Origin of the sequence: Citrobacter sp. HN-141 (assembly GCF_033341895.1) — a bacterium.
GTDB lineage: Bacteria > Pseudomonadota > Gammaproteobacteria > Enterobacterales > Enterobacteriaceae > Citrobacter.
This window is the reverse complement of the sequence record NZ_JAWPBF010000008.1, coordinates 115,343-173,013: the sequence shown is the minus strand read 5'-3', so window position 1 is coordinate 173,013 and position 57,671 is coordinate 115,343. Positions and strand designations below refer to the sequence as shown.

50 protein-coding genes, 1 tRNA gene and 1 pseudogene (2 of these 52 running past the window's edge) are annotated in these 57,671 nt (G+C 52.1%); 27 read left to right on the top strand and 25 right to left on the bottom strand.

Annotation, left to right across the window (positions count from 1 at the left end; translation table 11 throughout):
* The 4 genes from mukB to RYZ59_RS11990 form a co-directional block, all read left to right on the top strand.
* Positions 1-3,938, top strand: the 3' portion of a protein-coding gene (gene mukB / locus RYZ59_RS12005) for a chromosome partition protein MukB (RefSeq protein ID WP_318047971.1). Its footprint begins 523 nt before the window's first position; 3,938 of the gene's 4,461 nt are visible here — the last part of the coding sequence; its start codon lies off the left edge, out of view; the stop codon is at positions 3,936-3,938.
* A 261-nt stretch (positions 3,939-4,199) separates the two neighbouring features.
* Positions 4,200-5,951, top strand: a complete 1,752-nt coding sequence (gene ldtD / locus RYZ59_RS12000) for a L,D-transpeptidase (RefSeq protein ID WP_202039016.1) — start codon at positions 4,200-4,202, stop codon at positions 5,949-5,951.
* 176 nt (positions 5,952-6,127) lie between these two features.
* Positions 6,128-6,676: a YcbK family protein gene (locus RYZ59_RS11995; protein ID WP_003831948.1), complete on the top strand. Its 549-nt coding sequence runs from the start codon at positions 6,128-6,130 to the stop codon at positions 6,674-6,676.
* A 28-nt stretch (positions 6,677-6,704) separates the two neighbouring features.
* Positions 6,705-7,352: an MBL fold metallo-hydrolase gene (locus RYZ59_RS11990; RefSeq protein ID WP_318047972.1), complete on the top strand. Its 648-nt coding sequence runs from the start codon at positions 6,705-6,707 to the stop codon at positions 7,350-7,352.
* Positions 7,353-7,406: 54 nt separating this feature from the next.
* Here the strand turns inward: RYZ59_RS11990 and aspC are convergent, their stop codons facing one another.
* The 4 genes from aspC to pncB form a co-directional block, all read right to left on the bottom strand.
* Positions 7,407-8,597: an aspartate transaminase gene (aspC, locus tag RYZ59_RS11985; protein ID WP_318047973.1), complete on the bottom strand. Its 1,191-nt coding sequence runs from the start codon at positions 8,595-8,597 to the stop codon at positions 7,407-7,409.
* Positions 8,598-8,780: 183 nt separating this feature from the next.
* Positions 8,781-9,857: a porin OmpF gene (gene ompF, locus RYZ59_RS11980; RefSeq protein WP_318047974.1), complete on the bottom strand. Its 1,077-nt coding sequence runs from the start codon at positions 9,855-9,857 to the stop codon at positions 8,781-8,783.
* Positions 9,858-10,470: 613 nt separating this feature from the next.
* A complete protein-coding gene (gene asnS, locus RYZ59_RS11975; RefSeq protein WP_202039013.1) occupies positions 10,471-11,871 on the bottom strand; it encodes an asparagine--tRNA ligase in 1,401 nt (466 codons plus the stop codon).
* A 165-nt stretch (positions 11,872-12,036) separates the two neighbouring features.
* The gene (gene pncB, locus RYZ59_RS11970; RefSeq protein ID WP_318047975.1) at positions 12,037-13,239 is read right to left on the bottom strand and encodes a nicotinate phosphoribosyltransferase; all 1,203 of its coding nucleotides are present in this window, start codon (positions 13,237-13,239) and stop codon (positions 12,037-12,039) included.
* A gap of 265 nt (positions 13,240-13,504) precedes the next feature.
* Here pncB and pepN point away from each other — a divergent pair, with 265 nt between their 5' ends.
* Positions 13,505-16,117, top strand: coding sequence for an aminopeptidase N (pepN, locus tag RYZ59_RS11965; protein ID WP_318047976.1), 2,613 nt, complete (start codon positions 13,505-13,507; stop codon positions 16,115-16,117).
* Positions 16,118-16,221: 104 nt separating this feature from the next.
* Here the strand turns inward: pepN and ssuB are convergent, their stop codons facing one another.
* From ssuB to ssuE, 5 genes are read right to left on the bottom strand one after another with little or no spacing between them, the layout of a single operon-like run.
* Positions 16,222-16,989: an aliphatic sulfonates ABC transporter ATP-binding protein gene (ssuB, locus tag RYZ59_RS11960; RefSeq protein ID WP_318047977.1), complete on the bottom strand. Its 768-nt coding sequence runs from the start codon at positions 16,987-16,989 to the stop codon at positions 16,222-16,224.
* Complete coding sequence (gene ssuC, locus RYZ59_RS11955) at positions 16,986-17,777, bottom strand: aliphatic sulfonate ABC transporter permease SsuC (RefSeq protein WP_318047978.1); 792 nt, start codon at positions 17,775-17,777, stop codon at positions 16,986-16,988. Before ssuC ends, ssuB begins: the two co-directional genes overlap by 4 nt.
* Before the next feature lie 11 nt (positions 17,778-17,788).
* On the bottom strand, positions 17,789-18,934 hold the full coding sequence (ssuD, locus tag RYZ59_RS11950) for an FMNH2-dependent alkanesulfonate monooxygenase (RefSeq protein ID WP_318047979.1): 1,146 nt from the start codon (positions 18,932-18,934) through the stop codon (positions 17,789-17,791).
* Positions 18,931-19,905, bottom strand: a complete 975-nt coding sequence (locus tag RYZ59_RS11945; RefSeq protein ID WP_202039008.1) for a sulfonate ABC transporter substrate-binding protein — start codon at positions 19,903-19,905, stop codon at positions 18,931-18,933. Before RYZ59_RS11945 ends, ssuD begins: the two co-directional genes overlap by 4 nt.
* The gene (gene ssuE / locus RYZ59_RS11940) at positions 19,898-20,473 is read right to left on the bottom strand and encodes an NADPH-dependent FMN reductase (protein ID WP_318047980.1); all 576 of its coding nucleotides are present in this window, start codon (positions 20,471-20,473) and stop codon (positions 19,898-19,900) included. Before ssuE ends, RYZ59_RS11945 begins: the two co-directional genes overlap by 8 nt.
* A 373-nt stretch (positions 20,474-20,846) precedes the next feature.
* Here ssuE and pyrD point away from each other — a divergent pair, with 373 nt between their 5' ends.
* Positions 20,847-21,857, top strand: coding sequence for a quinone-dependent dihydroorotate dehydrogenase (gene pyrD / locus RYZ59_RS11935; protein WP_137382842.1), 1,011 nt, complete (start codon positions 20,847-20,849; stop codon positions 21,855-21,857).
* Positions 21,858-22,023: 166 nt separating this feature from the next.
* Positions 22,024-22,566, top strand: coding sequence for a cell division protein ZapC (gene zapC, locus RYZ59_RS11930; RefSeq protein WP_137382843.1), 543 nt, complete (start codon positions 22,024-22,026; stop codon positions 22,564-22,566).
* On the opposite strand, the gene RYZ59_RS11925 is transcribed toward zapC, so the two are convergent.
* Positions 22,563-23,669 (bottom strand): YcbX family protein, encoded by a 1,107-nt coding sequence (locus tag RYZ59_RS11925; protein ID WP_318047981.1) that lies wholly within the window; start codon positions 23,667-23,669, stop codon positions 22,563-22,565. The two genes, zapC and RYZ59_RS11925, sit on opposite strands and share 4 nt — an antisense overlap.
* A 98-nt stretch (positions 23,670-23,767) precedes the next feature.
* On the opposite strand from RYZ59_RS11925, the gene rlmKL reads away from it, so the two are divergent.
* From rlmKL to rmf, 6 genes are all read left to right on the top strand, one after another.
* A complete protein-coding gene (gene rlmKL / locus RYZ59_RS11920; protein WP_318047982.1) occupies positions 23,768-25,876 on the top strand; it encodes a bifunctional 23S rRNA (guanine(2069)-N(7))-methyltransferase RlmK/23S rRNA (guanine(2445)-N(2))-methyltransferase RlmL in 2,109 nt (702 codons plus the stop codon).
* 12 nt (positions 25,877-25,888) lie between these two features.
* A complete protein-coding gene (locus RYZ59_RS11915; protein ID WP_318047983.1) occupies positions 25,889-27,796 on the top strand; it encodes an ABC transporter ATP-binding protein in 1,908 nt (635 codons plus the stop codon).
* 14 nt (positions 27,797-27,810) lie between these two features.
* A complete protein-coding gene (gene pqiA, locus RYZ59_RS11910; protein WP_318047984.1) occupies positions 27,811-29,064 on the top strand; it encodes a membrane integrity-associated transporter subunit PqiA in 1,254 nt (417 codons plus the stop codon).
* Between the two features lie 4 nt (positions 29,065-29,068).
* Entirely contained in the window at positions 29,069-30,709 is a 1,641-nt protein-coding gene (gene pqiB / locus RYZ59_RS11905; protein WP_318047985.1) for an intermembrane transport protein PqiB, read from the top strand.
* Positions 30,706-31,269, top strand: a complete 564-nt coding sequence (gene pqiC / locus RYZ59_RS11900; RefSeq protein WP_137382849.1) for a membrane integrity-associated transporter subunit PqiC — start codon at positions 30,706-30,708, stop codon at positions 31,267-31,269. Before pqiB ends, pqiC begins: the two co-directional genes overlap by 4 nt.
* 256 nt (positions 31,270-31,525) lie before the next feature.
* Positions 31,526-31,693: a ribosome modulation factor gene (gene rmf, locus RYZ59_RS11895; RefSeq protein ID WP_003035871.1), complete on the top strand. Its 168-nt coding sequence runs from the start codon at positions 31,526-31,528 to the stop codon at positions 31,691-31,693.
* A gap of 121 nt (positions 31,694-31,814) precedes the next feature.
* Here rmf and fabA read toward each other — a convergent pair whose 3' ends face one another.
* Complete coding sequence (gene fabA / locus RYZ59_RS11890; RefSeq protein ID WP_003035875.1) at positions 31,815-32,333, bottom strand: bifunctional 3-hydroxydecanoyl-ACP dehydratase/trans-2-decenoyl-ACP isomerase; 519 nt, start codon at positions 32,331-32,333, stop codon at positions 31,815-31,817.
* 68 nt (positions 32,334-32,401) lie between these two features.
* The gene (locus RYZ59_RS11885; protein WP_318047986.1) at positions 32,402-34,162 is read right to left on the bottom strand and encodes a Lon protease family protein; all 1,761 of its coding nucleotides are present in this window, start codon (positions 34,160-34,162) and stop codon (positions 32,402-32,404) included.
* 185 nt (positions 34,163-34,347) lie between these two features.
* Here RYZ59_RS11885 and matP point away from each other — a divergent pair, with 185 nt between their 5' ends.
* Positions 34,348-34,800, top strand: a complete 453-nt coding sequence (gene matP, locus RYZ59_RS11880; RefSeq protein WP_005123520.1) for a macrodomain Ter protein MatP — start codon at positions 34,348-34,350, stop codon at positions 34,798-34,800.
* A gap of 98 nt (positions 34,801-34,898) precedes the next feature.
* Here matP and ompA read toward each other — a convergent pair whose 3' ends face one another.
* Complete coding sequence (gene ompA / locus RYZ59_RS11875) at positions 34,899-35,948, bottom strand: porin OmpA (protein ID WP_048212110.1); 1,050 nt, start codon at positions 35,946-35,948, stop codon at positions 34,899-34,901.
* A 355-nt stretch (positions 35,949-36,303) separates the two neighbouring features.
* A complete protein-coding gene (sulA, locus tag RYZ59_RS11870) occupies positions 36,304-36,813 on the bottom strand; it encodes an SOS-induced cell division inhibitor SulA (protein WP_318047987.1) in 510 nt (169 codons plus the stop codon).
* A 216-nt stretch (positions 36,814-37,029) separates the two neighbouring features.
* Between sulA and RYZ59_RS11865 the strand changes: the two genes are divergently transcribed.
* Positions 37,030-37,644 (top strand): TfoX/Sxy family DNA transformation protein, encoded by a 615-nt coding sequence (locus tag RYZ59_RS11865; RefSeq protein WP_137382852.1) that lies wholly within the window; start codon positions 37,030-37,032, stop codon positions 37,642-37,644.
* Here RYZ59_RS11865 and yccS read toward each other — a convergent pair.
* Together yccS and RYZ59_RS11855 are read right to left on the bottom strand one after the other, a co-directional pair.
* The gene (gene yccS / locus RYZ59_RS11860) at positions 37,622-39,775 is read right to left on the bottom strand and encodes a YccS family putative transporter (RefSeq protein ID WP_137382853.1); all 2,154 of its coding nucleotides are present in this window, start codon (positions 39,773-39,775) and stop codon (positions 37,622-37,624) included. The genes RYZ59_RS11865 and yccS overlap by 23 nt on opposite strands.
* 18 nt (positions 39,776-39,793) lie before the next feature.
* Positions 39,794-40,240: a YccF domain-containing protein gene (locus RYZ59_RS11855; protein WP_202039000.1), complete on the bottom strand. Its 447-nt coding sequence runs from the start codon at positions 40,238-40,240 to the stop codon at positions 39,794-39,796.
* 125 nt (positions 40,241-40,365) lie between these two features.
* Between RYZ59_RS11855 and helD the strand changes: the two genes are divergently transcribed.
* Positions 40,366-42,420 carry a DNA helicase IV gene (gene helD / locus RYZ59_RS11850; RefSeq protein ID WP_318047988.1) on the top strand — a complete coding sequence of 685 codons (2,055 nt, stop codon included), beginning with the start codon at positions 40,366-40,368 and terminating at the stop codon, positions 42,418-42,420.
* Positions 42,421-42,452: 32 nt separating this feature from the next.
* On the opposite strand, the gene mgsA is transcribed toward helD, so the two are convergent.
* Together mgsA and csgI are read right to left on the bottom strand one after the other, a co-directional pair.
* The gene (mgsA, locus tag RYZ59_RS11845) at positions 42,453-42,911 is read right to left on the bottom strand and encodes a methylglyoxal synthase (RefSeq protein ID WP_318047989.1); all 459 of its coding nucleotides are present in this window, start codon (positions 42,909-42,911) and stop codon (positions 42,453-42,455) included.
* A 93-nt stretch (positions 42,912-43,004) separates the two neighbouring features.
* A complete protein-coding gene (gene csgI / locus RYZ59_RS11840) occupies positions 43,005-43,667 on the bottom strand; it encodes a curli synthesis inhibitor (protein WP_137382856.1) in 663 nt (220 codons plus the stop codon).
* A 173-nt stretch (positions 43,668-43,840) separates the two neighbouring features.
* On the opposite strand from csgI, the gene RYZ59_RS11835 reads away from it, so the two are divergent.
* Positions 43,841-44,254: a CoA-binding protein gene (locus RYZ59_RS11835; protein ID WP_006685217.1), complete on the top strand. Its 414-nt coding sequence runs from the start codon at positions 43,841-43,843 to the stop codon at positions 44,252-44,254.
* A gap of 74 nt (positions 44,255-44,328) precedes the next feature.
* Here the strand turns inward: RYZ59_RS11835 and hspQ are convergent, their stop codons facing one another.
* Both hspQ and rlmI read right to left on the bottom strand, forming a co-directional pair.
* The gene (gene hspQ / locus RYZ59_RS11830; protein ID WP_005123508.1) at positions 44,329-44,646 is read right to left on the bottom strand and encodes a heat shock protein HspQ; all 318 of its coding nucleotides are present in this window, start codon (positions 44,644-44,646) and stop codon (positions 44,329-44,331) included.
* Positions 44,647-44,703: 57 nt separating this feature from the next.
* Positions 44,704-45,895, bottom strand: a pseudogene (gene rlmI / locus RYZ59_RS11825) (23S rRNA (cytosine(1962)-C(5))-methyltransferase RlmI).
* Positions 45,896-45,989: 94 nt separating this feature from the next.
* Here rlmI and yccX point away from each other — a divergent pair.
* The gene (yccX, locus tag RYZ59_RS11820; protein WP_020996508.1) at positions 45,990-46,271 is read left to right on the top strand and encodes an acylphosphatase; all 282 of its coding nucleotides are present in this window, start codon (positions 45,990-45,992) and stop codon (positions 46,269-46,271) included.
* Here yccX and tusE read toward each other — a convergent pair.
* Positions 46,268-46,597, bottom strand: coding sequence for a sulfurtransferase TusE (tusE, locus tag RYZ59_RS11815; RefSeq protein ID WP_202038997.1), 330 nt, complete (start codon positions 46,595-46,597; stop codon positions 46,268-46,270). The two genes, yccX and tusE, sit on opposite strands and share 4 nt — an antisense overlap.
* Positions 46,598-46,685: 88 nt before the next feature.
* A complete protein-coding gene (gene yccA, locus RYZ59_RS11810) occupies positions 46,686-47,345 on the bottom strand; it encodes an FtsH protease modulator YccA (RefSeq protein WP_003035917.1) in 660 nt (219 codons plus the stop codon).
* Between the two features lie 271 nt (positions 47,346-47,616).
* Here yccA and RYZ59_RS11805 point away from each other — a divergent pair, with 271 nt between their 5' ends.
* Both RYZ59_RS11805 and RYZ59_RS11800 read left to right on the top strand, forming a co-directional pair.
* Positions 47,617-49,245, top strand: coding sequence for an ABC transporter substrate-binding protein (locus RYZ59_RS11805; RefSeq protein ID WP_318047990.1), 1,629 nt, complete (start codon positions 47,617-47,619; stop codon positions 49,243-49,245).
* Positions 49,246-49,388: 143 nt separating this feature from the next.
* Positions 49,389-49,476: transfer RNA gene (locus tag RYZ59_RS11800), tRNA-Ser, on the top strand.
* Between the two features lie 344 nt (positions 49,477-49,820).
* On the opposite strand, the gene cbpM is transcribed toward RYZ59_RS11800, so the two are convergent.
* Complete coding sequence (cbpM, locus tag RYZ59_RS11795) at positions 49,821-50,114, bottom strand: chaperone modulator CbpM (RefSeq protein ID WP_318047991.1); 294 nt, start codon at positions 50,112-50,114, stop codon at positions 49,821-49,823.
* Positions 50,114-51,034 (bottom strand): curved DNA-binding protein, encoded by a 921-nt coding sequence (gene cbpA, locus RYZ59_RS11790; RefSeq protein WP_202038995.1) that lies wholly within the window; start codon positions 51,032-51,034, stop codon positions 50,114-50,116. The genes cbpM and cbpA overlap by 1 nt, the downstream gene beginning before the upstream one ends.
* Positions 51,035-51,306: 272 nt before the next feature.
* On the opposite strand from cbpA, the gene RYZ59_RS11785 reads away from it, so the two are divergent.
* Entirely contained in the window at positions 51,307-51,636 is a 330-nt protein-coding gene (locus RYZ59_RS11785) for an antibiotic biosynthesis monooxygenase (RefSeq protein WP_318047992.1), read from the top strand.
* Positions 51,637-51,721: 85 nt separating this feature from the next.
* Here RYZ59_RS11785 and dsbA read toward each other — a convergent pair whose 3' ends face one another.
* On the bottom strand, positions 51,722-52,345 hold the full coding sequence (gene dsbA / locus RYZ59_RS11780; protein WP_318048087.1) for a thiol:disulfide interchange protein DsbA: 624 nt from the start codon (positions 52,343-52,345) through the stop codon (positions 51,722-51,724).
* Between the two features lie 413 nt (positions 52,346-52,758).
* Here dsbA and RYZ59_RS11775 point away from each other — a divergent pair, with 413 nt between their 5' ends.
* From RYZ59_RS11775 to RYZ59_RS11750, 6 genes are all read left to right on the top strand, one after another.
* Positions 52,759-53,121, top strand: a complete 363-nt coding sequence (locus RYZ59_RS11775) for a copper resistance protein (protein WP_202038992.1) — start codon at positions 52,759-52,761, stop codon at positions 53,119-53,121.
* A gap of 48 nt (positions 53,122-53,169) precedes the next feature.
* A complete protein-coding gene (locus RYZ59_RS11770) occupies positions 53,170-55,050 on the top strand; it encodes a protein-disulfide reductase DsbD family protein (RefSeq protein WP_318047993.1) in 1,881 nt (626 codons plus the stop codon).
* A complete protein-coding gene (locus RYZ59_RS11765; RefSeq protein WP_318047994.1) occupies positions 55,047-55,670 on the top strand; it encodes a DsbA family protein in 624 nt (207 codons plus the stop codon). The genes RYZ59_RS11770 and RYZ59_RS11765 overlap by 4 nt, the downstream gene beginning before the upstream one ends.
* Complete coding sequence (locus RYZ59_RS11760) at positions 55,660-56,166, top strand: protein disulfide oxidoreductase (protein WP_318047995.1); 507 nt, start codon at positions 55,660-55,662, stop codon at positions 56,164-56,166. Before RYZ59_RS11765 ends, RYZ59_RS11760 begins: the two co-directional genes overlap by 11 nt.
* A gap of 132 nt (positions 56,167-56,298) precedes the next feature.
* Positions 56,299-57,054 carry a sulfite exporter TauE/SafE family protein gene (locus tag RYZ59_RS11755; RefSeq protein ID WP_202039718.1) on the top strand — a complete coding sequence of 252 codons (756 nt, stop codon included), beginning with the start codon at positions 56,299-56,301 and terminating at the stop codon, positions 57,052-57,054.
* A 69-nt stretch (positions 57,055-57,123) separates the two neighbouring features.
* Positions 57,124-57,671 carry the 5' portion of a winged helix-turn-helix domain-containing protein gene (locus tag RYZ59_RS11750; protein WP_318047996.1) on the top strand. It continues 160 nt past the right edge of the window, so 548 of the gene's 708 nt are visible here — the first part of the coding sequence; the start codon lies at positions 57,124-57,126; its stop codon lies off the right edge, out of view.

Here is a 57,671-nt window from a genome sequence, read left to right as displayed (position 1 = left end):
ACTCGTTGATGTTCGATTTGGGCATCATTGCCCGTCGTCTGCGCTCTGCCTCCGACCGGAGTAAATTCTATCGCCTGATTGAAGCCTCACTGTATGGCGGTATCTCCAGCGCCATTACCCGCTCGCTGCGCGATTACCTGCTGCCAGAAAACAGCGGCGTGCGTAAAGCGTTCCAGGATATGGAAGCGGCGCTGCGTGAAAACCGTATGACGCTGGAAGCCATTCGCGTCACCCAGTCAGATCGTGACCTGTTTAAGCATTTGATCAGCGAAGCGACCAACTATGTGGCCGCGGATTATATGCGCCACGCCAACGAACGTCGTATCCATCTGGATAAAGCACTGGAATATCGTCGTGAACTGTATACCTCGCGCCAGCAACTGGCGGCAGAGCAGTACAAACACGTGGATATGGCGCGCGAGCTGGGTGAGCATAACGGTGCAGAAGGCGATCTGGAAGCTGATTACCAGGCGGCGAGCGATCACCTGAATCTGGTGCAAACCGCGCTGCGTCAGCAGGAAAAAATTGAACGCTATGAAGCGGATCTCGAAGAACTGCAGGTCCGTCTCGAAGAACAAAATGAGGTGGTTGCGGAAGCCGTTGACCGCCAGGATGAAAATGAAGCCCGTGCGGAAGCCGCCGAGCTGGAAGTGGATGAGCTGAAAAGCCAGTTGGCCGATTACCAGCAAGCGCTGGACGTTCAGCAAACGCGAGCCATCCAGTATACTCAGGCGATTCAGGCGCTGAGCCGAGCCAAAGAGCTTTGCCATTTACCGGATCTCACCGCAGACAGTGCCGCGGAATGGCTGGAAACCTTCCAGGCCAAAGAGCAGGAAGCGACCGAGAAGTTGCTGACGCTGGAACAAAAAATGAGCGTGGCGCAAACTGCGCACAGCCAGTTCGAGCAGGCTTATCAGCTGGTGGCGGCTATTAATGGTCCACTGGCGCGTGGTGATGCCTGGAGCGTCGCACGTGAGCTGCTGCGCGAAGGTGTTGAACAACGTCATCTGGCGGAACAAGTTCAGCCATTGCGCATGCGACTGAGCGAGCTGGAACAGCGTCTGCGCGAACAGCAGGAAGCCGAGCGTCTGCTGGCTGAATTCTGCAAACGTCAGGGTAAGCATTTCGATATCGATGAGCTTGAGGCTCTGCATCAGGAGCTGGAAGCGCGCATTGCCGCCTTGTCTGACAGCGTATCGTCTGCCAGCGAACAGCGGATGGCGCTGCGTCAGGAACAGGAACAGCTGCAATCCCGTATTCAGCATTTAATGCAACGCGCGCCGGTCTGGCTGGCTGCGCAAAATAGCCTGAATCAACTGAGCGAACAGTGCGGCGAAGAGTTTACCTCCAGCCAGGACGTGACCGAGTATTTGCAGCAATTGCTGGAGCGCGAGCGTGAAGCCATTGTTGAGCGTGATGAAGTTGGCGCACGCAAAAACGCGGTTGATGAAGAAATTGAACGTTTAAGTCAGCCGGGCGGGGCGGAAGATCAGCGTCTGAACGCACTGGCGGAACGCTTCGGCGGCGTGCTGCTGTCAGAAATTTATGACGACGTTAGCCTTGAAGATGCGCCGTACTTCTCCGCGCTGTACGGTCCTTCACGCCATGCTATCGTGGTGCCGGATTTGTCGCTGATTACTGAGCAACTTGATGGGCTGACGGATTGCCCGGAAGACCTCTACTTCATCGAAGGGGACCCGCAGTCGTTTGATGACAGCGTCTTCAGCGTCGATGAACTTGAAAAAGCGGTGGTGGTGAAAACCTCCGAGCGCCAGTGGCGTTACTCCCGCTTCCCAACGGTGCCGATTTTTGGTCGTGCCGCGCGTGAAAGCCGTATCGAAACGCTGCATGCTGAGCGTGAGGGGCTGTCTGAACGTTTTGCGACGCTTTCATTCGACGTGCAGAAAACACAGCGTCTGCATCAGGCATTTAGTCGCTTTATCGGCAGCCATCTGTCGGTAGCGTTTGAGGCCGATCCAGAAGCCGAAATTCGTCAGTTGAACAGCCGTCGCGTTGAACTCGAACGTGCGCTCACCAACCATGAAAATGATAACCAGCAAAGCCGTACGCAGTTTGAACAAGCGAAAGAAGGTGTTTCTGCCCTGAACCGCCTGCTGCCGCGTTTAAATTTGCTGGCGGATGACACATTAGCCGATCGCGTGGACGAAATTCGCGAACGCCTGGATGAAGCGCAGGAAGCGGCGCGTTTTATTCAACAACATGGTAATCAGCTGGCCAAACTGGAACCGATGGTTTCCGTTCTGCAAAATGACCCGGAGCAGTTTGAACAGCTGAAAGAAGACTACGCGTATTCTCAGCAGATGCAGCGTGATGCACGTCAGCAGGCCTTTGCGCTCACTGAAGTCGTTCAGCGTCGGGCACATTTTAGTTATTCCGACTCCGCCGAAATGCTCAGCGGTAACAGCGATCTGAATGAGAAACTGCGTGAGCGTCTGGAACACGCGGAGGCTGAGCGTACCCGTGCTCGTGAAGCTTTGCGCAGCCATGCCGCGCAGTTGAGCCAGTACAATCAGGTTATGGCCTCGCTGAAAAGCTCTTATGACACCAAGAAAGAGCTGCTGAACGATTTACAACGCGAACTGCAGGATATCGGCGTTCGTGCTGATAGCGGTGCGGAAGAACGTGCGCGTATTCGTCGTGATGAACTGCATGCGCAGCTCAGTAATAACCGTGCTCGCCGTAATCAACTGGAAAAAGCACTAACCTTCTGCGAAGCAGAGATGGAAAACCTGACCCGCAGATTGCGCAAACTTGAGCGCGATTACCATGAAATGCGTGAGCAGGTGGTGACCGCGAAAGCCGGCTGGTGTGCCGTGATGCGGATGGTAAAAGACAACGGTGTTGAACGTCGCCTGCACCGTCGCGAGCTGGCTTATCTTTCCGGTGATGAGCTGCGTTCGATGTCGGATAAGGCGCTCGGTGCGCTGCGTCTGGCGGTGGCGGATAACGAGCATCTGCGCGATGTGCTGCGCATGTCTGAAGATCCCAAACGACCAGAACGTAAAATCCAGTTCTTCGTGGCGGTCTACCAGCATCTGCGTGAACGTATTCGTCAGGATATCATCCGTACAGACGATCCGGTCGAAGCCATCGAGCAGATGGAGATTGAATTGAGCCGTCTGACGGAAGAGTTAACCTCCCGTGAACAGAAGCTGGCGATCAGCTCGCGCAGCGTGGCGAACATCATCCGTAAGACTATTCAGCGTGAGCAGAACCGTATTCGTATGTTGAACCAGGGTCTGCAAAGCGTGTCGTTCGGTCAGGTAAACAGCGTTCGTCTGAACGTAAATGTGCGTGAAACTCACGCGACTTTGTTGGACGTCCTGTCCGAGCAGCATGAACAGCACCAGGATCTGTTTAACAGCAACCGTCTGACCTTCTCTGAAGCGTTGGCGAAGTTGTATCAGCGTCTTAATCCGCAGATCGACATGGGACAGCGTACGCCACAAACCATTGGTGAAGAACTGCTGGATTACCGCAACTACCTGGAAATGGAAGTTGAAGTTAACCGTGGTTCTGACGGTTGGTTACGTGCTGAATCGGGCGCGTTGTCTACAGGGGAAGCGATCGGGACCGGGATGTCAATCCTCGTGATGGTTGTTCAAAGCTGGGAAGATGAAGGACGCAGACTGCGTGGGAAAGATATCTCGCCATGCCGCCTGTTGTTCCTTGATGAAGCCGCACGGCTCGATGCCCGCTCCATCGCAACCCTGTTTGAACTGTGCGAGCGTTTGCAGATGCAGCTGATTATTGCAGCGCCGGAAAACATCAGCCCGGAGAAAGGCACAACCTACAAACTGGTGCGTAAAGTCTTCCAGAACACCGAACACGTTCACGTGGTGGGTCTGCGTGGTTTTGCCCCTCAGTTACCTGAGCCGTTACCTGGGATAGAAGATGCCTCTTCGCAGGCAAGCTAAGTAAAAAGGCGGCGCTAAAGCCGCCTTTTTCTTTTCCGACATGCGCATGATGCCTGGTGTAATTTCTTTAGACTTCTTTACATTAGGTTAGGCAAAAATGATTTGATGTTTATATACTGAAGGTAAGCCTAACGCGTCACCGGGCTTGCTCGTCATACTTCAGAATGTATTGGCGTTTTACAGGCCCGCTCCCGTGAGAATAACGGGGAATACAGGCGGTCTGGCTACTCAAAGTATGATAAAGAAAACAGGGGGCAAGGGATGTTGCTTAATAAAATGTGTGGTCGTCGGCTGTCGGCAATCAGTTTGTGCCTGGCCGTAACATTCGCTCCACTGTTCAACGCGCAGGCTGATGAGCCTGAAATGATTCCTGGCGACAGCTCTGCGGCCGTCAGCGAACAGCCTACAGCGTTATCGCAACCGCAGGTACAATCTTACGCGACAGGTGTGATGGCGGGAATTCAGTCTCTGCCCAATGGCACATCTGTGGACAAAGCCCGCGCTGAGTTGCAATCTCAGCTACCAGCAGGCTATACGCCGGTTTATATGAGCCAGCTGGAATTGCTGTATGCCGCACGCGAAATGAAACCGATGTGGGAAAATCGTGATGCGGTAAAAGCCTTTCAACAACAGTTAGCCGAAGTGGCGATTGCCGGTTTTCAGCCGCAGTTTAACGCCTGGGTCGCGTTACTGACTGACCCGGCAGTCACTGGCCTGGCTCGTGATACTGTGCTTTCTGATGCGATGATGGGCTATCTCCACTTCATTGCAAATATCCCCGTCAAAGGTAGCCGCTGGCTCTATAGCGATAAGCCTTATGCACTGGCAACGCCACCGCTCTCCGTTGTTAATCAATGGCAGGTGGCGCTGGACAACGGTCAGCTAACTTCATTTATCACCAGCCTTACACCTCAGCATCCACAGTATACCGTGATGCATGAGTCGCTGCTGAAGCTGGTGGGGGATTCGCGACCCTGGCCACGGTTAACCAGCACCACGACGTTGCGCCCCGGTGAATGGAGTAATGATATCCCGGCGCTGCGCGAAATTCTGCGCCGCACCGGGATGCTGAACGCCGGTGTCAGCACGTCTGCCAAAGAAGGGCGTAGCGCCTACGATCGCGAACTTGTTGACGCGGTGAAACGTTTTCAGACATGGCAGGGGCTGGGGGCCGATGGCACGATTGGTCCTGCAACGCGCGACTGGCTGAATGTCACGCCTGCTCAGCGCGCAGGCGTGCTGGCGCTTAATATTCAGCGTTTGCGCCTGCTGCCGAGTGAGTTGTCTACCGGCATCATGGTGAATATTCCCGCGTACTCGTTGGTCTATTACCAGAATGGCAATCAGGTGCTGGCTTCCCGTGTTATCGTCGGACGTCCCGATCGTAAAACGCCGATGATGAGCAGCGCGTTGAATAACGTGGTTGTAAACCCACCGTGGAACGTGCCGCCGACGCTGGCGCGTAAGGATATACTGCCTAAATTGTGGAACGATCCGGGGTACCTTGAGCGTCACGGGTATACTGTAATGCGCGGCTGGAACAGCAAAGAGACGATAGATCCGTGGCAGGTTGACTGGGCTACAATCACCGCCTCGAATCTGCCGTTCCGCTTCCAACAGGCTCCGGGCGCGCGCAATTCGCTGGGGCGCTATAAATTCAACATGCCGAGTTCTGACGCCATCTATCTGCACGATACGCCAAACCATAATTTGTTCCAGAAGGATACTCGGGCGCTAAGTTCTGGCTGTGTGCGCGTGAATAAGGCCTCGGAACTGGCGAATATGCTGCTGCAGGATGCAGGCTGGAATGATACGCGCATCTCGGATGCCCTGAAGCAAGGGGATACGCGGTATGTCAATATTCGCCAGAATATTCCGGTCAACCTGTACTATCTGACAGCGTTTGTGGGAAGCGATGGGCGTACGCAGTATCGAACAGATATTTACAATTACGATCAGACAGCGCGATCCAGCGCACAAATCATGTCGAAAGCTGAGCAATTAATCAGATAAATGAAGCAGTTCGAGGAAAATGATTGTCGTAAGTTATGACGAAAACGGGGCAGGATGGCTGTAAGCCCCGTATTTCCTGGGTTTGGGAGCCTTGACGTGGACTACTTAGCCAGATAAGGTTTCCCGCGTGCGCTAGAGCATACATACGATAACATTGACCTGTAGACCTTAATACCATGGACAAATTTGACGCTAATCGCCGCAAATTGCTGGCGCTTGGTGGCATTGCCCTCGGCGCTGCCATCCTGCCCACGCCTGCGTTTGCAACACTCTCCACCCCACGTCCGCGTATATTGACGCTGAATAACCTGCATACCGGTGAGTCAATTAAAGCAGAGTTTTTTGATGGCAGGGGCTATATTCAGGACGAATTAGCAAAACTTAATCACTTTTTCCGTGACTTTCGGGCCAATAAAGTGAAATCCATTGACCCGGGATTGTTTGATCAACTCTTCCGTCTGCAGGGACTGCTGGGTACGCGTAAACCCGTACAACTGATCTCTGGCTATCGCTCCATCGATACCAATAACGAACTCCGTGCACGTAGTCGTGGTGTAGCAAAGAAAAGCTACCATACGAAAGGACAGGCCATGGATTTCCATATTGAAGGCATCGCATTAAGTAATATTCGCAAAGCTGCGTTATCTATGCGCGCAGGTGGTGTAGGATACTACCCCAGCAGTAACTTTGTGCATATTGACACCGGGCCCGCACGGCACTGGTGATCCGTAAGCTTAATGAAACAGGAGCTGTATGAACTATCGTATTATTCCGGTCACTGCATTCGCCCAGAACTGCTCGCTAATCTGGTGTGAGCAGACGCGTCTGGCCGCACTGGTCGATCCCGGCGGTGATGCCGAGAAAATCAAACAGGAAGTCGATGCCAGCGGTCTGACGCTCATGCAGATCCTGCTTACTCATGGTCATCTCGACCATGTTGGTGCGGCGGCAGAACTGGCACAGCATTACGGTGTACCGGTTATTGGGCCGGAAAAAGAAGATGAGTTCTGGCTGCAGGGGCTGCCTGCACAAAGCCGTATGTTTGGCCTGGGTGATTGTGAGCCGCTAACGCCCGATCGCTGGTTAAACGAAGGCGATCGGATTAGCGTCGGCAACGTAACCTTACAGGTGTTGCATTGCCCGGGTCACACGCCTGGGCATGTCGTCTTCTTTGATGAACAATCAAAGTTACTGATTTCCGGCGACGTGATTTTCAAAGGTGGCGTAGGGCGCAGTGATTTCCCGCGTGGGGATCACAGCCAATTGATTGAGGCTATCAAACGTAAACTCTTACCGCTAGGTGATGACGTGACGTTTATTCCGGGTCACGGACCACTCTCTACGCTGGGTTACGAGCGGCAGCATAATCCGTTCCTGCAGGATGAAATGCCGGTTTGGTAACACGACAGATAAATAAAAAGGCCGCGATGCGGCCTTTTTTGTGTGTGCGATAGATTACAGAACAGCGACAATCGCTTCGCATAACGGCGCCATATTGTCTGGCGTCATTCCTGCTACGTTCACGCGTCCGGAAGCAACAGCATAAACACCAAACTCTTCACGCAGACGCAGAACTTGTTCTTTCGTCAGGCCGCTGAATGAGAACATACCGTTCTGTTTGATGATAAAGCTAAAATCGCGGTTTGCCCCTTTCTCCTGCAACGTATTGACGAATAGCAGACGCATGCGCTGAATGCGTTGGCGCATGTCAGTCAGTTCCTGTTCCCAGATAGCACGTAGCGCATCGTTGCTCAGAATTGTCGCGACAACTGAGGCACCGTGTGCCGGTGGGTTGGAGTAGTTCGCACGAATGACCGATTTCATCTGGCTAAAGGCACGGTCAACGGTTTCTGCATCGGCAGCGACCAGCGTACAGGCGCCTACACGTTCATTGTACAGACCAAAGTTTTTGGAATAGGAGCTGGCGACAATCAGCTCTTTATGCAGTGCGGCGAATGCGCGCAGACCTTCTGCATCTTCTTCCAGACCACGAGCAAAGCCCTGGTAGGCGAAGTCGAACAGTGGTAACCACCCTTTTTCGACGGACAGCTGAGCCAACGTTTGCCATTGCTCCAGCGTTGGATCAATGCCGGTCGGATTATGGCAGCAGCCGTGGAATAGTACGACGTCGCCAGCTTGTGCTTCAGCCAGGCTTGCCAGCAGCGCATCAAAGTCCAGTGAATGGTTTGCCGCATCGTAATAGCTATATTCACGCACTTCCAGACCAGCAGAATTAAATACGCTCTTATGGTTCGGCCAGCTTGGGTTGCTGACCCACACGCGTTTTGTGCTGGTGTTTTTTGCCAGGAAATCAGCGGCCACACGCAGGGCACCCGTACCACCAGGGGTCTGTGCTGTACGCGCGCGCTTGTCATTAATCAGTGCACTTTCTTTACCAAACAGTAATTCCTGAGTGCAGCGACCAAACTCTGGAATACCGTCAATGCCAAGATAGTTTTTGGTGGTTTCATTTTCCAGGATATATTGCTCGGCTTTTTTAACGCTGGTCAATACCGGCGTTTTGCCTGTCTCATCTTTATATACACCGATTCCGAGGTTTATTTTCCCCGGGCGGTCATCGGCACGAAACAAATCAGCCAGGCCCAAAATGGGGTCGGCAGGAGCGGCGGTAATGTTCTCAAACATGACGAGGTTCCATTGTGGTTACAGAAGGGAAGTCCGCTATCAGGTTAACGGTAGATTTACAAAATGCCAACCGTTAGTGACGAAAAGCAGGGGTGTTTTTTGAAGACGCAAGAATCCGCTGGCGGATATAAAAAAACAGGACCGAAGTCCTGTTTTTTAGGCATTTAGCAAAGAGGTCTGCTATTAGAACTGGTAAACGATACCCACTGCAACGGTGTCGTCAGAGCCTACGCCCAGTTTGTTGTCAGAATCGATCTGGTTGATGATGTAATCAACATAGGTGGACATGTTTTTGTTGAAGTAGTAAGTCGCGCCCACTTCGAAGTAGTTCACCAGATCTACGTCACCGATACCTTCGATATCCTTACCTTTAGATTTGGTATAGGCGATGGACGGACGCAGACCGAAGTCGAACTGGTACTGAGCAACTAACAGTACGTCTTCAGTTTTGTTCGCATAACCGTTAGAGATACGGGTTGCGTTACGGGTTTCGCTGTAGTTCGCTGCCAGGTAGATGTTGTTAGCATCGTATTTCACGCCGGTAGCCCACTGCTCAGCTTTGTCGCCATGGCCGCGCAGAAGCGGGTTTTGCTGGGCATCGGTACGGTCAGCCGCGCCGTATGCACCGACGATACCGAAGCCTTCGAATTCGTAGCTTACAGAACCGCCAACGCCGTCACCGTTAGAGCGACGAACGTCATCACGCTCGTTTTTACCCAGGTACTGAACAGCGAAGTTCAGGCCTTCAACCAGACCGAAGAAGTTGGAGTTACGGTAAGTCGCGAGGCCACCGTTACGCTGAGAGAAGAACTGGTCGGAAGCCGCAGTATCGCCACCGAATTCTGGCAGCATATCGGTGTAACCCAGTGCATCGTATACGACGCCGTAGTTACGACCGTAATCGAAGGAACCTGCGTCACCGAATTTCAGACCGGCAAACGCCAGACGGGTTTTGTTCCCTTTCTGAGAGTCGTCACCGCCTTCGGAGTTATTGCCGCTGAACTGGTATTCCCACTGGCCGTAACCGGTCAGTTGGTCGTTAATCTGAGTTTCCCCTTTGAAACCAAGACGGGCGTATGTCTGATCGCCATTAGGTGCGTAAGCGTTGTCACCGTTGTGCTTGGAAAAATAGTGCAGACCTACAGCTTTACCGTAGATGTCTACTTTATTGCCATCTTTGTTATAAACTTCTGCAGCGTTAGCTGCCCCGGCTACCAGCAGAGCAGGGATAACCACTGCCAGAATATTGCGCTTCATCATTATTTATTACCCTCATCGGTTTTTATATGACACCTGCCACTGCCGCCAATAAATTCCGTCAATAAAAATTTACGGAACTATTGATGAGAGTTTGGTGTCTTTATGTGTCTGCAGGCATCTTTCCATTCAAACTACCGTTTCGCTACTCTCAAAGTGCTACAAATATAAAGATTTGGTTTCAAAAAGAAAAAATGTGTAACTAAATGTTATTTTTATGCAACTTTGTGAACGACTTCAAATTTCAGCTGTCCCTGCGATTGAATTTTGCTCAACATTATCTATTTATATGATTTTCTTATACTTAATTTTGCTAACGACGTTTTTATCTAACCCTGCTTAAAATAACCATTTTTACAAATGCTTATTTTGGACGTCCAGAATGCCGTGCGAATGGGTAATAAATGCTCTATTTGATCATGAAGTGCTAATCCACAATAAAAATAGTGATTATTTTTTGTTCTAAAATGTTGCAGTGAAACATCACGTAACAGGAAGGGGGAATTTGCGGGTTGAGTTTAGTGCGGGATGCGATTCCATCTAAGGCGAAAAAAGCAGCAATGCGCTGAACGTAAAAAGGCCAGCAGTGCTGGCCTTTAAGATTAAAACGACAACGTTAGAAGCTGGCGTTACGCGGTGTACGCGGGAACGGAATAACGTCGCGGACGTTCTGTACGCCGGTGACATAAGCAATCAGGCGCTCAAAGCCCAAACCGAAACCGGAATGCGGAACGGTACCGTAGCGACGCAGATCGCGATACCACCAGTAATCTTCTTTGTTCAGACCCATCTCCAGCATACGGGCATCCAGCACGTCCAGACGCTCTTCACGCTGAGAACCACCGATGATTTCACCGATTCCCGGTGCCAGCACGTCCATTGCCGCAACGGTTTTACCGTCGTCGTTAAGGCGCATATAAAACGCCTTAATATCTTTCGGATAGTTTTTAACCACCACCGGCGCTTTAAAGTGTTCTTCGGCAAGATAGCGTTCATGCTCAGAAGACAGATCGACACCCCAGTAAACCGGGTTTTCGAACTGTTTGCCGCATTTTTCCAGAATGCTTACCGCATCGGTGTAATCCACCTGCGCGAAGTCAGCGTCAATGAAACGTTCCAGGCGTGATACCGCGTCTTTGTCGACACGTTCGGCGAAGAACTTCATATCATCCGCACGTTCTTCCAGTACGGCCTTGAACGCGTATTTCAGCATCGCTTCAGCCAGACCTGCAACATCGTTCAGATCGGCAAAAGCGACTTCCGGCTCAAGCATCCAAAACTCTGCCAGGTGACGGCTGGTGTTGGAGTTTTCCGCACGGAAAGTCGGTCCAAATGTATAAATTTTGGACAGTGCACAGGCATAGGTTTCGCCGTTCAACTGACCGGAAACTGTCAGGAAGGCTTCTTTACCAAAGAAGTCTTTATCGAAATCGACTTTACCCTGATCGTTGCGTGGCAGGTTTTCCAGATCCAGCGTTGACACGCGGAACATTTCACCGGCACCTTCGGTATCGGAAGCGGTGATCAGCGGGGTGGAGACCCAAAAGAAACCCTGCTCATGGAAGAAGCGATGCAGCGCTTGCGCCAGCGTATGGCGTACTCGCGCAACCGCGCCAATCATATTGGTACGCGGACGCATGTGTGCGACTTCACGCAGGTACTCAATACTGTGACGCTTCGCAGCCATGGGATAGGTATCAGGATCTTCAACCCAGCCGGTAACTTCAACTTCCGTTGCCTGAATTTCAAAGCTCTGTCCTTGTCCTGGTGACGCAACGACTTTACCCGTTACGATAACCGAACAACCCGTCGTCAGGCGTAATACGTCCTGATTGTAATTGGGCAGAGAATTATTGATGACGGCCTGTACAGGATCAAAGCAGGAACCGTCATAAACGGCGAGGAAGGAGATGCCAGCTTTTGAATCTCGGCGGGTACGCACCCATCCGCGCACGGTGACTTCACTGTCAACGGCTACGCGGCCCTGGAGTACGTCGGCTACAGGCACAACGCTCATAATATTCTCTCTGTTAATAGTCGGATATATAAACACATGTCCACCCGTAATGGGGGGATACCTATGTTACCTGGCATCTGCAATCAGACAAGCAGAATTCGTAGCTGGAGTGAAAGATTTCGGAAATAAACGTGAAAAGGGAGCCAAAGTGGCTCCCTGGGAAGGCTAGCTGGCTTTTTTAATATGCGGAAGATCGAAGGCTTTACGCAGCGCACGAACAAATGCTTTATCGTGGCAAATGGTTTTACCTGGACTATCTGACAACTTGGCTACCGGCTTACCGTTACATTCGACCAGCTTGATAACGATATTCAGCGGCTTAACTTGTGGGATATTACACGTCAGGCGTGTCCCGATACCAAAGCTCAGCTGTACGCGAGAAGAGAAGTGGCGATAGAGTTCAATCGCTTTATTCAGATCGAGGTTATCTGAGAACACCAGCGTTTTGCTTTGCGGGTCAATGCCCAGTTTTTCATAATGGGATATGGCTTTCTCACCCCATTCAACCGGATCGCCAGAGTCGTGGCGCAAGCCCTGATAGCGGGTTGCAAACTCAACGCCAAAGTCGCGCAAAAACGCGTCCATGGTGATGCAATCGGTCAGAGCGATGCCGAGCTGGTCGGGATATTCGTTCAGCCAGGCGGCCAGGGCAACGCGCTGACTGGTCGCAAGCTCAGGGCTGATTTGCTGGTGTGCCTGGAACCATTCATGCGCCTGGGTTCCCATTGGCGTTAATGACAGGCGACGGGCCAGATCGTAGTTGCTGGTGCCAACAAACCACGGTTCCTGCTGCAGACGCTGAACAATAGCTTGCTGCACTTCGCGTGAAAAACGACGACGCGTGCCGAAATCCATCAGATGGAAGCGGGACATATCGACATCTTTCGTTAATGTAGTGAATTCTGCTAACTTGTTTTCCAGCTCAGCCAGTGCCTGCGGCACGCCAGATTCTGGTGAACGGTAACGGTGCACCAGTTCGCTAATTACCGCCAGCAGTGGGACTTCCCACATGATGACTTCACGCCATGGACCGGTTAAGCGGATATTCAGCTTACCGTTGTCATTGGTGACGCGAACCTGTTCCGGGTTGTAGCGGAAATCACGTAACCAGGTGAGGTAATCAGCTTTAAAGAAAGGCAGGCCGGAGAGCCACTGGTACTCGTCCTCCTGAAGTCGCAGGTGCTGCATAGCGTTAACCTGCTCACGAATAGTGTCGGCATAAATACCGAGCAGGTCATCGCCACGGCAACGAAATTCAGCCGCTACTTGTACATCATAGTAGTGGTGAAAAACGGCTTGCTGCATATGCAACTTATAAGCGTCTGTATCCAGCAGCGAGTGCAGAACAGGAGAAGCGAATTGTGTCATAGGTGCGCAGTAGCATCCTCTCGCGGGAGCGTTTAGTACAATAAACAACTAAGAAAACCGCTGGAGTATACCCTGTTTAGCGATTTATTGAACCCCGATCACACCATAAGCTGTCTTTCTGGTCGAGTGCATTTCGTGCCGCGTGTTATTAAAATGTAGCAAAAAGGGTGTTTGTGCCTGAAAAGATGAACATTCTGCGTAGCGCGATTTACGCAACAGGAATAGACTGAAGCCGAGACTCTACAAAAGATGCTAAAGGTTTTTTATGACACAACAGCCACAAGCCAAATACCGTCACGACTATCGTGCACCGGATTACCAGATTACTGATATTGACTTGACCTTTGACCTGGATGCTGAAAAAACCGTGGTCACCGCAGTGAGCCAGGCTGTCCGTCATGGTGCGTCTGATGCTCCTCTTCGCCTGAATGGTGAAGATCTGACCCTGGTGTCAATCCACGTGAACGATGAACCGTGGACAGAGTATAAAGAAGAAGAGGGTGCTCTGGTCATCAGCCACCTGCCGGAACGTTTTACGCTGCGTATCGTTAATGAAATCAGCCCAGCGGCTAACACCGCACTGGAAGGGCTGTATCAGTCCGGCGATGCGCTCTGTACGCAGTGCGAAGCGGAAGGGTTTCGCCATATTACCTGGTATCTCGACAGGCCGGACGTGCTGGCGCGTTTTACCACCAAAATTATTGCCGACAAAACCCGGTATCCGTTCCTGCTTTCCAACGGTAACCGTGTTGCGCAGGGCGAACTGGAAAACGGTCGCCACTGGGTGCAGTGGCAGGATCCATTCCCGAAACCGTGCTATCTGTTCGCACTGGTCGCCGGTGATTTCGACGTGCTGAGCGATACCTTTACGACCCGCTCCGGGCGTGAAGTTGCGCTGGAATTATATGTAGACCGCGGCAACCTGGACCGTGCGCCATGGGCAATGACGTCGCTGAAAAATTCCATGAAATGGGATGAAGAGCGTTTTGGTCTGGAGTATGACCTCGATATCTACATGATCGTCGCCGTGGACTTCTTTAATATGGGGGCGATGGAAAATAAAGGTCTGAACATCTTTAACTCCAAATACGTGCTGGCGCGTACTGATACTGCCACCGACAAAGACTATCTCGATATTGAGCGCGTTATCGGCCACGAATATTTCCATAACTGGACCGGCAACCGCGTCACCTGCCGTGACTGGTTTCAGTTAAGCCTGAAAGAAGGGTTAACCGTATTCCGCGATCAGGAATTTAGCTCCGATCTTGGCTCTCGTGCGGTAAACCGTATTAGCAACGTGCGTACCATGCGCGGCTTGCAGTTTGCTGAAGACGCCAGCCCGATGGCGCATCCAATTCGCCCGGATATGGTCATTGAAATGAACAACTTCTACACCCTGACCGTGTACGAAAAGGGCGCTGAAGTGATTCGTATGATCCACACCCTGCTCGGTGAGACTAACTTCCAGAAAGGGATGCAGCTGTACTTTGAACGTCACGATGGTAGCGCCGCGACCTGTGATGATTTCGTGCAGGCGATGGAAGATGCGTCGAACGTTGACCTTTCACATTTCCGCCGCTGGTACAGCCAGTCCGGTACGCCGATTTTGACCGTGCGAGATGACTACAATCCAGCGACGGAACAGTACACGCTGACTATCAGCCAGCGTACGCCAGCCACGCCGGATCAGGCTGAAAAGCAGCCCTTGCATATTCCTTTTGCCCTTGAGTTGTATGACAACGAAGGCAAAGTGATCCCGCTACAAAAAGGCGGTCACCCGGTGAATTCCGTACTCAACGTGACCCAGGCAGAGCAGACGTTTGTTTTCGATAACGTTTATTTCCAGCCGGTTCCGGCACTGCTGTGTGAGTTCTCTGCGCCGGTGAAACTGGAATATAAATGGAGCGATCAGCAGCTGACCTTCCTGATGCGTCATGCCCGCAATGATTTCTCTCGTTGGGATGCGGCTCAGAGCCTGTTGGCGACCTATATTAAGCTGAATGTTGCCCGACATCAGCAGGGGCAGCCGCTGTCACTGCCGGTACACGTTGCTGACGCCTTCCGGGCGATTCTGCTCGATGAGAAAATCGATCCGGCACTGGCGGCAGAGATCCTGACGCTGCCTTCCGTCAACGAGATTGCTGAGCTGTTTGAGATTATCGATCCAGTGGCGATCGCCGAGGTACGTGAAGCGTTAACCCGCACGCTGGCGGCTGAACTGGCAGATGAATTCCTGGCGATTTATAACGCCAATCATCTCGATGAGTATCGCGTTGAGCATGCTGATATTGGCAAACGTACGCTGCGCAATGCCTGCCTGCGCTTCCTGGCTTTTGGGGAAATCCAACTGGCAGACGCCCTGGTGAGCAAGCAGTACCGTGAAGCGAACAATATGACCGATGCGCTGGCAGCGCTGTCTGCGGCGGTCGCCGCACAGTTGCCGTGTCGTGACGCGCTGATGCAGGAATACGACGACAAATGGCATCATGACGGTCTGGTGATGGATAAATGGTTTATCCTGCAATCTACCAGCCCGGCAGATAACGTATTGGAGACGGTACGCGGCCTGTTGAAGCATCGCTCCTTCAGTATGAGCAACCCGAACCGCATTCGTTCGCTGATTGGTGCCTTTGCGGGTAGCAACCCGGCGGCATTCCATGCGGAAGATGGTAGTGGCTATCAGTTCCTGGTCGACATGTTGACCGAACTGAACAGCCGAAATCCTCAGGTGGCATCTCGTTTGATTGAGCCGCTGATTCGCCTGAAACGCTATGATGCAAAACGTCAGGCGAAGATGCGGGCAGCGCTGGAACAGCTGAAAGGTCTGGAAAATCTCTCCGGCGATCTGTTCGAGAAAATTACCAAAGCGTTAGCCTGAGACGTTGACCTGTAGTGTTGTAGGCCGGATAAGGCGGTAACGCCGTCATCCGGCAAAATGCCCGGTGGCGCTCATGCTTACCGGGCCTACAACGTCCTGAATGTTTATCCATGCAGTCGGATTGACTGTTCTGCCTCGCCACGCTGCATCACCCGATTCAACACTTCTGCTTCCAGTTCTGCCAGACGCGCCGAACCAATCCGACGCGGGCGGGCAATATCCACCGTTAAATCCAGCCCGATTTTTCCGTCCTCAATCAGCAAAACGCGATCGGCCATTGCCACCGCTTCACTCACGTCATGGGTGACCAGCAGCACGGTAAAGCCGTGCTCTTGCCACAAAGAGACAATCAGCTCCTGCATTTCAAGGCGGGTTAAGGCATCCAGCGCGCCGAGGGGTTCATCCAGCAGAAGCAGACCGGGGCGATGAATTAATGCCCGCGCCAGGGAGACGCGCTGTTTTTGTCCGCCAGAAAGCGCTGCGGGCCACTCCTGAGCACGATTCTCCAGCCCAACTGCGGCCAGCGCATCTCGGGCTGCGTTGCGCCAGTGACCTTTCAGACCCAGGCCCACATTATCGATAACCGTCTTCCATGGCAGTAAACGCGCATCCTGAAACATCATTCGCGTATCATCCTGAATATCTGCCAATGGGGTGGTTCCGGCAAGTAATGCGCCTGAGGTGGGAGACTCCAGTCCTGCCAGCAGACGCAGTAACGTGCTTTTACCCCCGCCACTGCGACCAACCACTGCAACAAACTGTCCGGCTGGAATATGCAAATCTAACTGATTGAGCACCGTATTGGCGGCGTATTGTTTCGTCACGGCGCTCAGCAACAGCGGCGTGCCCTGGTTCAAGCGTGCGGTATTCATACGGTAGCCTCCTTCACATGGTAAGCCGGGTTCCAGCACAGCCAGACCCGCTCCAGCAATTGGGCGCTGACGTCGGCAAGTTTGCCGAGTAGGGCGTAGAGAATAATAGCCACCACGACCACATCGGTTTGCAGAAATTCGCGGGCGTTCATCGCCAGATAGCCAATACCGGCATTGGCTGAAATGGTTTCCGCCACAATCAGCGTCAGCCACATCAGTCCAAGAGCAAAACGCACCCCAACCATAATCGAGGGCAGGGCACCGGGGAGGATCACATGTATAAACAGTGAAAAACCAGATAACCCATAGCTGCGCGCCATCTCAACCAACCCGCGGTCGATATTACGTATCCCGTGCCAGGTGTTGATGTAAATCGGGAACAGCGTGCCCAACGCAACGAGAAAGATCTTGGCGGATTCATCAATGCCGAACCATAAAATCACCAGCGGGATCAGCGCCAGATGCGGTACGTTACGCAGCATCTGCACCGACGTATCCAGCAGGCGTTCTCCCCAACGTGAAAGGCCGCTAATCAGTCCCAGCGTCAGGCCAATCGATCCACCAATGGAAAATCCGACCAGCGCACGCCAGGCGCTGATCGCCAGATGCTGCCAAAGCTCGCCGCTGGCGGAAAGCGTCCAGAAGGCTTCAATAACACCCTCCGGTGAGGGCAGGATGCGGGTGGAGAGCCAGCCCATTGTGGATGCGAACTGCCAGACCACCACCAGACCCAGCGGTAAAAACCAGGGCGCGAGGCGCAATAACCACCTGTTTTTCGGTGTTGCCATTAGCCAGCTCCTTAGCTTTGTGCGGCTTTACGCGGGATAAATTCGTTCGCCACCGCTTCGCCTTGCTGATGCAGGTGCTGCGGCTGTGGAATTTCGGGTATCGCGACATCCAGATGTGGGAACAGCAGCTCGCCAACCTTGTATGCCTCTTCCAGATGCGGATACCCGGACAACACAAAGCTGTCGATTCCCAGCGCGGCATACTCGTTAATACGCGCCGCGACCGTAGGCCCATCTCCGACCAGCGCGGTACCTGCGCCACCGCGCACCAGTCCGACGCCTGCCCACAGGTTCGGGCTGATTTCCAGTTTGTCGCGTTTACCGTTGTGCAGTGCAGCCATTCGCTGCTGGCCAATCGAGTCCGTTCTTGAGAAAGCGGCCTGGGCTTTGGCAATGGTGTCGTCATCCAGATGGGCTATCAGGCGATCCGCTGCCTGCCACGCCTCTTGTGTTGTTTCCCGCACGATCACATGTAGACGAATACCAAAGCGGATCTTGCGACCGAGCGCCGCCGCTTTAGCCCGTACCTGTTCAATTTTCGCTTTCACTTGTTCAGGCGGCTCGCCCCAGGTCAGATAGAGATCAACCTGCTCGGCAGCAAGGTCTTGTGCGACATCGGACGAGCCACCGAAATAAAGCGGTGGCCGGGGTTGTTGCACGGGAGGGAAAAACAGCTTCGCGCCGCGGACATGAATATGTTTGCCGTTGAAATCCACGGTTTCACCTTGCAGTAGGCGCCGCCAGACCTGAGTAAATTCCGCAGAGGCTTCATAGCGCTCGGTGTGATCGAGAAATACGCCGTCACCCGCCAGCTCCTGTGGATCGCTACCGGTCACCAGGTTAAATAACGCCCGACCGTTAGAGAGTCTGTCGAGCGTGGCGGCCTGGCGTGCGGCAACCGTCGGCGAGGTGACGCTTGGACGTAGCGCGACCAGAAACTTTAATCGCTGGGTGACCGGGATCATCGAGGCAGCAACCAGCCAGGCATCTTCGCAGGAGCGACCGGTTGGGATGAGAACGCCGGTAAATCCCAGACGATCGGCCGTTTGCGCGATTTGTTGCAGATAGCCGTGATCGACCGGGCGTGAACCTTCCTCCGTCCCCAGATAATGACCGTCGCCGTGGGTGGGTAAAAACCAGAACATGTTCAGACTCATAATTTTTCTCCAGCCTGCTGAGTGGGTTGCCAGATACGCTGGCGAATATCGATTTTTTTCGGCAGCAACCGGTTGTCATAAAACAGATCGGCGGTTTGTTGCTGTAGCGCAGCAACAGAGGCGCTGACGGGGGTAATGGTGGTTGGCGGGCGGTGATCCAGATAAGAGGCAATTACCGGCTCGGGCAGGCCCATGGTTTTAGCCAGCAGGGTGATGCTTGGTTGGCGCTGGCTGAGGGTTAACGCATCGGCTTGGCTAAAGGTATCCAGCACGCCAAGAACAAATGCGCCATTTTTTTCGGCATAAGGACGTGCGGCGAGATAAAACGAACCGGTCTGTTTGAGGTCTGAACCGTCTTTGAGCACGCGTACATCACCTTGTAGTAACGCGGCGGAGTAGTAGGGGTCCCAGATAGCCCACGCATCAACGTTTCCTTGCTGGAAGGCCGCTCGCGCATCGGCGGGGGTCAGATACGTCGGTTGAATATCGGTAAATTTCAGCCCAGCCTGTTGCAGTGCACGGAGCAGTAAATTGTGGGCGCTGGAACCTTTCTGGAAGGCGACTTTATGTCCTTTAAGCTGTGCGACACTTTGGATCGGGCTATTTTTCGACACCAGAATCACTTCGGCTTGCGGTTTGGGTGGCTCGACGCCCACATAAACCAGATCTGCCCCCGCGGCCTGGGCGAAAATTGGCGGGATATCACCCGTACTGCCGAGATCAATACTGCCGATATTGAGCGCTTCCAGCATTTGTGGCCCGGCCGGGAACTCAACCCACGAGATTTTAGTTTGCGGGTAGCGTTTCTCCAGCAACTGATGGCTTTTTGCCAACACCATGCTGACGCTCCCTTTCTGATAACCAATGCGCAGAGCATCGGGCGCAGGTTCTGCGGCATGCGCCAGCGTTGACAGTGACAGCAGCCCAGTCAGTGCGAACCACGACGTGTGACGCTTGAGCAGATTAAGCATGGGCGGCACCTCGCAGGGCATTCAATTGAGGGCGTTGAATATCGCGACGATGCAATGCCAGCCAGAACGTCTCGAGCGCGCCATCCAGGCGCAATTGCAGGTTGGGGGTGAACTGAGGTTTATGCTGATAATCAATGATCTGCGAATCATCGGCAAACACACCGTGCAGGATCTCCTGGGCCTTTAACGCACTTAGTACCGGTTTCAATGCATAATCGACTGCCAGTAAGTGTGCAACGGTCCCCCCGGTTGCCAGCGGCAACACCACTTTTCCTTCCAGTGCCCGTTCGGGGAGTAGATCGAGCAGTGTTTTCAATGCGCCAGAGTATGCGGCTTTGTAGACCGGCGTGGCGACAATCAGCCCGTCTGCATCCTGCAGTTGCTCAATAAATGTCTTCAGCGCCGGACTATCAAAACGGGCATAGATCAGATCTTCCGGGGCAAAATTGTGCAGGTTCCAGTGAAAGACTTCGATATCCTGACCGTTCAGTTTTTCTCGGGCATATTCCAGTAACGCGCTGGAGCGAGAGGGAAAGCGTGGGCTTCCCGCCAGAGTGATGACGCGCATAGTTTCAATCTCCGCTTATAACTAATTGTTTGCTTTTAATTAACATTGATAACAATTTGTGCAGTCTGGCAGAGGGGCTTTGTTTATCGAAATGATTTATACGGGATAGAAAAGTTGAAAAATAAATATACCCGTCATACTTCAAGTTGCATGTACGTTGGCTTTACTCGGCCTTTGGCCTCGCCCCTTCGGGACCAGCGCAAGCGCTGTTCAAAACGCTAATGCGTTTTGTCCTGCAACTCGAATTATTTAGGGTGTAAAAAGTAGGGGCGAGGAAAACGATTGCTATTTATTGCCGCAGGTCAATTCCCTTTTTGCTCGCGATCGCACATAATACGCCCCCGGTTTGCACACCGGGAATCCAGGAGAGTTCATGTACTACCCCTTCGTTCGTAAAGCCCTTTTTCAGCTCGACCCTGAGCGCGCTCATGAATTGACATTCCAGCAATTACGTCGCATTACCGGCACGCCGCTTGAAGCGCTTGTCCGCCAGAAAGTACCCGCAAAACCGGTTACCTGTATGGGGCTGACGTTTAAAAACCCGCTCGGTCTTGCTGCCGGACTGGATAAAGACGGGGAGTGCATTGATGCACTTGGTGCGATGGGATTCGGCTCAATTGAAATCGGTACCGTGACGCCGCGTCCGCAGCCGGGTAACGATAAACCGCGTCTGTTCCGTCTGGTCGATGCAGAAGGTTTGATCAACCGTATGGGGTTTAATAACCTGGGCGTTGATAACCTGGTGGAGAACGTCAAAAAATCGCATTTTGACGGTATCCTGGGGATTAATATTGGTAAGAATAAAGATACCCCGGTAGAGAATGGCAAAGATGACTATCTGATTTGTATGGAAAAAGTCTATGCTTATGCCGGTTATATTGCGATTAATATCTCTTCACCAAATACTCCAGGGCTGCGTACGCTACAATACGGCGAGGCGCTGGATGATCTGCTGACGGCTATTAAAAATAAGCAAAACGATCTCCAGGCGATCCACCATAAATATGTGCCGGTGGCGGTAAAGATCGCGCCGGATCTTTCTGTGGAAGAACTGATCCAGGTTGCTGACAGTTTAGTTCGTCATAATATTGATGGCGTAATTGCAACCAACACTACTCTCGATCGTTCTCTCGTTCAGGGAATGAAAAATTGCGATCAAATGGGTGGCCTGAGCGGTCGACCATTGCAATTAAAAAGTACAGAAATTATTCGTCAGTTGTCTCAGGAATTAAAAGGGCAGTTGCCAATTATTGGTGTTGGCGGGATCGACTCGGTGATTGCCGCACGGGAAAAAATGGCTGCCGGTGCAACCCTCGTGCAGATTTATTCGGGATTTATTTTTAAAGGTCCGCCGTTGATTAAAGAAATCGTCAGCAATATCTGATCTATGCCTTAATCCGACAACCAGGGCTTTATTTCTAGCCCTGGTTGTTTTATATTCCTTTACTGTTGCTTATTTAAACATTCTGAGCTTTTATTATTAGGGCAATAAACGAAGCGGCAAAAGGATCGTGTCGTAATGGCGATGATTAAGGAAAGGAGAGAAACTGATGCGAATTAAACCCGACGATAACTGGCGCTGGTATTATGATGAAGAGCACGATCGAATGATGCTCGATTTAGCCAATGGCATGTTATTCCGCTCGCGTTTTGCGCGCAAAATGCTCACGCCTGATGCATTTTCTCCGTCTGGTTTTTGTGTCGATGACGCTGCGCTTTATTTCTCCTTCGAAGAAAAATGCCGTTACCTGGATTTAGCTAAAGAACAAAAAGCGGAACTGGTGCTAAATGCGCTGGTGGCGATTCGGTATCTTAAACCGCAAATGCCAAAAAGCTGGCACTTTGTTGCGCACGGCGTGAACTGGTCGCCAGTGGTCGGTGACGCTGCCTGTGTTTATTTGAGCGATACTGAAGAACAGGTAAATCTGTTAGTGGTAGAGCCGGGTGAAAATGCCGCACTGTGTTTGCTTGCACAGCCGGGCGTGGTCATTGCCGGTCGCACCATGCAACTTGGCGATGCGATTAAAATCATGAATGACAGACTGAAACCGCAGGCAATTGTCGACAGTTTCAGCCTTGAGCAGGCGGTCTAACTTTCCAGCCTGATTGCCGTTTTGGGTACACAACTGCAGCAAAGAATCGTTCCGTCATCGCCAATCGCTGATTTTTTCAGTGGGTTGACTTCGCCTTCTACCAGCCGAATCCGGCAGCAGCCGCAAATTCCCGCACGACAAGAGTAGGGAACACGGATCCCCTGGTTTTCCAGCTGTTCCAACAATACCTGCTGATTATTTCCGCGAAACGTTTGACCCTGCCAGTCAATTATCACGGTTGCATCGGGTTGTTGCTGCAAAGCGGTATCATCAGATTCCGCCGCGCCGTACAGCCGGGCGGGTCCGGTTGCCAGTATTTCTACTTCATCACCCACACGAATTACGCCGCTATTACGGGCGATAAGATTCTGGCCGAAATCGACATCACCGTTGTCTGGCGCTGTACGGAAGGTTTGCAGCGTCGCCAGCGGCTCGCCGGATGGATGTTTCTGGCCTTTCTCTGGGCTGACGGTAGTGAAAATACAGCGACTACAGGGTTTAGCCACGTCAAAGATAACGTCGCCGATGCGTATCACTTTCCAGGTATCTTCTTCCCAGGCGCTGGCACCTGTAACTACCAGGTTGGGGCGAAACTGTTCCATTCTGATGCTGGCCGGGCAGCGTTGCTGCAGATCGCGCAGAGAGGCCTCGTTCGTCAGGAGATAGGGAAAACCATCGGCAAAAGATAACGGCACGCCATCGTGGCGCTTTACCCGGCGCGTCAACTGCGGGCCAACCCAACGCAACTGCACATCACGGGAAAAAAAACCGCTGATCCAGCGATTGATATCCGCTGGCGCGACCCGTGCGGTAAAATGGTTTCCCCACACTTCTGTAGGTGCATCCTGCGTGGAGAAGTCGGCAAAGCGCACTAACGCACTGCTGCCGTCTGGCGCGGTAAGGTGTAGGCCGTCATGGAATGGCGACGGGGTAAAACGGACCATTTGCGGGAACTGTCGGGCGGTGATGAACGTTCCGTCAGGTTCAGTGATCATAAATATGCGATCAAAGGCAAGGCCGCTGATATCTGCCAGGGCGTGCGTTAGCCCAATGCCGCGCATTGATTTAACCGGATGGATAAAAAGTCGGGTTAACGTGACCACTGTACAGCCCCTCGAATGAAAATAAGCCTTCAACTTTATGACATACAGCCCATATTAGCTATAATGCGCAGCAATTTTCTCGGAGTAAAAGTGACATTATGAATTCTCTGTTTGCCAGTACGGCCCGCGGGCTGGAAGAGCTGTTAAAAACTGAACTGGAAAACCTCGGCGCATTGGAGTGCCAGGTCGTTCAGGGTGGGGTCCATTTTAAGGGCGACACGCGGCTTGTTTACCAGAGCCTGATGTGGAGCCGCCTGGCCTCGCGCATTATCCTGCCGATGGGAGAGTGCAAGGTCTATAGCGATCTTGATCTGTACCTCGGTGTTCAGGCAATCGACTGGACAGAGATATTTAATCCTGGTGCCACCTTCGCCGTGCACTTTAGCGGGCTGAACGAGACGATTCGTAATAGCCAGTACGGTGCACTGAAAGTAAAGGATGCGATTGTCGATGCCTTTACCCGTAAAAACCTGCCGCGTCCGAACGTAGATCGTGAATCACCCGATCTGCGCATTAACGTTTGGCTGAACAAAGATACGGCCAGCATCGCGCTCGATCTGAGCGGCGACGGCCTGCATCAGCGTGGTTATCGCGATCGTGCGGGTCAGGCGCCGATTAAAGAGACGCTGGCGGCCGCCATTGTGATGCGTTCAGGCTGGCAGCCGGGCACGCCGCTACTCGATCCGATGTGTGGTTCCGGTACGCTGCTGATTGAAGCGGCAATGTGGGCAACCGATCGCGCGCCGGGCCTGCACCGTGGATACTGGGGCTTCAGCGGCTGGGCGCAGCATGATGAAGCTGTGTGGCAAGAAGTGAAAGCTGAAGCACAGGTGCGCGCGCGCAAAGGACTGGCGGACTATACCTCGCACTTCTATGGATCAGATAGCGATGCCCGCGTGATTGAAAAAGCGCGCAGTAACGCCCGCCGCGCCGGTATTGCCGACCTGATGACGTTTGAAGTCAAAGATGTCGCCAAACTGAGTAACCCGTTGCCGAAAGGACCTTACGGTACTGTCATCAGCAACCCACCCTACGGCGAGCGTCTGGACAGTGAACCCGCATTGATTGCTCTGCACAGCCTGCTGGGACGCACGATGAAAAACCAGTTTGGCGGCTGGAATCTGTCGCTGTTCAGCGCATCACCCGATTTGCTCAGCAGCCTGCAATTGCGTGCGGATAAACAGTTTAAAGCGAAAAATGGCCCGCTGGATTGTGTCCAGAAGAACTATCACGTTGCAGAGACCACCGCGGACAGCAAGCCTGCCACGGTAGCGGAAGATTATGCCAACCGCCTGCGCAAGAATATTAAGAAGCTGGAAAAATGGGCGCGTCAGGAAGGGATTGAATGCTATCGCCTGTACGATGCTGACCTGCCGGAATATAACGTTGCCGTTGATCGCTATGGCGACTGGGTTGTGGTTCAGGAATATGCGCCGCCGAAGACGGTTGATGCGCAGAAAGCACGTCAGCGCCTGTTCGACATCATTGCCGCTACGCTGTCGGTACTGGAAATCGCACCAAACAAACTGGTGCTGAAAACCCGTGAACGCCAGAAAGGGAAGAACCAATACCAGAAGATGAACGAGAAGGGCGAGTTCATTGAGGTGAGCGAGTATAACGCGCGTCTGTGGGTCAACCTGACCGATTATCTGGATACTGGCCTGTTCCTTGATCACCGTATTGCACGGCGCATGTTGGGGCAGATGAGCAAAGGGAAAGACTTCCTTAACCTGTTCTCCTACACCGGCAGCGCGAGCGTGCATGCCGGATTGGGTGGCGCACGTAGCACCACAACGGTAGATATGTCGCGTACCTATCTGGAATGGGCAGAGCGTAACCTGCGGCTGAACGGGCTAAGTGGACGCGCGCACCGCTTGATTCAGGCCGACTGCCTGGGCTGGCTGCGTGATGCCAATGAACAGTTTGATCTGATCTTCATTGATCCGCCGACGTTCTCTAACTCTAAGCGTATGGAAGACTCGTTTGATGTGCAGCGCGATCATCTGGCGCTAATGAAAGATCTGAAACGTCTGCTACGCAAAGACGGCACGATTATGTTCTCCAACAACAAACGTGGATTCCGTATGGACCTCGACGGTCTGGCTGAACTGGGATTGAAAGCACAAGAAATTACCCAAAAAACGCTTTCCCAGGACTTCGTCCGTAACCGTCAGATCCACAATTGCTGGCTGATTACCTCAGCCTGAAAGGAAAAATAAATGTCATTGATCAGTATGCATGGCGCATGGCTGTCGTTCAGCGATGCGCCGCTCCTTGATAATGCAGAACTGCATATCGAAGATAACGAACGCGTCTGTCTGGTAGGCCGTAACGGCGCGGGCAAATCGACGCTGATGAAGATCCTCAACCGTGAACAGGGTCTTGACGACGGACGTATTATTTATGAACAGGATCTGGTTGTAGCGCGTCTGCAACAGGATCCGCCGCGCAATGTCGAAGGCAGCGTCTATGACTTCGTTGCCGAAGGCATTGCAGAGCAGGCGGTGTATCTCAAGCGTTACCACGATATCTCGCATCTGGTGATCACCGATCCGAGTGATAAAAACCTGCAGGAACTGGCGAAGGTTCAGGAACAGCTGGATCACCACAATCTGTGGCAGCTGGAAAGCCGTATCAACGAAGTACTGGAACAGCTTGGGCTGGAGCCAGACATGGAGCTGGCATCGCTTTCCGGCGGCTGGCTGCGTAAAGCTGCGCTGGGCCGGGCGTTAGTCAGCAATCCGCGCATATTGCTGCTGGATGAACCGACCAACCACCTGGATATTGAAACCATCGACTGGCTGGAAGGGTTCCTGAAAACCTTTAACGGCACGATCATTTTTATCTCCCACGACCGTTCGTTTATTCGCAATATGGCAACGCGCATTGTCGATCTCGATCGCGGCAAGCTGGTGACCTATCCGGGTAATTACGATCAGTACCTGCTGGAAAAAGAAGAAGCGCTGCGGGTAGAAGAGCTACAGAATGCGGAGTTTGACCGCAAACTGGCGCAGGAAGAGGTCTGGATCCGTCAGGGTATTAAGGCGCGTCGTACCCGCAATGAAGGTCGTGTGCGTGCGCTGAAGGCCATGCGTCGCGAGCGCGGTGAGCGTCGTGAAGTGATGGGTACGGCGAAGATGCAGGTTGAAGAAGCGAGCCGCTCTGGCAAGATTGTCTTCGAAATGGAGAATGTTGATTACCAGGTTGACGGGAAGCAACTGGTAAAAGATTTCTCCGCGCAGGTGCAGCGCAGCGACAAAATTGCCTTAATTGGACCTAACGGCTGCGGTAAAACGACGCTGCTTAAGCTGATGCTGGGACAATTGCAGGCTGACAGTGGTCGCATCCACGTCGGGACCAAGCTGGAAGTTGCCTATTTCGACCAGCACCGTGCTGAACTGGATCCGGATAAAACCGTGATGGATAACCTTGCCGAAGGTAAGCAAGAGGTGATGGTGAACGGTAAGCCGCGCCATGTGCTGGGCTATCTTCAGGACTTCCTGTTCCATCCGAAACGCGCGATGACGCCGGTACGTGCATTGTCTGGCGGGGAACGCAATCGCCTGCTGCTGGCGCGTCTGTTCCTGAAACCCAGCAACCTCTTGATTCTTGATGAACCGACCAACGATCTCGACGTCGAAACGCTGGAACTGCTCGAAGAGTTGATTGACGGTTATCAGGGGACCGTATTGCTGGTCAGCCACGACCGTCAGTTTGTTGACAATACGGTTACCGAGTGCTGGATTTTTGAAGGTGGCGGCAAGATTGGTCGTTATGTGGGCGGTTATCATGACGCGCGTGAGCAGCAGTCACAGTATGTGGCGTTTAAACAACCCGTTGAGAAAAAAACTGAGGAAACTGTTGCCCCTAAAGCAGAAATTGTAAAACGCGGCACAAGCAAACTAAGCTATAAACTACAGCGCGAACTGGAGCAGCTTCCTGCGTTGCTGGAAGCGTTGGAAGCTAAGCTTGAAACATTACAAGCTCAGGTGGCTGATGCCTCATTTTTCAGTCAACCGCATGAGCAAACGCAGCAGGTATTAGCTAGTCTGAACGAAGCGGAACAAGAACTTGAGCAAGCCTTTGAGCGCTGGGAGTATCTTGAGTCTTTAAAGAATGGCGCATAATTAAAGGAGCACATATGTGCGAACATCACCATGCCGCGAAGCATATTTTGTGCTCGCAGTGTGACATGCTGGTGGCGCTTCCTCGCCTTGAGCATGGTCAGAAAGCGGCATGTCCACGATGTGGCACTACGTTAACGGTTGAGTGGGACGCGCCAAGGCAGCGTCCTACCGCCTATGTGTTAGCAGCATTGTTCATGCTGCTTTTGTCCAACCTGTTTCCCTTTGTGAATATGAACGTCGCAGGGGTGAGCAGCGAAGTGACGTTGCTGGAAATCCCCAGCGTTCTCTTTTCCGAAGATTATGCCAGTCTTGGCACCTTCTTTTTATTATTCGTGCAACTGGTTCCCGCGTTTTGCCTGCTAACTATTCTGCTGCTGGTGAATCGGGTGCAGATGCCAGGCAGACTTAAGGCGAGGCTTGCACGTGTTCTGTTCCAGTTAAAAAGCTGGGGAATGGCGGAAATCTTCCTCGCCGGCGTGCTGGTCAGCTTCGTTAAGCTCATGGCTTATGGTGATATCGGCGTGGGCAGTAGTTTCATCCCGTGGTGCTTCTTTTGCCTTCTCCAGTTACGCGCATTCCAGTGTGTCGATCGTCGCTGGCTGTGGGATGATATTGCGCCAATGCCTGTCATAAAGCAGGCCTTAAAGCCTGGCGTGCCAGGTATTCGACAGGGACTGCGTTCCTGCTCTTGCTGCACTGCGATACTTCCCGCTGATGAGCGGGTGTGTCCGCGCTGTCAAACGAAAGGCTATGTACGGCGTAAAAACAGTTTGCAATGGACACTGGCATTACTGTTTACGTCAATCATGCTTTATCTTCCTGCCAATATTTTGCCGATTATGATTACCGATTTGCTCGGGTTAAAGCTGCCATCAACGATACTAGAGGGGGTGGTTTTAATCTGGAGCGAAGGCTCTTATCCGGTGGCTGCGGTTATCTTTATCGCCAGTATTATGGTGCCGACGTTGAAAATGATCGCTATTGCCTGGCTATGCTGGGACGCCAAAGGGCACGGCAAACGCGACAGTGAACGTATGCACCTGATTTATGAAGTTGTGGAATTTGTCGGTCGCTGGTCAATGATCGACGTCTTTGTGATTGCGGTACTCTCTGCGCTGGTGCGCATGGGAGGGTTAATGAACATTTATCCTGCAATGGGTGCTTTGATGTTTGCTTTAGTCGTCATTATGACAATGTTTTCTGCGATGACATTTGATCCGCGTCTGTCGTGGGACCGTGAACCAGAACCAGGCCATGAGGAGTCCTGACAGCATGGAATCTAAAAGTGGGGAAGCCAAAGTGCAGAAGGTAAAAAACTGGTCTCCCGTGTGGATATTCCCTATCGTCACTGCACTCATTGGCGCGTGGGTCCTGTTTTATCACTATAGTCATCAGGGGCCACAGGTCACGCTTATTACCACCAATGCCGAAGGTATCGAAGGGGGTAAAACGACGATAAAGAGCCGCAGCGTGGATGTCGGTATCGTCGAGAGCGCAACCCTGACTGATGATTTGACCCATGTGGAAATTAAAGCGCGTCTTAACTCCGGGATGGAAAAGCTGCTGCATAAAGATTCTGTCTTTTGGGTGGTGAAGCCGCAGGTTGGACGTGAAGGTATCAGCGGGCTCGGCACGCTATTGTCCGGGGCGTATATTGAGCTGCAACCCGGTAATAAAGGCAGTAAGCTGGAAAATTACCAACTGCTGGATTCACCGCCGCTGGCCCCGCCAGATGCAAAAGGGATCCGTGTGATTTTGGACAGCAAAAAAGCCGGTCAGTTGAGCCCCGGCGATCCGGTGCTGTTCCGTGGATATCGCGTGGGCTCGGTTGAGACCAGCACATTTGATGCGCAAAAGCGTACGATCAGCTATCAGCTTTTCATCAATGCGCCTAACGATCGTCTGGTGACCAGTAATGTGCGTTTCTGGAAAGACAGCGGGATCGCCGTAGATCTCACCTCAGCAGGTATGCGCGTAGAAATGGGATCGCTCTCCACGCTGTTTGGCGGTGGTGTAAGTTTTGATGTGCCAGAAGGTTTAGAGCAGGGCGAGCCGGTCGCACAACAGTCAGCGTTTAATCTTTATGACGATCAAAAAAGTATTCAGGATTCACTGTATACCGATCATATTGATTACCTGATGTTCTTTAAAGATTCGATTCGTGGCCTACAGCCTGGTGCACCGCTGGAATTCCGTGGTATCCGTTTGGGTACGGTAAGCAAAGTACCTTTCTTCTCACCGAATATGCGTCAGGTATTTAACAATGATTACCGTATTCCGGTGCTGGTGCGTATTGAACCTGAACGGCTGAAAGCGCAGTTGGGTGAAGACACCGATGTAGGTGCTCATCTTGCTGAGTTGCTCAAACGTGGACTGAGAGGGTCATTGAAGACGGGGAACCTGGTGACCGGCGCGCTGTATGTCGATCTCGACTTTTACCCGAAAGAGCCGCCAATTACAGGGGTACGCGAGTTTAATGGTTATCAAATTATTCCGACAGTGAGCGGCGGTCTGGCGCAGATTCAGCAGCGTTTGATGGAAGCGTTGGATAAGATTAATAGTCTACCGCTGAACCCGATGATTGAGCAGGCAACCAATACGTTGTCGGAAAGCCAGCGCACGATGAAGCATCTGCAAACTACGCTGGATAACATGAATAAGATCACGTCCAGCCAGTCGATGCAGCAGCTTCCTGCGGATATGCAGAATACGTTGCGTGAACTGAATCGCAGCATGCAGGGCTTCCAGCCGGGTTCTGCGGCCTACAACAAGATGGTGGCAGATATGCAGCGTCTTGATCAGGTACTGCGTGAACTGCAGCCGGTTCTGAAAACGCTGAACGACAAGAGCAACGCGCTGGTGTTTGAAGCGAAGGACAAAAAAGATCCAGAGCCGAAGAGGGCGAAACAATGAAAAAGTGGCTAGTGGTGATGATGGCGGTCTGGCTAACGTCATGTAGCTCCAGCGGAGAGAATAAAAGCTATTATCAGCTCCCCATTGCGCAAGGGGGGGTACAAAGCTCAGCTAATCAGGGTAACCGCCTGCTGTGGGTTGAACAGGTTGCAGTGCCTGATTACCTGGCGGGGAATGGTGTGGTGTACCAGACCAGCGACGTGAAGTATGTGATAGCGAATAACAATCTCTGGGCCAGTCCACTGGATCAGCAGCTGCGTAATACCCTTGTCGCAAATCTGAGTATGCAACTTCCGGGCTGGGTGGTTGCATCTCAGCCGTTGGGAAGTACTCAGGATACGCTTAACGTGACGGTGACAGGCTTTCACGGACGTTACGATGGCAAAGTGATTGTCAGCGGTGAATGGTTGCTGAATCACCAGGGGCAATTAATCAAGCGTCCGTTCCATATCGAAGTTGTACAGACGCAGGATGGCTACGATGAAATGGTGAAAGTTCTGGCCAGCGCCTGGAGTCAGGAAGCGACGGCAATCGCCCAAGAGCTGAAACGTATTCCCTAAGCTTAAATAATTGTAAATTATGCCGCCTCAGGTTCATCACCAGAGGCGGTTTTTTTTATTTTCTTAGCGGTTGAGGTAGCTGTTCTGACAGAGAATTTTTGTACAAATGATTTACCAGCTAGCTCACAAATATGACACTGGCGTGAATTTTGCGCATTGACGAGTCTGATGTTTAGGGGTATTCGTTTAGTGTGATTGCACACTTAGTAATCACTGTTTTCTTTTCCACCAGACCCAAAAATGAGGGAAACGAGGCATGAAGAGACAAAAACGAGATCGCCTGGAACGGGCACATCAACGTGGATATCAGGCCGGCATTGCCGGACGCTCAAAAGAAATGTGTCCCTATCAGACGCTGAATCAGAGGTCATACTGGCTGGGAGGCTGGCGAGAAGCCATGGGGGATAGGGTTTTAATGGCCTGATTCTGTCTCTTTAGATAAAAGAAACCTCCGCAGAGCGGAGGTTTCGCCTTTTGTAGACCGGCAAATTAACGTACGCAGCCATTTGGCTATGTCGCACCACCAGATCTACAGATGTCTGCAATTAGAACGCCGAGGTGTCCTGGAACAGACCTACTTTCAGATCATTTGCGGTGTAGATCAGACGACCATCAACCAGCACTTCACCATCAGCCAGACCCATGATCAGGCGGCGGTTAACGATGCGTTTGAAGTGAATGCGGTAGGTGACTTTCTTCGCGGTCGGCAGAACCTGACCTGTGAATTTCACTTCGCCCACGCCCAGTGCACGGCCTTTACCTTCGCCGCCCAGCCAGCCGAGATAGAATCCAACCAGCTGCCACATGGCATCCAGACCCAGGCAACCAGGCATTACCGGATCGCCGATAAAATGGCATCCGAAGAACCACAGGTCCGGGTTGATGTCCAGTTCAGCTTCCACATAACCTTTGTCAAAGTTGCCGCCGGTTTCGGTCATCTTGATGACACGATCCATCATCAGCATGCTTGGTGCAGGCAGTTGTGGGCCTTTAGCACCAAACAGCTCACCGCGACCAGAGGCAAGAAGGTCTTCTTTTGTATAGGATTCGCGTTTATCTACCATGTTCTCTGTAAGCCTTATTTTATTGAAGCACGCAGGATAGCTAACACGTGTACGCTGAACAAGTCCGATCAGTTCGGAATAATCCAATTCAGCCAACGTAGCGGCCATGGAAAACGATGACGGCCTTCCTGTTGCGTTGCCGCAGCAATACGCTCCTGGATAGTTTGCATCAGCGTCGTCTGGCCTTCACCATCCCACACCAAATTTAATAGCAGTGGCAGCGCATCGGTCACGTCGTCTACTGCCCAGATAGTGAATTTTTCTTCTTCAACAGCCTGCAGCAGTGCGGGTGGCAGGCTCAGATGTCTGACGTTGGCTGCAGGGATAATCACCCCCTGAGTCCCCGTTAATTCACGCTGCTGGCAGATGGCAAAGAAGCCTTCAATTTTCTCATTCAGACCGCCGACAGGTTGAGCACGACCAAACTGATCGACAGAACCGGTTATTGCGATGCTTTGATTGACGGGAACGTCAGCGAGGGCGCTGATCAGCGCACACAGTTCCGCCATAGAGGCGCTGTCTCCGTCTACTTCACTGTATGATTGCTCAAATGTCAGAGAGGCAGAGAACGGTATTTGCTGTTCAAGCTGGAGTTCCGACATCAGGAACGCCTGCATAATCATCATACCCTTGGCATGAATATTTCCGCCCAGCTCGGCTTTACGTTCAATATCGGTAAATTCGCCATCGCCAATATGCACGACGCAACTGATACGTGAAGGTTCACCAAATGCGCGGGGATGGCCTGGAAATTCGATCACCGACAGGGCGTTTATTTGCCCAATACGCTCGCCTTCCGTTTCAATGAGGATCTGCTCTTGCAGGATCTCATCCTGCATTCGTTCGGAGAGGAATCCTTCTCGCCACTCACGTTGAGCAAGCATCAGGCTCAATTGCTCCGCAGTGCAGGTATCACCGTCGCAAAGAGGGGCCACTTCTTTGAGCTGGCGAGTGATCCATAGCGGATTAAGCGGCAGCGTATCCTGTTCGCCGGTATAGCGAACGGCTTCGCGGATGAGAACCTGCCAGGCATCGGCAGCGGGATAGGGCAGATTGTTGCGTCGGGCAGTATGCGTTACCCACTGACACCACTGTGTCATGGTTTCGGCATCCACTATCTGCAAGTTATCTTCAAATTCGCTGTAGATAGCCTGTTCTGCCAGTTCTGGCTCCATTTCCTGGAAATCCGCCAGCGATTCACGTTCGCCGACCAGCACCACTTTCAGTTTAAGCGGCATAGAAGGGACGGAGACTGGCAGAGGGCGAGACTCATCGAAGGCCACCCAGTCAAAACGCTCGTGGCTGACAATGGCTTTCAGGCGCATCCACAACAACGGCTGAGCCAGAAGTGTGCGCAATGAGATAACCAGCACACCGCCGTTGGCCTGATGGACCAGTCCCGGTTGCAGCGTAATTTCGCCATTGAACTGGCGCAGACAGCCAAACAGCTGTTCGGCCTCAACCCAGTCCGCATTAACCACCTGCGTTAACGTTGCAAAGTTGTCGTCTGCTTTCTCCGCTGCGCGGTAACGAATAGTGTGGCCGGATACATCGTAATGCCCCCCGGTTAACCTATCGGCATCCGTATGCAAGGTACGTGCAGCCGTTGCAATAAGATTGAGATACTCCAGCTCTTCGGGCGCTTTCACCAGCATAAACGAGGACGTAGCCCAGTGCTGAAGAAGCTGCTCTAGCGCGAATTGTAAACGTGGCTGAGTATCACTGAGTAAGGTGTCGGTGTCGTCAGTGACGTGCGGCTGTGCAAATATTTCCTGATAGCTGTCGGTATCAGGAACCAGATCACGCCATGCAAGTTTCGTAATGGTCAAAGTTGATGTTTTTTAGTCTGTTGTAAAAAACGAGATTATACCGTAACCATCAGCACTGCACACGTGGAAAGCGCCGCTAAACGGATGTGATGACGCGCGACAGTTCACAGGCTGGATATTCTTTTCTTCAGATGCCCAAAAAGCTGATATTCTGATAAGAGTTACACGGTAACATTGAGATCGCAATGAAATATCAACAACTTGAAAATCTTGAAAGCGGATGGAAATGGAAGTACCTGGTGAAGAAGCATCGTGAGGGGGAGTTGATTACCCGCTATGTGGAAGCCAGCGCTGCCAAAGAAGCCGTTGATTTGTTGCTAACCCTCGAAAATGAACCGGTTCGGGTCAACGCCTGGATTGAAGAATACATGAACCCGGCACTGCTCAATCGCATGAAGCAAACGATCCGTGCGAGGCGTAAGCGGCACTTTAATGCAGAACATCAACATACGCGTAAGAAATCGATCGATCTGGAGTTTATGGTCTGGCAGCGTTTAGCCGGGCTTGCGCAGCGACGTGGTAAAACGCTCTCAGAAACGATTGTGCAGTTGATTGAAGATGCGGAACATAAAGAAAAGTATGCGAACAAGATGTCGACATTGAAGCAGGATCTACAGGCGTTACTGGGTAAAGAGTAGGGTACGGGTAACGTCAATATGGTGTGTGCCTGTGCTTTTGCATGATATATAGGTGAAAAAAAACCCCGCCAGGCGGGGTTTTTTTATAAGACGATAACTTAAGCCTGAGGCTGAGTTACAACGTCTTTGATACCTTTAACTTCGATCTCAACACGACGATCCGGAGCCAGGCAGTCGATCAGTGCAGCGCGAGCTTTCACGTTGTCACAGGTGTTGCCAGTAACAGGGTTGGATTCGCCCATACCACGTGCGGAGATTTTGTCAGAAGGGATACCTTTAGAGATCAGGTAATCAACAACGGACTGAGCACGTTTCTCAGACAGACCCTGGTTGTAAGCGTCAGAACCGATGCGGTCAGTGAAGCCCAGAACAACGACGGAACCGTCTTTCGGGTCCAGGTTGCTCAGCTGGCTGTACATCTGATCCAGAGCCTGCTGGCCTTCTGGTTTCAGAGTCGCTTTGTTGAAGTTGAACAGAACGTCAGACTTCAGAGTGAAGTGTTTGGTCTGTACTTCTGGAGCCGGAGCCGGAGCCGGAGCAACTACCGGAGCTGCTTCTTCCTGCTGGCCGAAACGGTAAGAAACACCAACGCTCAACAGACCGTTGTCTGGACGACCACCAACGGTGTTCGCGTCACCGATGTTGTTAGTCCACTGGTATTCCAGACGGGTAGCGATTTCAGGAGTAATTGCATACTCTACGCCGCCAGCGAATACTGGGGATACACCAGTGTCGTGGTCTTTGAAGCCGTCGTTGTTTTTAGCATCTGCACGCCAAACCATACCACCCAGACGGGTATAAACGTCCAGATCGTCAGTGATTGGGTAACCCAGTTTAGCGGTCAGCTGAACGCCCTGAGCTTTGAATGCGCCATTTTCAGTGTTGCCTTTGTACGGCATACGACCTAACCAGTCGTAACCCATTTCAAAACCAACGTACGGGTTAACCTGGTAACCACCGAACGCACCAGCACCCAGTTGGCTTTCGTGGGTCGGTCCGTTGTTGTTGATCTGATTGTTGCCGATGTCATGGAACTGGGACCAACCCAGTTTAGCACCAGTATACCAGGTGTTATCTTTCGGAGCGGCCTGCGCCACGGTAGCGAAACCAGCCAGTGCCACTGCAATTGCGATAGCTGTCTTTTTCATTTTATGCGCCTCGTTATCATCCAAAATTCGCCATGAATATCTCCAGAGAGATAACACGGTTAAATCCTTCACCCGGGGACCAGTTCAATAGTTACTCTACCGATATCTGCGGCTTAAGCCGAGCACCCCTGGCGATGTAAAGTCTACAACGTACTCGAAAACTTACAAGTGTGAAGTCCGTCAGGCATATGAAAAAAAAAGGCTTGTATACACAATATTTAACATTTGTGGATGATTAATTGTACAGCTACTATCGTGGAAACCGCTTCACACAGGCGTTCTCACAAAAAACGTGTTAAAGCTCAAAGCCGAATTTGAAGGTGAAAAAAAATTCCAGGATAAATCCTAATTTTACTCAATGATACAAATTCGAGTGAATTTTTAGCCCGGAATGGTGTCTCCCCGCAAGTGTCTGAGCGCATACAGGACGCATGATAAATCCCATTGCGTTTCCCTCATCAGCCGCTTTCACCAGTTCTGCATGTTCATCTTCTGTTAATTCTTCCGTCAGCCAGCCGATGACCACACTGTAATTCCCAGTGCGCAGCGCACGGACCATTGATTCCAGCGTATGGCAGGGAGAGAGTTGGCTGATTTGCATAACTTTCGTCAATGGGAGTCCGGCCGACTGCACCCACTCGCGGCTCAGTTTTTGTTGAGGCGTCAGCCAGAGCTGCCAGCGCGACTGCTGACCTAATTGCTGAAGCAGGGGAAGCAGTAGGAGCTGCGTCATCATGGGCTGGTCCTCGCGATAGACCACTTCACTGATAAGCCCGGCGGTAGTGTGCTCTGACGACACGCGCGCAATTTTGCTTGATGTGGAAGAGAACGACGAAGAACGATTTGCATAGCCTGAAGTGTACATAATCAATCCAGCCCTGTGAGTTACTGTATGAATATACAGTAACCCTGCTATCCCCAAAGATCAACCTTATTTTCTGAAACAGGTTCGCAGTTTTTGGTTGTTGTTACGGGAAAAACAAAATTCATCTTGCCCCTTGCGAATAAGTTGCCTATTTTCGTCATTAACGGATCCGCTACTGCAAATCATTTTATTACGTTATGATTTAAAAGGATTTTTATGAAAAAACTTTCTTATGCAAGGATCTATAAATCACAAGAATATCTGGCGTCATTGGGGACTATTCGTTATCGATCGCTGTTTGGGGGTTATAGCCTGACGGTCGAGGACACGGTATTCGCCATGGTCGCCAGTGGCGAGTTATATCTCAGGGCCTGTGAACAGAGCGCGCAGTACTGTGTAAAACATTCCCCTGTCTGGCTGACATTCATAAAACGTGGACGTCCGGTGGTGCTCAATTATTATCAGGTGAACGATACGCTGTGGCAAAACCAGCAACAACTGGTGTCGTTATCACGGTATTCACTGGATGCGGCGTTAAAAGAAAAGCAAAGTCGTTTTGCACAGCATCGCCTGCGTGGACTGCCGAACATGACATTTCATCTGGAAACCCTGCTGAATGAAGCTGGTATAAAAGATGAAAGTACATTACGCATGTTGGGGGCAAAAATGTGCTGGTTGAAACTGCGACAGATTAATCCCGCCCTGACGGTGAAAATACTCTATGCCCTTGAAGGCGCGATCGGAGGGATTCATGAGGCGGCGCTCCCGGCGATTCGTCGCCAGGAGCTTGTGGAGTGGGTGAGTTCTCTTACGCCTGAACCGGTGTACTAGACGGCAATGCGGCAATTTGCTGCTGTAATCGTCTGATTTCTGGTAGTAGCGCTATCAATAGGCCAACTTGCTGTACGACCAGCGGTTCTTTACTGTCCGGGCGTGGTTCAAGATGCTGAATCCGTTGCTTCAGTCCTTCTAGTGCCTGGTATACGCGCTGCTCGTCAGCGGGTTGATGATGAAGTGCATCATCAACATAGCAAACGGCATCGTCCAGTAATGCCAGAACGTCCGGGTTGGTTAACTGTTCACGGTGTGCGCCCAGCGCCGAGATATAACTGGTAAAGGTATGGTTGAGGCACAGCAAGCGGAATGCCGTTTCGCGTGTTTGGGCGGTGACATCCGGTTCACTCGACATGTTCGACACCACGGATGCCAGCTCCGCATCACGATTATGCGCATCGCGGCGCGCAATACGGTATGCCAGACGATTGTCTCGCCCCTGATGATATTGTTCGAGAATGGCGTCAAGGTAACGACAGTTTGCATCGGTCGCCCGTTCAATCACCCGTGGTAGGTTGCGAAAGCGCCAGTCAGGCCAGATGAAACTGACGGCTGCCCATGCGATGGCACAACCTATCAGCGTATCGATGACGCGCGGCAGTGCGACTTCAAACCCTTCACCAAGCAGGTTAAAGCACAGCAATACCAGCAGCGTGATAAACATGGTGGCATGCGCGTACTGAACATTGCGGAAAGCGAAAAAGAGCACGCCGGTGATCACCAGCAGTATTAATTGCCCTTCCAGCGATGGGACGAACCACAGGATGGGCAATCCAATGGCTATCCCGACTAATGTGCCGATAATCCTTAACGCCAGACGATGTCGTGTGGCGTTGTAGTTGGGCTGGCAGACAAACAGACTGGTCAGCAGGATCCAGTAGCCATGGTTCATACCCGTTATCTGGATAATGGCGTAGCCAACGCAGAGCACCAGCGACATGCGAACCGCGTGGCGAAACAGCGCCGACTCCGGCGTAAAATTGCGACTCAGGCGCAGCCAGATATCACTGAAGCCATGCGGACTGTCATCGGCAAGCTGATTTTCTGACTCATTGCGCGAGAGTACCTGAGCCTGTTCAGACTCAATGGTGGCCAGTTGCGCATCAATAGCCCGCAGGTTTGATAGTAAGAATCCCAGCGTGTTGAGCAAATCTGCAGGGGCACCGCTTGCACGCATGCGCTCAAGGGCGGCATCGATATGTGTAAAGACGCGCTCAAAGTGTGGATCGTGCTGGTAAGGGGTGCGTAGCAAAATACAGCGAGACAGTTGCGTACAGGCTTGTCCCTGCATCGACATTAATCGCTGGAAACGAAACATCACATCGCTGTGACGGAAATGGTCGCGTAGCGTCTGGTACTGAATATGTGAGGAACTTGCGCGTTCGTGGATATCCTGCGCGACAAAATAGTAATGCAGTGTGCGGCGGGTTCCTCGTTGTCCACGGTCACCGCGCAGACGGGTCAGTAATGATATTTTTGTTTGGTTCAACGTCGCCATCAGTTGCCCATTGGCCAGCGCTAAGTCATACAGGGGGGCCTGGCTTTCATCTTCGATGTCGGGATCAAAAAGGCGGGATTTCAGCTCCAGGTAGTGTGCCAACTGTTCGTAGCTGCGTGCCAGATTGTCCTGCAGTGGACGAATCGGGAACAGAAGGTGACCGATAAGCGTCAGAAGGTTATACCAGATGGCGCCTGCAAGCAGCAGGATCGGTTGCTGGTACCACTGATCGTAAAGTGATGTTCCCAGCATGGTGTAAATGGCGATCAGTAATGCACCAAAGGCGATGGTCGCATAACGCTGACCTAAGCCCCCCAGCAAAATAAAGCCGCTGGTGGACAGCGTTAATCCAATTGCGAAAAGCCACGGCCAGGGAAAGAGCAATTCGACGGAGGCCGAGGCAATAAAAAAGCAGATCAGCGTAATGATCAAATTGCGCAGACGACCCGCGAGCCGATCGTCCAGATCGGTCAGCGCGGCAGCAACCATGCCCAGCGTTAGCGGGATGGTAAGTTTGACGTCACCCAGCCACCACGGCAGCGCCGTAGTGCCGCAAAGTGCAATAAAAATTCGCACGTAGTACAGCCAGGTGCTGTTCCAGGTATAGCGTTTAAGCAGTGGACTTAACATAAAGGCCATCAGTTCCGATTATTCAAAACGACGACGCGCGTTGGCTTCGCGTGCGGCACGGGCAACTTCGACTGAAACCACACGACGACCAACGGGCCAGAGTGCAATTGCGGCGATTTTAAAGTTCGCAATACCAACCGGAATACCAATAATCGTAACGCACTGGGCAATACCGGAAACAATATGCATCAGGCACAGCCACCAGCCGAAGAAAATCAGCCAGAAAATGTTGAGCAGCGTACCGCCGGTATTCAGAAGCACGTTTTTACCCGCTGGGTTGAGTTCATCAACGTGAATGGCTTCATTACCGTAAGGGAACAGCGACAAGCGTGTGATTTCCCAGCAGGAGCGGGTCAAGGGTAGTGTGAAGATAAGCACGATACTGACTAACGTCGCCAGTAACCAGGCTAAGGTGGTGGCGAATCCCCCAAGCACAAAATTTAAAATATTCAGAACAGTACGCATAAACCCTCGGTTAACTCTGGTTTTCTGTGAGTTTGGCAATTGTAACGTTTTTTTGGGCTGGAGCACGTTTTCTCTGGCGGTTACACTGATAAGCAAACCTCTTCGTGTGGATCCGCGTAAGTCTTATGGAACTGAAAGCAACTTCTCTGGGAAAACGTCTGGCGCAACACCCTTACGATCGGGCCGTTATTCTCAATGCCGGCATTAAAGTCTCCGGCGACCGTCATGAGTATCTTATTCCATTCAATCAGTTACTGGCTATCCATTGTAAAAGGGGCCTGGTATGGGGCGAACTGGAATTTGTGCTTTCTGATGATAAAGTTGTACGCCTTCACGGCACTGAATGGGCGGAAACCCAGCGTTTCCACCATCATCTGAGCATGCTCTGGCAGCAGTGGAGCCAGGAGATGAGTGACGTCGCAGCAGGGGTGCTACAGGAACAGCTGGATGCGATTGCCGTGCGTACAGGGGAAAACAGATGGCTGACGCGGAGCCAAACATCCGGATTGCAACAACAGATCCGCCGTGCTTTTGACGCGTTGCCCCTGCCGGTCAGTCGGCTGGAAGAATTTGATCATTGTCGTGAGGCGTTGCATCAGTGCCAGGCGTGGCTGCAGGACATTGAAGCGTGTCGTTTGCAGCATAACCAGGCATATACCGATGCGATGCTGGCGGAGCATACCGAGTTTTTCCAGAAGATTGAGTCCTCACCGCTGAATCCAGCCCAGGCTCGTGCGGTGGTGAATGGCGAGCAGTCGCTATTGGTGCTTGCGGGTGCAGGAAGTGGCAAGACATCCGTTCTGGTTGCGCGTGCGGGCTGGTTGCTGGCGCGGGGAGAAGCGGCTGCTGAACAAATCTTGCTGCTGGCGTTTGGTCGCAAAGCCGCTCAGGAAATGGATGAGCGCATTCGCGAATGGCTGCAGACGCAAGACGTCACCGCGCGGACGTTCCATTCACTGGCGTTGCATATTATTCAACAGGGTAGCAAAAAAGTCCCGACAGTCAGCAAACTCGAAAATGATACTGCCGCCAGAAATAAGCTGTTTATCGCCACCTGGCGTCAGCAGTGCAGCGAGAAAAAAGCACAGGCTAAAGGCTGGCGACAGTGGCTGGAAGAAGAGATGCAGTGGTCTGTGCCAGAAGGTAATTTTTGGGACGATGAAAAATTACAACGTCGCCTGGCCTCGCGTCTGGATCGCTGGGTTAGCCTGATGCGTATGCATGGTGGATCACAGGCGGAGATGATCGCCAATGCGCCGGAGGCGATCCGCGACCTGTTCAGCAAACGTATAAAGCTGATGGCGCCGTTGCTCAAAGCCTGGAAGAGTGCTCTGAAAGAAGAGAATGCCGTCGATTTTTCTGGATTAATCCATCAGGCGATTGTCATTCTGGAGAAAGGGCGCTTTATCAGCCCCTGGAAGCATATCCTGGTTGATGAATTTCAGGATATCTCCCCGCAGCGCGCCGCCCTGTTAGCCGCATTGCGCAAGCAAAACTCACAGACCACGCTATTTGCCGTGGGGGATGACTGGCAGGCCATTTACCGTTTCAGTGGTGCACAACTTTCGTTGACTACCGCCTTCCGGCAACACTTTGGTGAGGGCGATCGCTGCGATCTGGATACGACATACCGTTTTAATAGCCGTATTGGCGAGATAGCCAATCGGTTTATCCAGCAAAACCCGCATCAGCTTAAGAAACCGCTCAATAGCCTGACAGCAGGCGACAGGAAAGCCGTCACTCTGCTCGATGAAAGTCAACTGGATGCGCTGTTGGATAAGCTATCCGGCTTTGCGAAAGCAGAAGAACGCATACTGGTGCTGGCGCGATATCACCACCTCAAACCTGCCAGTCTTGAGAAAGCAGCGACCCGCTGGCCCAAACTACAGCTGGATTTTATGACTATTCATGCCAGTAAAGGACAGCAGGCGGATTATGTCATTGTCGTTGGGCTTCATGACGGCAACGATGGTTTTCCGGCCCCGGCCCGTGAGTCGATTATGGAAGAAGCATTACTGCCAATGGTCGAGGATTTTCCGGATGCAGAAGAGAGAAGATTGCTCTACGTGGCTCTTACGCGTGCCCGGCATCGGGTGTGGTTGCTGTTTAATAAAGACGCGCCATCCTGTTTTGTTGATGAACTAAAACAACTGGATGTCCCGGTAGCGAGAAAACCCTGAAGAACAGGCGGCGGCCGCCGCCTGTCTGGTGATTATTTGAGGCGCTCTGCCAGATACCGGGCGTAATCCGGGATCAGGATGTCCGTCGCATCGCTGAAATTTGGTGACTGAATAATAAAATCGGCGGTAGATACGTTAGTGGCAACCGGAATATTCCAAACCGTGGCCAGGCGCAGAAGGGCTTTAACATCCGGATCGTGAGGCACGGCGTTGAGTGGATCCCAGAAGAAGATCAGCACATCAATTTTCCCTTCAGAGATCAGTGCACCGACCTGCTGATCGCCGCCCATTGGACCGCTAAGCATGGCGTTGACATCCATGCAGGTCGCGCGTTGAATGAGATTTCCTGTCGTGCCTGTCGCATAGAGGACATGCTTTTCTAACAATGGCTGGTGGCGTTCCACCCAGCTCATCAGCATCTGTTTACAGTGATCATGTGCAACCAGCGCAATATGCTTACGCGCCGGTAAAGTGCGAGTCGTCAGTTCCATAATACAGCTCCCAAGTTAACCTTATTACAGAGTACTGGAAGCGCTTGATGCTGCAAGAGAAAGACAAAAAAAATGCGTAGGCGAACATAAACGTCATGAGGGTGGCTGTTTCTCTGCCCATTGCAGAAAATTACTTCGTGTTTGCGCATCGGCCTGGCCGAACCAATATTTCAAACGCTGTTCGGTGAGCGTTTGCGACTGTGGCGGCACCCGATCCAGTTCAGAGACTCCCGAGAGCAATGCGCTGTCATCTGCCATCATAGTGGCAAATTGTGGGAGTGAAGCGTGCTTAGACGATTTGTTATAGCGTTCAGTCTCGAGTTCGTAATCCACGATTTTTGCCGATGAGGTAATCGACAAAATATCCAGCTTGACCGGGATGGGCATGGAATCACCATCTACTAGTTCCACACGGGGCGCGTCATCGAAATGCGTTGCGTCTCGTTCGTTGTTCAGGCGGGGGAGATGAAAATTGACCTGACTAACCAACTGAGTATCAAAACTGATGACCAGCGGAGGAGAAATATACAGACGTTCTTCATGGCTGGAGAGACGAATCGTTTTCTCAACGCGAAAGACAAGCTGATGCCGACCATTCTCCAGCTCAATACTGTCGGCACCGCGCAGTAAAGAGCTGGATACCTTTTTTCCGTCCAGCACCAGAAGGTCAATATCATTAGACAGGCGCAAAGAGGTCGCACAAACGGTTACCGGCAGAAGCAGAGCAATCAGGGCTGTCACAATGCCGGCTTTCATAAGGTTCTCCTGTCCAGAAAATTATCTGCATAAGATGTATCTAAATTTTTCGACAATCATGTTTACTAACATATAGACATATTTTCCAGTTTAGCTCTCATGCGCCAGTATGGGATGAATGGTTGCGACGTCAGGTTTGTCGTACACTTTGCAAAACAGCCTGGAGGAAGACGATGAAAGAGACCGATATTGCTGGCATTTTGACATCTACCCGTACGATTGCGCTGGTAGGAGCAAGCGATAAACCCGATCGCCCGAGCTATCGGGTAATGAAGTATTTACTCGATCAGGGTTATCACGTTATCCCCGTGTCTCCTAAGGTTGCCGGGAAGACGCTGCTGGGGCAGCAGGGCTATGCGACGCTGGCAGACGTACCAGAGAAAGTGGATATGGTGGATGTCTTTAGAAACTCAGAAGCAGCATGGGGAGTCGCACAGGAGGCTATTGCTATTGGCGCGAAGACCTTGTGGATGCAGCTTGGCGTGATTAATGAGCAGGCAGCCGTGCTGGCGCGCGATGCGGGCCTGGCGGTAGTGATGGATCGTTGCCCGGCGATTGAAATCCCCAGACTGGGACTGGCGAAGTAAGGTTGTACTGTTGCCGGATGGCGCATTGTATATCCGGCCTACAACGGTGTTTGTCGTAGGCCGGAGAAATGTTGTCAGTTGCGCAGGCGTGGAGCCTGGAGCTGTTTACGGATTGTCCGTGCCAGTTCATCCATCGACGGTTGCTCTGGATGTTCTTCCTGTAGCTCGCTACTCAACTGTGCTTCAGCCAGGTACGTATGTACTGGCAGGCCATTATCGTCTTCCATCACCACGTGATACCAGGGAGCGGCGCGAAGTTCGTCGTTTACCGCCAACTCATCAGGTGACGGGTCATCAAGCGAATATTCCGGGTCGATATCCACGACCACTCCGAGGTAACCTAACAGGGAATGGCGGACCTGCTGGCCGATACCGAATTTGCTGGCAATCATAGTCACCTCCCGGGAAATAGATACCCTCTATGTAAGGGTAATATTCCACTTTTCAAGTTACATGATGCGACAGGCAAACCCTTTCAGATACAGCCCTTCCGGGTAGGTAGCGATCACGGGATGATCGGCGGCCTGACGGAACTGCTCTATAAATTGTACATCACGCCCGGCATCTATTGCGGCATCGGCGATGATTTTCTGAAATAAATCGGTGGTCATCAATCCGGAGCAGGAGAATGTCAGCAGTACGCCACCCGGATTCAGCAACTGAATTGCCAGCATATTGATGTCTTTATAGCCACGGCAGGCGCCCATCAGCTGGCTTTTGTTTTCGACAAACTTCGGCGGGTCCATCACGATAACATCAAATTTCTCACCACGATCGCGATAGGCGCGCAGCAGTTTGAACACGTCGTCACGAACAAATTCGGCTTTGCTCAGATCCAGCTTGTTCAGCTCTACGTTCTGGCGGGCGATGTCGAGTGCTTCCTGGGAAGTGTCAACGCTGACGACCTGGCGGCAGCCCCCCATTAATGCAGAGACGGCGAATCCACCGGTATAGGAGAAACAGTTCAGTACGCGCTGATTTTCCACATAACGACGCGTGGCCAGGCGGCTGTCACGCTGATCGAGGTAATAACCGGTTTTATGTCCGTGCTGAATATCAACCAGCAGTTTCATCCCGTGCTCTTCAATCGGCAGCAGAGCTGGCGGCAGTTCACCCGTGACGGGACCCTGAGTCAGTTCCATGCCTTCTTTTTTACGCACGGCAACATCGCTACGGTCATAAATTGCGCACTCCGGGAAGACAATCTGCAGGGCGCTAATTAATGCGGCACGTTGATACTCGGCGCCTGCGCTGAGCAGTTGCAGCACCAGAAAGTTACCGAAACGGTCAATGGTGATGCCCGGCAGGCCATCAGACTCCCCGGCAATCAGTCGATAGCTGTCCAGCCCGTCCTTTTTCGCCAGGCCAGTCTCGCCACTTCTGTGCTTGTTGCAGACGGCGGGTAAAGAAATCAATATCGATGGATTCAGACTTGTCGAATGTCCAGACACGTGCACGGATCTGCGACGCGGGTGAGTACGCGCCGCGTGCTAACCATTTACCCTGATGGTCAACAATATCGATGGTTTCACCGAGGTTGGCTTTACCTTCCATACGTGCGACGGCACCGGAAAATATCCACGGATGGCGGCGCAGTAATGATTTTTCGCGCCCTTTGGCTAACACTAAACGTACACTCATAATTTACTATTCTGTCAATTCAAAGAAATGGGCGCCATTGTCCTGAGTTTTACGCATATTTGCAACGCGCGCTGTGATGATAAGGAGAACCGCAATGTCGAAAGTCTGCATAATCGCCTGGGTCTATGGCCGGGTTCAGGGGGTTGGATTTCGCTACACCACCCAGCATGAAGCACAACGGCTGGGATTGACTGGCTACGCGAAGAATATGGATGACGGCAGCGTAGAGGTTGTCGCCTGCGGTGAAAGCGACCGGGTGGAACAACTGATGAAGTGGTTGAAAGCCGGGGGGCCGAGCAGCGCCAGGGTTGACCGGGTTCTCAGTGAACCACATCGTCCTGGCGACGAGCTAAAGGGATTTAGTATCCGCTATTAAATACATTTCACCGGTTTCGGCAGCCCGGCAATTTTAGTTGCCTGCTTGGCCGGACCTTTCGGGAACAGGCGGTAGAGATAACGGCTATTGCCTTTCTCTTCGCCAAATTTGTTGGCCATCGCTTTGACCAGCATGCGGATAGCGGGGGAGGTATTAAACTCCAGATAAAACTCGCGTACGAAACGCACCACTTCCCAGTGTTCCGCGGAGAGCGTAATGCCTTCGTTTTCAGCAATGGCAACTGCCAGTGGCTCGCTCCACAGCGTGGTATCTTTCAGATAGCCTTCGCTATCGGTACTGATTTCTTTACCTTCAAAGATCAACATAATTCTTCACTGCGTTAGTCAAACTGGCGGCAGTTTACCAAAAAAGAAAGCCCCGCATAAGCGGGGCTGGATAATGCGTGTGGACATCTTAATCGCGGCTGGCAAAGCCCAGAATGCTCAACAGGCTGACGAAGATGTTGTACAGCGAAACATACAGGCTAACGGTGGCACGAATATAGTTGGTTTCACCGCCGCGGATGATATTGCTGGTTTCAAACAGGATTGCGCCTGAAGAAATCAGGATAAACACCGCGCTAATCGCCAGATGCAGCGCTGGCAGTTGCAGGAAAATATTCGCAACCATACCAATCAGCACTACCACGATACCTGCCATCAGCATACCGCCGAGGAAGGACATGTCTTTACGCGTGGTCAGAACATACGCAGAACAGCTGAAGAAGACCAGCGCCGTACCACCCAGCGCCATACCGATCACGTCACCCATACCTGCCGACAGGTAAGTGTTCAGAATCGGCCCCAGGATGTAACCCAGGAAACCGGTGAAAGCGAAAGCAGACAGAATACCTACAGGTTTATCTGCTGTTTTGTAGGTCAGGAACATCAGACCATACATACCAACCAGCGTCAGAATCAGACCCGGAGACGGCAACATCAGTACTGTACTGGCAGTTGCGGTGATCGCTGAAAACGCCAGCGTCAGGCTGAGCAGGAAATAGGTATTACGCAGCACCTTATGCGTGCTGAGTAGCGATGTACGATCGCGCGAAGAACTAATAATACGATCCATGAGTCACTCTCTTATGACAGATGTAATTAATGATGGAGGATAATGAAATCACCGGAAACGACCCAGCGGTTTTACCCATCTTTACGCATTTTAACCCGCCAGGCTTAAGCATATTATTTCAGCAAAAGCATCTGGATTAGATGTTACCACTGTTTATGCAAAAATGTCAGATCGATATCTGCCAGGTAACTGAAAAATATTGCGTTATTCCCTGCATGCCTTTAAGAGTGACAGCGGTGTCAACATAAAACAGAGCAATAAGGTAAAGGGAATGACGCAACATAAATCGAAGGTATTTACATCTACGCTGTTGGCTGTCTGTTTGATGTCTATCAACGGTGTGGCGAGCGCCGCGACTGTTCCCGCGGGCACAGAACTGGCAGCTCAACAAGAACTGGTCAGAAATAACGGCAGTGAGCCAGCCTCACTGGATCCGCATAAAGTTGAAAGCAACGTTGAGTTTAATTTAATCAGCGATATGTTCGATGGACTGGTGGCCGTAAACCTGGATGGCACTATTGCGCCCCGTCTTGCGGCCTCCTGGGAGAATAAAGATAACACTGTCTGGACCTTTCATTTACGTCCAGGCATAACCTGGTCAGATGGGTCGGCTATTACTGCACAGGATGTCGTCTGGAGCTGGCAGCGCCTGGTTTCACCGCAAACTACCTCACCTTATGCCTCTTATCTGGGCAATATGCATGTCGCAAATGCGGTTGATATTGCTCAGGGGAAAAAAGATCCCGCTACGCTTGGGGTCAAGGCGCTGAATGACACCACGCTGGAAATTACCCTGACGCAGCCGACAGCGGCATTTTTAGCGATGCTGGCGCACCCATCACTGGTCCCGCTGGATAAAGTGCTGATTGGCCGCTTTGGCGATAAGTGGACTCGTCCGGAGCACTTTGTCAGCAGTGGTGCGTATAAGTTGTCGCAGTGGGTCGTCAATGAGCGGATTGTTGCCGTGCGCAACCCGCATTACTGGGACGATCGGCACACGGTCATTAATAAAGTGACGTATTTGCCCATCAGTTCAGAGGCTGCAGACGTTAACCGTTACAAAGCCGGGGAAATCGATATTGTTTTTAGTGTTCCGGTCAATCAGTTCGCTCAATTGAAAAAGACGATGGGTGATGAACTCCATGTCTCACCTCAGCTTTCAACCTATTATTATCAGTTTAATACCACGCGTGCGCCGTTTAACGACCCGCGCGTGCGTCGGGCGTTGAATATGGCGCTGGATAAAGACATCATCGCACAAAAGGTGATAGGACAGGGACAGCGTGCGGCGTGGGTTATCAGCCAGCCTGAAATTGGCGGGGTAAAATTACACGCGCCGGACTACGCATCATGGCCACTCGACAAACGCATTGATGAGGCAAAAAAACTGCTGGCGGAAGCAGGCTACGGTCCGGAGCATCCGCTTAGCTTAAATCTGCTCTACAACACTTTCGAAACGCATCAGCGAATCGCGATCGCCGCCTCGTCAATGTGGAAGAAAAATCTTGGCGTTGAGGTAAAGCTGCAGAACCAGGAATGGAAAACTATGCTGGATACCATGCACACCGGCAATTTTGACGTCGTACGCTATGCATGGATAGCGGATTACGACGATGCGTCGAGCTTCCTCAACATTTTCCGTACTGGCGATAGTGAAAACACCGCCCGATACAGTAATCCAGCCTACGATGAAGCGATGCGTAATGCGGCAAAAGCCCGTTCTTTGCCAGAACGCGGGCAATACTACCAGCAGGCGGAAGACGTGTTAGGCGAGGATGTACCGGCGATTCCGGTTTACCACTATGTCCGCACACACCTGGTGAAGCCGTGGGTAGGCGGATTTGCACCGGATAACCGCGGGAATTACTTCACCAAAGATATGTACATCAAAAAACATTAAGCAGCAGTAGCCCGGATTTGTGCTGAATAAACGGTCAATTTGTTGTTATTTAAGTCGATTAACAACATTTTGGCTGTTTTTCAGGCAAACGAACACATTGGTGCTTTACAGGTCCGTTCGGGATGTTTATAGTGCGCCTCATTGGAAGCGTGGCCGAGCGGTTGAAGGCACCGGTCTTGAAAACCGGCGACCCGAAAGGGTTCTAGAGTTCGAATCTCTACGCTTCCGCCAAATTAAACAAGGGGTTATCGAAAGGTAACCCCTTTTTGCTTTTGAGGCATTAGAATCGCCTGGTAATATTCGCCCATCCCCTCATGTCACATTCGAACACTTACTTACCCCGATCCCTGGCTTTTCCTTGTCGTGCTATACGCTGCAATTTAACTACACATCTAAAGTCTTTCCATATTGCCGTGGCTGAAGGCATGGTCATGATGTCTTCATGACCTGTAAAAGCCTTAACTGAATCCAGGTCAGTCCAGTAGTGTTTCCCTGGGGGAGGCAAGTTCAGATCATCAGCAACTCGATGCGCTGCTTACCTGTAAGTGCGGCTCATCGCCGCACCCTTAACATATTCACGGATGGCTAATAAATCGGGACAGGCGTTGGCGCAAAAGGCGGTTTTCCTGCCGCAGTTGTGCGTTCTCCTCGAGCAGCGTCAGTGCGACGGCAATGCCTGGCCAGTCAAGCGCCAGTTCATGGCGCAGACGTAGTGCGCGTTGCACCACGGTCAGCGCATGGTCATCAAAGGTCTCATCTTCAAGGGGTTCGATTACCCCTAAACCAACAATTTCATTCAGTTCCTCTGCAGAAACACCGGTATGCAGACAAAACTCGGTAATGGTAAAGGTAACGGTCACGTTAGCCATTATGCTTTCCCCCACTCTTTACGCGGATCAAAGGACTTCTGCGCATCCGCCAGCTGTTGCCACAAGGCTGCGCTGTTGTCGTCAGGTTTCGGCGGCATCACGATTTTGATGACCGCGTACAGGTCGCCAGTATGTTTTTTACCGACCAGACCTTTGCCTTTGATACGTAATCGTTGCCCAGCCTGGCTTCCTGCGGGGATGGTCAGCAAAATACTCTCTTTGAGTGTTGGTACAGTCACTTTTGCGCCCAATGCGGCTTCCCATGGGGCAAGCGGAACGACAACTTCCAGATCCTGATTAACAATATCAAACAGCGGATGCGGCGCGATATGAATCACCAGCCACAAATCACCGTTCGGGCCACCGTTTTCACCAGGGGTTCCCTGACCTTTCAGGCGAATGCGCTGCCCATTGCCGACACCGGCCGGGATCTTAACGTTGAGGGTTTTGGGGATTTCCCGCTCGATCATGCCAAACGCATTGTATACCGGCAGGTTGTAACTGATGGTGCGGCTATGCTCAGCAAGGGTTTCTTCGAGGAAAACGGCGACCTCGATTTCAATATCATGTCCGCGACTGGCGTGGCGCTGCCGTGACTGATGTGCGTGCTGGCCAAAAATTGAAGAGAAGATATCGTTGAAATCTTCAGCGCTGTAGCTTTGACCTTCTCCTTGCTGGAACTGACGATTAAACTGCGGGTCGTTGCGATGCTGCCACAGCTGGTCGTATTCGGCGCGTCGCTGTTCATCGCTCAGGACTTCCCAGGCTTCGGCAACTTCTTTAAAACGGGCTTCAGCGTCGGGTTCTTTGCTGACATCGGGATGGTACTTTCGCGCGAGACGACGGTAGGCGGTCTTGATTGTCTTGAGATCGTCTGTCGGCTTCACGCCCATAATGGCGTAATAATCCTTTAATTCCATAGCGTTCTCTCGTGTAAATCAACACATGAAGAAGGCAATCCCTCTCAAAAGGTATCACCGTTAAGTTTAGGGTAATCCTGATAGGCGCGAATGCCAACCATGAAAAAGGGGGGCGCAGGTCATAAAAGGGTCACCGGTTAACGCGGTGAGCCTGCTTGTTGATTTACCTATCACATACATTTTCCCTTTTCACCTGACTGTTCGTTGTTGAGCGAAGCATCGCATTTAATCCGGCAATAGAATGGCTGAAATTAACAAGGGAGAGATGCTGAATGATCGCCGTTATTTTTGAAGCAGATGTGCCCCTTCAGGAGAGGGAGCGATATCTTCAACTGGCCTCAGAGCTGAAGCCGTTGTTGGCAGAGATCCCAGGGTTTATTTCTATCGAACGATTTCACAGCATTAATACGCCCGGGAAAATGCTGTCACTTTCATGGTGGGAGGATGAGGATGCAGTGCTCAGGTGGAAATGCAACGTCAGGCATCAGGCCGCACAACAGGAGGGTAAGCAGTTGATTTTTTCATATTACCGAATACGTGTTGCATCTGTTTTGAAGGATTATGCCTCTGAAAAAGGTTCTGCCAGCGTATATGGCAGTTAACAGTCAATAATGACCGCCTGTAGCAACAGGAGCCAGAACAAGCTCTGGCTCCTGTTGATGGTGCGTCAGGAATATTAACGGCTTATCAAGGTCTGGAAAAAAGAGAACGCACGGTATCAGCGTAGTTCTGGACAAAAGCGTTAACGTTATCTGATTTTAACCCTTTCGGGTTAATCATATATTTACCCTTGATAAAGATAGCCGGTACACCTTTCAGGTCTACCGCTTTAGCCAGCTCCTGTTGCTTCGCCGTTAATGATTTTACGGCAAAGCTATTCCATGCGGCATCATAGTCGCTTGCACTGACGCCAGCGCGGATAAATACATTGCGAATATCATCTGCTGTTTTAACAGTTTGTTTTTTCTGCACGGCATCAAACAGTAAAGGTTTTACTTTATCTTCCACGTTTAACAGCATAGCGACAGACCAGGCGTGTGTCATCTCCGGCCCCAACGGACCTAAGAAATCGACGTGATACTCAGTGAGTTTGACATCAGTAGGTAATGCTTTTTTCACGTTATCAGTGACTTCCAGAACTTCATCATACTGGTAGCATGAAGGGCAATAAAATGAAAAAAACTTAAGCGCAGCAGGCGCTGACGCAACGGGCTTTTCAAGTGAAATATATTCTTTGCCATCGGTAAATGTTGCTGCCTGAACGCTCACCGTAAAAAACAGGCCTAGAAGAGGAAGTAAGATTTTTTTCATTTTCATATACTCTAAATAACATTTAACAAACAATTGTTTTGATGATGAACATAACGTTCATTGCGGCAAGTGATAATACAATATTCATCCAGAAATGTGCTGACCCTTACTTTCATTTACGTAGGAATATCCACTGACGGGCTTCTCATTCATTTTTATCGTCAGTGGTCAAATATCTGTTGAGACGCTTTGGGAATGATAGATAATAAACCCTGTGATATTTCCAGCTTTGTTTTATTAGCGCTATTATTTTGCAATAATGAAATTAATTAACAATATTAATTATCATTTCTGAACAGCGCGCTGGGGAGGAATGAGAATTGACCGGCCTCTGCCGACATAACTTTACAGGGTAAAGGTTGCCAAAAACTCGCCAGTGACTAAGATAACTCGCGTCAATCAGCGAGGGTATAATGGCGAAACGTCAACGGATGGGATGGTGGTTCCTCTGCCTGGCATGTGTTGTGGTGATGGTATGCACCGCGCAGCGCATGGCGGGTTTGCACGCGTTGCAGATGAACACCGCGACCGCTGCTGTTGTCGTGAGCGCCCAGGTCGATACCGATGAAGCTTCGCCCGTTACGCCTTGTGAACTAAGCGCAAAATCATTGCTGGCTGCGCCGCCAGTATTGTTTGAAGGCGCGATTTTGGTGCTATGTTTGCTCCTGTCGCTGTTGGCACCTGTGCGGGCATTTCGCCTGCCTTTTTTCCCTCCGCGCGCCATCTCGCCGCCCACACTTAGGGTTCATCTCCGATTTTGTGTCTTCCGTGAATGACAGCGCAGCCGTTGCTGACTGTTAGATAATTATTCACGGAGAAAAAATATGAAGACTGTTTTCAGGCAGGCGCTGCTCTGCCTGTTATTGCTATGGCTGCCCGTATCCTGGGCGGCTGATATCGGCTGGCTGCGTTCACCCGATAACAATCACGCCAGTGTGCGGTTACGTGCCGATACAGCCGCAGGCGGTGAAACCCGACTGCTGCTGGATGTTAAACTGGAGGATGGCTGGAAAACCTACTGGCGATCGCCGGGTGAGGGCGGTGTAGCACCGTCCATCGTCTGGAAAGATAAAATGCCTGCTGTTGATTGGTACTGGCCGACGCCCGCACGTTTTGAGGTCGCCAATATCACCACTCAGGGATATCACGATACTGTCACCTTTCCGATGGTCGTACGCGGCACAACGCCAGCCACCCTTAACGGTGTATTGACCCTATCAACCTGCAGCAATGTCTGCCTGTTAACGGATTTTCCCTTTTCCGTGACGCCGAGCGTCCAGGACCCGTCTTTTGCTCATGACTATGCGCAAGCGAAGGGGCAGATACCGCTGGCCAGCGGCCTGACCGAGTCGCTTAGTGCCGGGGCGCGAGCCGGAGAGCTGGTGGTTGAGGCGCGTCGTACGGGTGGCTGGTCTGCGCCGGGTCTGTACCTGGACACCGTTGATGATGCGGATTTTGGTATGCCGCAAATCCGCGTCGAGGGCGAAACACTACGGGCAACGGTTCCGGTTCATGACAGCTGGGGGGAAGGGGCACCGAACCTTCGTGGTAAGCAACTGACACTGGTTCTGGCTGATAACGGCGTTGCGCAGGAAAGTCGTCTTGCCATTGGCGATGCGCCAGTGGTGCAGAATGCAGCGATCCCGCTGTGGCAGGTGGTGCTGATGGCGCTGTCAGGCGGGTTGATCCTTAACTTAATGCCCTGCGTGCTTCCGGTGCTGGGCATGAAGCTGGGCTCGATTTTACTGGTTGAGGAGAAAAGCCGTCTTCAGGTTCGCCGCCAGTTTCTGGCTTCGGTGGCTGGCATCCTGGTCTCTTTTATGGCCCTCGCGCTGCTGATGACGGTGCTGCGCCTGACCAATCAGGCGCTTGGTTGGGGGATCCAGTTCCAGAGCCCGTGGTTTATCGGCGTTATGCTGCTGGTGATGCTGACGTTCAGCGCCAGCCTGTTTGGGCTGTTTGAATTCCGCCTTCCTTCAGCAATGACCACCATACTGGCAACTCGCGGCGGTAACGGCTTGTCAGGACATTTCTGGCAAGGCGCGTTTGCGACGTTGCTTGCCACACCGTGCAGTGCGCCATTCCTGGGGACGGCAGTGGCGGTGGCGTTGACTGCTTCGCTGCCGACGCTATGGGGGCTGTTCCTTGCGCTCGGGTTGGGGATGAGTTTGCCATGGTTGCTGGTGGCACTGCGTCCGGGCCTGGCGCTGCGTCTGCCACGTCCGGGGCGTTGGATGAACATCTTGCGGCGTCTTCTCGGCGTGATGATGCTGGGCTCGGCTATCTGGCTGGCAACATTGCTGCTCCCGCATCTGGGGTTCGCAAGCCAAAGTACAGCCAAAGAGAGTGTGAACTGGCAACCGCTAAGCGAGCAGGCCATCGAAGAGGCACTGGCCCAGCATAAGCGCGTATTTGTAGATGTGACGGCTGACTGGTGCATTACCTGTAAAGTCAATAAATTCAATGTGCTACAAAAAGAAGATATCCAGACTGCGCTGCAACAACCCGATGTGGTGGCTCTGCGGGGTGACTGGACGCTGCCCTCTGACGCGATCACCGAATTCCTGAAAAAACGCGGCCAGGTTGCTGTGCCGTTCAACCAAATTTATGGCCCCGGTTTGCCGCAAGGCCAGGCATTGCCGACGTTGTTAACCCGCGATGCGGTGCTGAATACACTGGCCGACGCCAAAGGAGTGAACCCATGAAAATGATGATTGTCCTGCTGTTAACCCTGTTTTCTGCCGTCAGCGTGGCGAAAGAACCTGCGCCATTTACGCCTGAGCAGGAGAAGCAAATTGAAGCGCTGATTCAGGAAGCGCTGTTTAACGATCCCAATAGCCCGCGTATTGGTGCCCGGCAGGCTAAACTGACGCTGATTAATTTCACCGATTACAACTGCCCGTATTGCAAGCAGTTGGACCCGATGCTGGAAAAAATTGTACAGAAGTATCCTGATGTAGCGGTGGTAATTAAACCGCTGCCGTTTAAAGGGGAAAGTTCGGTTCTGTCGGCGCGAACTGCGCTGACGACCTGGCGTGAGCATCCGCAGCAGTTTCTGGCGTTACATGAGAAACTGATGCAGAAGAAGGGCTACCACACGGCAGTGAGTATCAAACAGGCACAGGAGAAAGCCGCTGCCAGCCCGGTGACGCTGGATGTGCAAAGTGAAGAGACGCTGAGCACCAACCTGCAACTGGCACGTCTGGTTGGTGTGCGAGGCACGCCGGCAACGATTATTGGCGATGAGCTCATCCCTGGGGCAGTACCGTGGGAAACACTGGAAGAGGTGGTCAAAGAAAAACTGGCGGCCGCAAATGGTCAGTAAACTGCGCCGCTGGCTGCGCGAAGGACTGATCTTACTGGTGTTATTCGCCGGGGCGATGTTGTTGATGGATGCCTGGCGAGCGCCCCAGCCTCCCGCAGCGTTTGACAGTACGCCTTTGCAGACGCTGGATGGTGAAAACGTTACGCTGGCCGCGCTCAGCAAAGAGGAACCGGTGCTGATCTATTTCTGGGCGAGCTGGTGCGGCGTGTGTCGGTTCACGACACCGGACGTCGCCAGACTGCACTCAGAAGGCGAGAACGTGATAACCATTGCGCTGCGTTCTGGTAATGAGGCGGAGGTGATGCGCTGGCTGGCGCGTAAAGGCGTAGTCTTTCCCGTCATCAACGATGCCGACGGGGCCATCTCCCGCAGTTGGGACATCAGCGTCACGCCAACGCTGGTCGTGATGTCGCACGGTCGCGTAGTGTCGACAACCAGCGGCTGGACCAGTTACTGGGGAATGAAGCTACGCCTCTGGTGGGCAAAAACTGTCTGATTCTGATGCCGGGGAAACCCGGCATTTTTTATGCTGCAGCACACCAGGAGGGCATATTTCGTTTCCCGACGAAGCAAACCTGGCGATTGACGTCCAGAATAGGTCATCCTCTTTTTTCCTGGAACGTACATGATGGCAACTTCTTTCGCGCTCGACCCCTCCCTGGTGATAATGATTGCCGCAACCTTTGTGCTGGCAGGGATGGTGAAAGGCGTAACGGGCATGGGCTTGCCCACGGTGGCGATGGGGATACTCGGATCGCTTATTTCTCCGGTCGCGGCGGCGGCGATGCTGCTGTTACCTTCTCTGATTAGCAATCTTTTTCAGTTTGGCGGTGGTGGTAATACCGGCCGATTGCTGCAACGATTGTGGCCTATGCTGCTGGCGGTGGTGATTGCCACTTTGCTTGCCAGTGTCTGGATCACCGGGGGCGACACAACCCGGACCCAGTTTGCGCTGGGCATGGCACTGGTGGCCTATGCCATCTGGACGCTGATGGGAAAAAAAATAACCGTGGAGCCGCAGCGTGAAAAACCCTTTTCCCTTGTCATTGGATTGGTGACCGGTTTATTGACGGGGGGAACGGGGGTATTTGTCATGCCCGCCGTGCCATGGATCCAGTCTTTGGGCTTTGAAAAGGATGAATTGGTGCAGGCGCTTGGCATTTCGTTCACGTTTTCGACGCTGGCGTTAGCACTGGGCTTGTGGTGGCACAATGCGTTACCTGTTCAGTCCCTAAGTTTATCGGCTTTTGCCATTCTTCCTGCGCTACTGGGACAGTGGCTAGGGACTCGTGTGCGGCGAGTGATTTCTCCAGTGGTGTTTAAACGCTGTTTTCTGTTCTGCCTGGTGGGGTTGGGCGTGGAGATGATGCTGCGCGCCGCGTAAGTCTCGCTGTGACTTTACGCCCGTTTCATGCCATCGTTAATTCAGAGGGTTAACGCCAAAGGAGGTGCTATGGCATCGGTGATACTGCACGAAGAAGAGGGTGAACTGGAGTCGCAAATGGCGCTCACTGCGGCAGTGATGGCGGATAAATCGCGTTCGCGTATGCTGTGTGCCTTGATGGATGGGCGCGCCTGGACCGCAACCGAACTTAGCGCGGTGGCGGACGTGTCAGCCTCGACGGCCAGCGCGCATCTGGCGCGTCTGTGTGAACAACGATTTGTTGTGGCGTTAGCCCAGGGGCGACACCGTTATTTTCGCCTGGCAAGTACGGAGATAGCCGGCCTCCTGGAGCGCCTGATGGGTGTGGCATGGTCTGCATCAACGTCGCGAAAAATCACCACCCCGATAAACCTGCGGCATGCGCGAACCTGCTATGACCACCTTGCGGGCGAAGTGGCAGTGAGGCTTTTTGATACCCTGGTTGCCCGGCAATGGTTAACAGCGGATGGCGAAACGCTGACCGATCTGGGGCAGCAAAAACTGGCAGAAATGGGGATTGTTCTTTGTGCCGGAGTTACCCGACGAAAAGTAAGCTGCGGCTGTCTGGACTGGAGTGA

Excerpts from the sequence above, each read along its gene's own strand:
- RYZ59_RS11915 (WP_318047983.1), top strand. The coding sequence starts at position 25,889 with ATGTCATTGATCAGTATGCATGGCGCATGGCTGTCGTTCAGCGATGCG.
- RYZ59_RS11755 (WP_202039718.1), top strand. The coding sequence starts at position 56,299 with ATGGCAACTTCTTTCGCGCTCGACCCCTCCCTGGTGATAATGATTGCC.
- yccX (WP_020996508.1), top strand. The coding sequence starts at position 45,990 with ATGTCGAAAGTCTGCATAATCGCCTGGGTCTATGGCCGGGTTCAGGGG.
- rmf (WP_003035871.1), top strand. The coding sequence starts at position 31,526 with ATGAAGAGACAAAAACGAGATCGCCTGGAACGGGCACATCAACGTGGA.
- sulA (WP_318047987.1), bottom strand. The coding sequence starts at position 36,813 with ATGTACACTTCAGGCTATGCAAATCGTTCTTCGTCGTTCTCTTCCACA.
- asnS (WP_202039013.1), bottom strand. The coding sequence starts at position 11,871 with ATGAGCGTTGTGCCTGTAGCCGACGTACTCCAGGGCCGCGTAGCCGTT.
- pepN (WP_318047976.1), top strand. The coding sequence starts at position 13,505 with ATGACACAACAGCCACAAGCCAAATACCGTCACGACTATCGTGCACCG.
- helD (WP_318047988.1), top strand. The coding sequence starts at position 40,366 with ATGGAACTGAAAGCAACTTCTCTGGGAAAACGTCTGGCGCAACACCCT.
- ssuB (WP_318047977.1), bottom strand. The coding sequence starts at position 16,989 with ATGAATACCGCACGCTTGAACCAGGGCACGCCGCTGTTGCTGAGCGCC.
- pncB (WP_318047975.1), bottom strand. The coding sequence starts at position 13,239 with ATGACACAATTCGCTTCTCCTGTTCTGCACTCGCTGCTGGATACAGAC.
- tusE (WP_202038997.1), bottom strand. The coding sequence starts at position 46,597 with ATGTTGATCTTTGAAGGTAAAGAAATCAGTACCGATAGCGAAGGCTAT.
- RYZ59_RS11765 (WP_318047994.1), top strand. The coding sequence starts at position 55,047 with ATGAAAATGATGATTGTCCTGCTGTTAACCCTGTTTTCTGCCGTCAGC.
- dsbA (WP_318048087.1), bottom strand. The coding sequence starts at position 52,345 with ATGAAAAAAATCTTACTTCCTCTTCTAGGCCTGTTTTTTACGGTGAGC.
- yccA (WP_003035917.1), bottom strand. The coding sequence starts at position 47,345 with ATGGATCGTATTATTAGTTCTTCGCGCGATCGTACATCGCTACTCAGC.
- cbpA (WP_202038995.1), bottom strand. The coding sequence starts at position 51,034 with ATGGAATTAAAGGATTATTACGCCATTATGGGCGTGAAGCCGACAGAC.
- ldtD (WP_202039016.1), top strand. The coding sequence starts at position 4,200 with ATGTTGCTTAATAAAATGTGTGGTCGTCGGCTGTCGGCAATCAGTTTG.
- pqiB (WP_318047985.1), top strand. The coding sequence starts at position 29,069 with ATGGAATCTAAAAGTGGGGAAGCCAAAGTGCAGAAGGTAAAAAACTGG.
- csgI (WP_137382856.1), bottom strand. The coding sequence starts at position 43,667 with ATGAAAGCCGGCATTGTGACAGCCCTGATTGCTCTGCTTCTGCCGGTA.
- RYZ59_RS11995 (WP_003831948.1), top strand. The coding sequence starts at position 6,128 with ATGGACAAATTTGACGCTAATCGCCGCAAATTGCTGGCGCTTGGTGGC.
- RYZ59_RS11855 (WP_202039000.1), bottom strand. The coding sequence starts at position 40,240 with ATGCGTACTGTTCTGAATATTTTAAATTTTGTGCTTGGGGGATTCGCC.
- ompF (WP_318047974.1), bottom strand. The coding sequence starts at position 9,857 with ATGATGAAGCGCAATATTCTGGCAGTGGTTATCCCTGCTCTGCTGGTA.
- ssuD (WP_318047979.1), bottom strand. The coding sequence starts at position 18,934 with ATGAGTCTGAACATGTTCTGGTTTTTACCCACCCACGGCGACGGTCAT.
- cbpM (WP_318047991.1), bottom strand. The coding sequence starts at position 50,114 with ATGGCTAACGTGACCGTTACCTTTACCATTACCGAGTTTTGTCTGCAT.
- RYZ59_RS11760 (WP_318047995.1), top strand. The coding sequence starts at position 55,660 with ATGGTCAGTAAACTGCGCCGCTGGCTGCGCGAAGGACTGATCTTACTG.
- ompA (WP_048212110.1), bottom strand. The coding sequence starts at position 35,948 with ATGAAAAAGACAGCTATCGCAATTGCAGTGGCACTGGCTGGTTTCGCT.
- pqiC (WP_137382849.1), top strand. The coding sequence starts at position 30,706 with ATGAAAAAGTGGCTAGTGGTGATGATGGCGGTCTGGCTAACGTCATGT.
- RYZ59_RS11835 (WP_006685217.1), top strand. The coding sequence starts at position 43,841 with ATGAAAGAGACCGATATTGCTGGCATTTTGACATCTACCCGTACGATT.
- RYZ59_RS11805 (WP_318047990.1), top strand. The coding sequence starts at position 47,617 with ATGACGCAACATAAATCGAAGGTATTTACATCTACGCTGTTGGCTGTC.
- fabA (WP_003035875.1), bottom strand. The coding sequence starts at position 32,333 with ATGGTAGATAAACGCGAATCCTATACAAAAGAAGACCTTCTTGCCTCT.
- pyrD (WP_137382842.1), top strand. The coding sequence starts at position 20,847 with ATGTACTACCCCTTCGTTCGTAAAGCCCTTTTTCAGCTCGACCCTGAG.
- matP (WP_005123520.1), top strand. The coding sequence starts at position 34,348 with ATGAAATATCAACAACTTGAAAATCTTGAAAGCGGATGGAAATGGAAG.
- aspC (WP_318047973.1), bottom strand. The coding sequence starts at position 8,597 with ATGTTTGAGAACATTACCGCCGCTCCTGCCGACCCCATTTTGGGCCTG.
- ssuE (WP_318047980.1), bottom strand. The coding sequence starts at position 20,473 with ATGCGCGTCATCACTCTGGCGGGAAGCCCACGCTTTCCCTCTCGCTCC.
- RYZ59_RS11865 (WP_137382852.1), top strand. The coding sequence starts at position 37,030 with ATGAAAAAACTTTCTTATGCAAGGATCTATAAATCACAAGAATATCTG.
- RYZ59_RS11775 (WP_202038992.1), top strand. The coding sequence starts at position 52,759 with ATGGCGAAACGTCAACGGATGGGATGGTGGTTCCTCTGCCTGGCATGT.
- RYZ59_RS11770 (WP_318047993.1), top strand. The coding sequence starts at position 53,170 with ATGAAGACTGTTTTCAGGCAGGCGCTGCTCTGCCTGTTATTGCTATGG.
- hspQ (WP_005123508.1), bottom strand. The coding sequence starts at position 44,646 with ATGATTGCCAGCAAATTCGGTATCGGCCAGCAGGTCCGCCATTCCCTG.
- pqiA (WP_318047984.1), top strand. The coding sequence starts at position 27,811 with ATGTGCGAACATCACCATGCCGCGAAGCATATTTTGTGCTCGCAGTGT.
- ssuC (WP_318047978.1), bottom strand. The coding sequence starts at position 17,777 with ATGGCAACACCGAAAAACAGGTGGTTATTGCGCCTCGCGCCCTGGTTT.
- rlmKL (WP_318047982.1), top strand. The coding sequence starts at position 23,768 with ATGAATTCTCTGTTTGCCAGTACGGCCCGCGGGCTGGAAGAGCTGTTA.
- RYZ59_RS11785 (WP_318047992.1), top strand. The coding sequence starts at position 51,307 with ATGATCGCCGTTATTTTTGAAGCAGATGTGCCCCTTCAGGAGAGGGAG.
- yccS (WP_137382853.1), bottom strand. The coding sequence starts at position 39,775 with ATGTTAAGTCCACTGCTTAAACGCTATACCTGGAACAGCACCTGGCTG.
- mgsA (WP_318047989.1), bottom strand. The coding sequence starts at position 42,911 with ATGGAACTGACGACTCGCACTTTACCGGCGCGTAAGCATATTGCGCTG.
- RYZ59_RS11990 (WP_318047972.1), top strand. The coding sequence starts at position 6,705 with ATGAACTATCGTATTATTCCGGTCACTGCATTCGCCCAGAACTGCTCG.
- RYZ59_RS11945 (WP_202039008.1), bottom strand. The coding sequence starts at position 19,905 with ATGCTTAATCTGCTCAAGCGTCACACGTCGTGGTTCGCACTGACTGGG.
- zapC (WP_137382843.1), top strand. The coding sequence starts at position 22,024 with ATGCGAATTAAACCCGACGATAACTGGCGCTGGTATTATGATGAAGAG.